We start from the raw sequence: 57,671 nt of genomic DNA on the forward strand, positions 1-57,671 counted from the left end.
TGGTCCTCGTTTGGGAACTCAAGTTATTGAAGCCAAACACGTATCTAAAGCTTTTGGAGATAAATTATTGTACGAAGATTTAAACTTCACTTTACCACAAGCGGGAATTGTTGGTATTATCGGACCCAACGGTGCTGGTAAATCAACTATTTTCAGAATGATCATGAACGAACAAACTCCCGATTCCGGTTCTTTTGACATCGGAGAAACGGTTAAAATTGCTTATGTAGATCAATCGCATAGCAATATTGATCCAGAAAAAACCATCTGGGAGAACTTCTGTGACGGTCAGGAATTGATCATGATGGGAGGAAGACAAGTAAACTCTAGAGCTTATTTAAGCCGTTTTAATTTCGCAGGTTCTGATCAAAACAAAAAAGTAGCTACTTTGTCCGGTGGTGAGCGTAACCGTTTGCATTTAGCCATGACCTTAAAAGAAGAAGGAAACGTCTTGTTACTCGATGAGCCTACCAACGACTTAGATGTAAATACGTTGCGTGCTTTGGAAGAAGGTTTGGATAACTTTGCCGGTTGTGCGGTAATCATTTCTCACGATAGATGGTTCCTAGATCGTGTTTGTACGCATATATTAGCGTTTGAAAACGACTCTCAAGTTTATTTCTTTGAAGGTTCCTTCTCTGAATATGAAGAAAATCGTAAAAAACGTTTTGGTGATGTAGCTCCAACACGTGTTAAATACAAAAAATTAATTCGATAGTTATTATTGCAACTGTCGCTATATTATACTAAAAAGAGGTCGTTATTTGAAATACGACCTCTTTTTTTTATGATTAAATATCTCGAATAATACCTTTGAATCAAATACGCACAACAATTTAATACAAATCAATCTTATCGTTGACCGCCTTGTAGTCGGATTTCTAAGGAATGTTTTTATTGTTGAAGCTTCAATTCTTTTAAAACTGTATTTAATAGACTATTAAACTCCTGAGGTTTTTCCAGCATGGGATAATGCCCCGTTCCCTTAATGATTACGCCGTGATAATCCTTAAAGTATTTAGTATTATTATTTATATCATGGATAGGATGTTTAATTAACTATTTAAATAGCCGCTATGTAAACTGCCCATCTAACTCAATAAAATACGGGCTTCTTCCTTAACACTAATTAGGGCAGAAGCAATAGGATTGCTATCGTTAAAAGAATGTTTAAGTAAGGCCTGACGTAAATCATTGGCATCGCGATTACTGCTTAGAGCTGCTTGCGTACGAATTTCCTGTAGCAATTTACTTTTACTGTTTCGAACGGTATTCCAAAGATTTTCGGATATGTATATTTGTTGAGATAGATTATATTCAAACTCTTGTTCTATATGTTGTACCAATAGGGTTTCATAAGCCGATTTTTCCATCGAAATTGGAGCGATTCTCACCAATAAATTTCTAAGGTCATTACGTTCTAAAAACAGCGTTAAACGTTCGTAAGCTTGTAAGCGCAAATTAAACTTATCTTTTTCCAGATTCTGTATCGGTACCGCAATCGCATCTCGCTTGTTGTTTTGCTTAACAAATTCAGAGAAATAAAAGTAGGCGATAGCTCCAGTTACTATGGCGGGAAAGGTATAAGAAAAGGTCTCTATTAAAAAATCAAACTGCATAAATTCAAACGGTTTTAGTATCTGTCAAAATAAGCAATATTTTACTAGATTATCAAAACTTTTTTATACAACTAAAAACTTGTTATAACCACCTAGGAATAGTATTTTTGACCTTTGGATCGAAACTATGCAAAACTATATAAGTCAATTGAATGAGGCGCAGCAAGCGCCTGTATTACAGAAAGATGGGCCAATGATTGTTATCGCTGGAGCAGGCTCGGGAAAAACCCGAGTTTTGACTTTGCGCATTGCCTATTTGATGAACCAAGGAGTCGATGCCTTTAATATACTTTCGCTAACCTTTACGAATAAGGCTGCACGAGAGATGAAAACGCGTATTTCTCAAATAGTGGGAAGTTCCGAAGCAAAGAATCTTTGGATGGGAACCTTTCACTCCGTATTTGCTAAAATATTGCGTTCAGAAGCTGATAAGTTAGGATATCCTTCCAATTTTACCATTTATGATTCTCAAGACAGCTTGCGACTCATCGGTCAAATTATTAAAGAGATGCAATTGGATCGTGATGTATATAAGCCCAAACAAGTATTGAGTCGCATATCCTCGTTTAAAAACAGTTTGATTACGGTTAAAGCCTATTACGACAATGCCGATTTACAAGAGGCTGATGCCATGAGTAAAAAGCCGCGTATGGGTGAGATTTACCAAAATTACGTGGACCGTTGTTTTAAATCTGGAGCGATGGACTTTGACGATTTATTATTGAAAACCAACGAACTCTTGACGCGTTTTCCCGATGTGTTAATGAAGTATCAGGATCGTTTTCGATATATCTTGGTCGATGAGTACCAAGATACCAATCATTCACAGTACTTAATCGTTCGGGCCTTATCCGATCGTTTTCAGAATATATGTGTAGTGGGTGATGACGCTCAAAGTATCTATGCTTTTCGCGGTGCGAATATCAATAATATATTAAACTTTCAAAAGGATTACGACAACGTACAAACCTATCGTTTGGAGCAAAATTACCGATCGTCTAAAAACATTGTGGAAGCTGCAAATACCATAATCGATAAAAATAAAGTCAAACTAGAGAAAATAGTATGGACTGCTAATGATTTTGGACCCAAAATAAAAGTACATCGTTCGTTAACCGACGGAGAAGAAGGTCGATTTGTTGCCGGAACCATTTTCGAAGAAAAAATGCGTAACCAACAAAAAAATGGTGATTTTGCCATTTTATATCGTACCAATGCCCAATCGCGCGCTATGGAGGATGCCTTGAGGAAACGCGATATTCCATACCGTATCTATGGTGGACTATCTTTCTACCAACGTAAAGAAATCAAAGATGTATTGAGTTATTTGCGTTTGGTCATCAACCCAAAAGATGAAGAAGCCTTGGTTCGTGTAATCAATTACCCTGCACGAGGTATCGGGCATACTACTATTGACAAATTGACTATTGCTGCCAATCACTACAAGCGGTCTATTTATGAAATTATGGAACATATCGATAAGATTGACCTTAAGATTACAGCCGGGACCAAGAATAAATTGACTGATTTTGTCAATATGATTAAGAGTTTTCAAATTTTAAATGAAAATCAAGACGCTTATTTCCTTACCGATCACGTAGCTAAAAAATCGGGTTTGGTACAAGAATTAAAAAAAGATGGTACTCCTGAGGGAATTACCAAAATGGAAAACATAGAAGAATTACTCAACGGTATTAAAGACTTTACAGAAGGGCAAAAAGAAGTAGATGGTGCACGTGGAGCTTTAAGTGAGTTTATGGAAGATGTTGCCTTAGCAACGGATTTGGATAACGATAAGGGCGATGACGACCGAGTGGCCTTAATGACCATCCACTTAGCCAAAGGACTTGAATTCCCTACCGTTTTTTGCGTTGGAATGGAAGAAGACCTATTTCCGAGCGCCATGAGTATGAGTACACGTAGTGAATTGGAAGAGGAGCGAAGACTGTTTTATGTAGCCTTAACACGTGCCGAACATCAGGCTTATTTGACTTATGCCCAATCGCGTTACCGCTGGGGGAAATTGGTAGATAGTGAGCCATCTCGTTTTATTGAAGAAATCGATTCACAATATTTGGAGTATTTAACCCCTACAGAAACGAATTATCGATACAAATCGCGTATTAATAGCGATATTTTTGGCGATGTAGACAAATCGAAATTACGCCAACAAAAACCAGAAAGCGGTACACCGCCAAGCAATCTACCACAGCAAGATAAGGTAGATTATAATATTCGTAGATTAAAACCGATGCCTTCTAACGCAATGCTTTCAGCCAAATCAGCTGTAGATTATGGCTTAGAAGTTGGGCAAATTGTCATGCACGAACGTTTTGGAAAAGGACAAATTGTAAACCTAGAAGGTGCCGGTGCAGATAAAAAGGCAGAAATCAAATTTGATGTAGGCGGGCTAAAAAAATTACTACTGAGATTTGCAAAATTGCAAATTTTAGGTTAACTTATAGGATGAATAAACACGGAATATTATGGCGAAATTTATTAAAATTTATCCCGATAACCCCAATGCAAAAGAGATTGCAAAGGTAGTAACTGTGCTGCGAAATGGCGGTCTTGTGATCTATCCGACCGATACTGTTTACGGTTTGGGATGCGATATTACCAATACTAAAGCACTGGAAAAAATAGCGCGAATCAAAGGAATTAAGTTAGACAAGGCCAATTTTTCATTTGTTTGCCACGATTTGAGCAATATATCCGATTATGTTAAACAAATAGAAACAGCCACTTTTAAAATTCTAAAACGCAGTTTACCTGGTCCATACACTTTTATTCTTCCGGGTAATAATAATTTACCTAAGGAGTTTAAAAAGAAGAAAACAGTAGGTATTCGTGTTCCCGATAACAGTATCGCTTTGGAACTGGTTCGACAATTGGGAAATCCCATTGTATCGACTTCCATTTACGATGAAGATACCTTAGTTGAATATACCACCGATCCCGAATTGATCTTTGAAAAATGGCAAAATATCGTCGATGTAGTTATTGACGGCGGATTTGGAGATAATCAACCTTCAACCATTATAGACTTATCTGGTCCTGAACCCGAAGTTATCAGAGAAGGTAAAGGAAGTATTGATATTTTCTAGAAAATAAAAGTAACCGTCTCACAACTCGAGACGGTTAAATAACCCTTTCACCATCACATCGGCACATCTTTTAGTAAGTAGCCCTAATTCATGCTATTAAGTCACTTTGTTTTATCATTAAAATTAGTTTTAAGGTATTCTTAGCACGATTTAGTCCATACAATCAATAGTGAATATAGGGTTTTATCAGATTTTAAATACCGGAAAAACCGACTATAAAAAATCCAAAGTTTACAAGGCACTACTTTTCTAATGTTGGAAGCAAGTTTTACGTTTTTTATAAAAAATTACATCTAGTCGATTGGTATTTAGCACATTTCACTTGGCATCTGGTTACTTTCAAACACTGGTATTATAATTTAGCCTCAACAATGGAACAACTCCCTGATTCGTGCGCATAATAAAACTGCGAATACGGAAATTAAAACGACTAAGATGGTTGCAAAAAAAATGGCAAAACAATAGATTACTTCCCTAAATAGAAACATTCAAAAAACAGATAAGTAGTAAAAATATTAGGCTTTTCCATTGAAGTTTGTTATTTTTGTAATCAGTTTATATTTAAAGCTAAACATATTTCACTATGAATTTACACGAATTTCAAGGTAAACAAATATTAGCAAGTTACGGAGTAAGAGTACAACGTGGCTATGTTGCTAACAATGCGGAAGAAGCGGTTGAAAAAGCAAAACAATTAACGGAAGAAACAGGTACTTCTTGGTACGTGATCAAAGCTCAAATCCACGCAGGTGGACGCGGTAAAGGTGGAGGCGTTAAATTGGCTAAAAATTTAGATCAAGTAAAAGAAATTGCTGGTCAAATTATTGGTATGGACTTAATTACTCCGCAAACTCCCCCACAAGGTAAAAAAGTAAACCGCGTTTTAGTAGCTGAAGATGTTTATTACCCTGGAGCAAGCGAACCATCTGAATTTTATATGTCTGTATTATTAGACCGTTCAAATGGACGTAACATGATTATGTATTCTACTGAAGGTGGTATGGATATCGAAGATGTTGCTGAAAACACACCGCATTTAATTTTTAAAGAAGAAGTAGATCCTAGTGTAGGACTTCAAGGATTTCAAGCAAGAAGAATTGCTTTTAACTTAGGTCTTTCTGGAAACGCTTTTAAAGAAATGGTTAAATTCGTTGATGCACTTTACAATGCTTATGTTGGAAGTGATTCATCTATGTTTGAAATTAACCCGGTATTAAAAACATCTGATGATAAAATTTTAGCTGTTGATGCTAAAGTTTCTTTAGATGACAATGCTCTTTACAGACAAAAAGAATATGCTGATATGCGTGATATCTCTGAGGAAAACCCAATAGAGGTAGAAGCAAAAGAAGTAGGTTTAAACTATGTTGATTTAGATGGTACTGTTGGATGTATGGTAAACGGAGCTGGTTTGGCGATGGCTACTATGGATTTAATTAAATATGCCGGTTTTGAACCAGCTAACTTCTTGGACGTAGGTGGAACTGCAGATGCTAAACGTGTTGAAACGGCTTTCCGCATTATCTTAAAAGATCCAAATGTTAAAGCAATTTTGATTAACATTTTTGGAGGAATCGTTCGTTGTGACCGTGTTGCTCAAGGTGTTGTTGACGCTTATAAAAACATGGGAGACACTATTAAAGTGCCAATCATTGTACGTCTTCAAGGTACCAATGCAGAAATTGCAAAAGAATTAATCGATAACTCAGGTATGCCAATTTTATCTGCAGTAGAATTTCAAGAAGCTGCTGACCAAGTTAAAGCTGCTTTATCTTAATCGATAAACTATTATATTTAAAAAGCCCAAATCTTATGATTTGGGCTTTTTTATTTATTATATAAAAAAAGGGCCCTTTTGAGTTAATTCACAAAGGGCCCTTTTATATTTTTTATTGAAACGAATCACAACATGTTTAAATTGATTTATTCGTTGTCTTTCTTCTTCGGTTTTCCATTATTATATTTAATGTTTCCAAGTGGATTAAATTTTTTATTTTTTAAATCACCCTTTTTATCCTTTGATTTAGAAAAGGTTTTTGGTTTTGATGGAGGAGGAGTAGCTGTACTCGCTCTTCTATCTTTATTATCAAAATCTTTAGGAGGGGTTGCTTTATGAGTTTTTATTACATCAAGCGGAACTTTAGGTTCTTCTTTAGTGCCTCTCAAATGTATAACCAATGCATTTAAAAAATTGCGCAATACCTGATCACCACATTCCACATACTTTGGATGTTCTGGAGCTCTAAAAAAATTCCCGATTTCTCCTTTAGAGATTCTAAAATCTACCAATTCCAGAATTTCTATGATTTGATCATCGCGCAATTGTAAAGCAACACGTAATTTTTTAAATATATCGTTATTTGTCATCATCGAAATTAGTTTTTACAAAAGTACGATTTTTATGTCTATTTTTCTATAAGTCTATACGCATAACTGCATCGACGCTCATCACATTTTTTCCTTTAAAATTTTAATTTCATCTCGAAGTTTAGCGGCTTGCATAAAATCCAAATCCTTAGCAGCTACTTCCATGGCTTTGCGCTTTTCGCGAATTGCTTTTTCGATCTCTGTCTTAGACATGTATTTTAGACTATTTTCAGCAACCGCGGCAAAATGTGTCGTTGGATCGGAAAGTAAATCCTTAGTCAATTCTCCGGAAATTTTTTTATTTAGCGCTTTCGGTTCTAAACCGTGCTCGATATTATAGGTGTGTTGTTTTGTGCGTCTGTATTCCGTTTCATCTAAGGTTTTCTGCATACTATCTGTGATTTTATCAGCATACATAATCGCCCTACCGTTGATGTTTCGCGCTGCACGACCAACCGTTTGAGTCAAAGACCGATGGCTGCGCAAAAAGCCTTCTTTGTCGGCATCCAAAATGGCAACCAAAGACACTTCTGGTAAATCCAAACCTTCCCTTAATAAATTGACTCCTATCAATACATCAAAAATGCCCTTTCTAAGATCTTGCATAATCTCGACACGCTCTAAGGTATCGATATCCGAATGTATATAACGACATCGAATAGACATACGATCCAAGTATTTTGCCAATTCCTCCGCCATTCTCTTGGTTAAGGTGGTTACTAGAACCCGTTCGTCTGCTTCGACACGTTTTTGAATTTCTTCAATCAAATCATCAATCTGGTTTAAACTAGGACGTACTTCAATAATCGGGTCTAACAATCCAGTGGGCCGAATTACTTGCTCCACAAATACACCTTCACATTTTTCCAATTCGTAATTAGCAGGAGTAGCCGAAACGTAAATCACTTGATTCTGCATGCTTTCAAACTCCTCAAATTTCAAGGGCCTGTTATCCATAGCCGCAGGTAGTCTAAAACCATATTCAACCAGGTTTTCTTTACGCGATCGATCACCTCCATACATCGCGTGAACTTGCGAAATAGTCACGTGACTTTCGTCAACAACCATCAAATAATCACTGGGAAAATAATCCAACAAACAAAATGGTCTAGTTCCAGGCATACGCCCATCCAAATACCTAGAATAGTTTTCTATACCCGAACAGTATCCCAGTTCCCGAATCATTTCTAAGTCAAAATTGGTACGCTCTTCCAATCTTTTGGCTTCCAAATGCTTTCCAATTTCCTTAAAATAATCTACTTGTTTAACCAAATCCTGCTGAATTTCCCAAATGGCATTTTGTAATACATCAGGTGAAGTCACAAACATATTCGCAGGATAAATATTTAATTGCGTATATTTCTCAATTACCTGAGAGTCTTTAGGGTTAAAAACTTCAATATCCTCAATTTCATCCCCAAAAAAGTGAATGCGAAAAGGGTTATCGGCATAGCTAGGAAAAACTTCTACCGTATCTCCCTTTATTCGAAAGGTTCCCGGGGTAAAATCAGCTTCGGTTCGCGAATACAAACTCTGCACCAAACGATGTAAAAATTGGGTACGACTGATTACTTGGTCCAACTCAATACTCACGACATTTTTCTGAAATTCAATCGGATTACCAATACCGTATAGACAGGAAACTGAAGCTACAACAATAATATCGCGTCTTCCAGACAAAAGCGATGAAGTAGTACTTAACCTCATTTTTTCCAACTCTTCATTAATCGAAAGGTCTTTTTCTATATAAGTTCCCGTTACCGGTATAAAAGCTTCCGGCTGATAGTAATCGTAATACGACACAAAATATTCTACCGCGTTATTGGGGAAAAATTGTTTAAACTCCGAATAGAGCTGGGCCGCTAAAGTTTTATTATGAGCTAAAACCAAAGTAGGTTTTTGTACTTCTTGAATAACATTGGCAATAGTAAATGTTTTCCCAGAGCCCGTAACACCGAGTAAAGTCTGGTATTTTTCTTGATCTAGTATGCCCTGTGTTAGTTTCTGTATGGCACTTGGCTGGTCACCAGTAGGTTGGTAATCCGATACTACTTTAAATTCCATAGGGCTAATTTTTTCAAAATTAAGTAATAATCCTAAAAGAAAGGTATAAAAAAAGCGCAAGTCTAACTTGCGCTTTTTCAAATAATATTATAAAATTCTAACGAATTATTTTACTTTGAAAACTACTCTACGAGCAATTTCACGAGCTTTGTTAGAAGATTTTTCAACTGAATCATCGATTCCGTTACCTTTTACAGAAATTTTAGAAGCAGCAACACCTGATTTTTCTAAAATATTTTTCACTGCAGTAGCACGTTTTTCAGACAATTGTTTGTTGTAGTTAGAGTTTCCTCCTACAGCATCAGCATATCCAATTACTTCAACAGAAGAAGAAGGATTACTTCTCAAATAAGTCACGATAAAGTTCATACCTTCAGTAGAAGCTGCAGTAGGTTGAGATTTGTTAAAATCAAAGTATACAGCAACGTATCCTTTGTTTATCAATTCTTTTACTAACGCACTGTCTTCAACAGTCATAGTTTCAACTTTTTGTTTTCCGTATTTCTCCTCTAAATAAGATTCGAAACTGTCTGGAATACCGTTGTTATTTTTGTCAATTGATCTACCTTTAACATCAACCATAGCTCCAGCAGGAGTATTTGGTTCTTGATCTAAATAATCTGCAACACCATCGTTGTCAGAGTCCATCATTTTATTCTCAACATCAGTTAATCTGTTGTCTAGTTCAGCCAACTTGTTGGTAGAAGAATCTCCATAATACCAGTCAGCATGAGTTCCATGTGCACCTAAGTAGATAGAAAGACCTAAAGTCGCATTATAAAGATTTCCTTGTAAACCTCTAGCACTTGATACATCTGTATAACCGTCATAACTATGGTTTTGTTGAGCATTTTTAATCATCGTAAAGTCTGCATTTAAAGCAACTCTTTCAGATAATTTCAACTGCCCTGTAATACCTGCCATAACGTTAGCCATTTGGTCGGTTCCTTTAAAACCATCGCTAGTCATCCAAGAATAACCAGCACCAGCGTGAGCTTGTATGTTTAATACTTTAGTCCACTCTTCAAAATTAAAAACTCTACCTAAGTTAACTACCCCTTGTAAGCTAGTTCTATAGTATTGAGTTTCAAATTTTTTACTGTCATCAGCATTTTCAATCTTGTCATACCCAAAATCAGCTTTAACACCGAATTTGTTGTTAAACATGTAACGAACTCCTCCATCAGCATGGATAAACCCAAAAGTATCTGCGAAATACCCTGAAGTGAAAGGTTCAGTAGGTTTTGTTAAACCTGCATTTAAGTCAACTGACCATTTGTTGTAAGGGCGCTCTTGTGCATTCATTGATCCGAAGGCAAGAACTGTAGCTAATACTGGTAATGCAATTTTTTTCATATTTTCTTTTTTTTAATAATTACTCCTTAAAGTAAAATCATAACTTTAAGGTGTTGTTACTACTGCAAATATAAAACAAAAAAATCTATTCATAAAAAAAAAACAGCTTATTTCAATTAAAAGTATAACTTTATTAAAATTAACACTAGTTTTAACATTTTATTTAATGATTATAAAGGTTTTTTATAGAAACTACCCCCAAGCCTATGTACATTTCAAAAATTTTCGTCACTGTCGATTGTGTTGTATTAACAAGTGAAGAATCTGGTTACCAGATATTATTAATAAAGCGAAAAAACGAGCCGTATAAAGATTCCTGGGCTTTACCCGGTGGATTTGTTGATGAAAATGAAGCGCTAGAAGTTGCTGCTGCGCGCGAACTAGAGGAGGAGACAAGTATTAAAGCAACCGAACTCCTACAAATTGGCGCTTTTGGAAAACCATTTCGAGACCCGCGTTCACATATTGTTAGTATAGCTTATTTTACTTTACTAAAAGAGAAAGTTCCGGCCAAAGCCCAAGATGATGCTAAAGAAGTTGGTTGGTTTTCTATTAATAACTTACCTTTGCTGGCCTTTGATCATGCGGAAATTATTTCAACCGCTTTAAACAAATTTATAAATGACCAATATATATAGGAGTAGAAGGTGGGTAAAACCAGAAGACTTAAATGCCAACAGTACTTTGTTTGGTGGAACCTTATTAGCTTGGATCTCTGAAGAAGCGGCTTCTATGGCTATCATCGATTTAGAGAACAACAAAATTGTTTCCAAACACATGTCGGCTATTGATTTTCTGAGTACGGCCAAACAGTCTGATATCATCGAGATTCAACTGAAAGTAACGCGTTATGGAACCACATCCATTACCATGACCTGTCAAGTCTTTAACGCAATGACCAATGAATTGATCATTACGGTTGAATCCATTACCATGGTTAATTTGGGCGAAGACGGCAAACCCGCAGCGCACGGAGTAACTAAAACCAAATCTTTTTTATAATTTTCAATACGCTTTAGCATGACCAACAATAATATTTATAAGTCGCGAAAATGGGTTAAACCAGAGGATTTAAACGCAAACAGTACCTTATTTGGAGGGCGTTTGTTAGCCTGGATTGACGAAGAAGCCGCCTTATTTGCCGTTTTAATCTTGAAAAACAGAAGAGTGGTGACCAAATACATGACTGAAATTAATTTTATGAGTTCTGCTCGTCAGTCCGATATCATTGAAATTCAATTTGAAATCACGAAATTCGGAAAAACATCCTTGCAAATTAAATGTTCAGTTTTTAACATTATGACTAAAGAAACCATCATTACTGTAGAAGCTATTACGATGGTACATTTAGGTGAAGATGGAAAACCTTCGCCTCATGGACTTACTGATCTGGGTTGGTTTTAGTTTGCAAATTTGTCCAAATCTACAGCAGAGGGTAATTCGTAAATTTCCAAATCAAAATAGGGGACAGCTGCTATAAAATGATCGAATATGTCGGCCATTATAGCCTCGTGATTCACCCAGGTTTTATCTAGCGTAAAAGCATATATCTCCAATGGAATTCCCTTTTCTGTAGGTTGTAAATGGCGAACTAAAGTGGTCAATTCCTTATTTAAACCGGTATGATTGGCTAAATATTGGTTCATATACTTTCTCAATAATCCCAAATTGGTCATGTTTCGACCGTTGATATGGAGTTTTTTATTGATTTTGTGTTTGGTATTGTAGTTATGGATATCAGCTTGACGGTGTTCTATAAAAGCCGCTACCAACTCAATTTCTTTATAGCGTTCTAAGTCGGCGTCGGTTAAAAATTTAACGCTGTTTTCTTTGATGTATAAAGCGCGCTTAATACGCCTACCTCCAGAATTAAACATTCCTCTCCAGTTTTTAAAAGAATCTGAAATTAAACTGTAAGTCGGTATGGTAGTAGTAGTGTTATCAAAATTACGAACCAAAACAGTAACTAGATTGATTTCCATAACATAACCGTCTGCTCCAAATTTTTCACTGGTAATCCAATCGCCAATTCGCACCGTGTCGTTTAAGGTTACTTGAATGCTCGCAATAAAGCCCAATATACTGTCTCTAAAAACCAATATAGTTATAGCCGACAGTGCTCCAAAAGCCGTTAATAAATCCCTGAAATTGGTACTAAACGTATTTAATAGAATGGAAATAACTGTAAAAATCCACAAAAAAGTTATAAAAACTTGTGCTTGATTATCTATGGGTTTATCGAGAAATCTCGGTTTGGTTTTTAGGTAATCTCGTATGGAAAATACGATGCTTTTTAAAATGTATAAGGTTAATATGGAGACAATTACAAAATACAATTTATTCCAAAGCATTAACTCTTCGAATTCTTTTAAATAAATGTATTTTAAGGAATTATTTACTAAACTTAATGGAATAAGATGTGCCAAATAGGCATAAGCCTTATTCTGTACTAAATAAACATGGAAACGAAAACGAGAGCGGCTTGAAATAAACTTGGAAAAAGTATAAATAACTTTTTTTAAAATATAATCGAGTAAAAAACCTATGGCAAGTGCTAAAACCGTATTGATTACTAGAATTATAGAATCCACAACATCAGGCTGTAAATTCAATTCACTTAATACGTTTTTTACCCAACTATATGGAATCATATTCTAATTTAAATTAAGACGGCGATTCCGTTTTTAACATTTTGAACTCCACATAAAAAGTCCCAAAAGGTATGATAGAAGCAATGCAAATTAAGAAATATTTGGACCAGCTCCATTTTTCATCAAACTTAAGTACCGTAGCCATTACAATATAAGCAATAAATAGAAGTCCATGAGCCATTCCAACAGGACCAACCAATTCTGGTTTATCCATAAAATACTTCATAGGCATAGCTATAAAAAATAAAGCCAACAGGGAAATCCCTTCCAAAAAAGCGATAATTTTAAAAATTTTCAACATGAAAAAAATGATTTTATAAGGTTATGAGTTTAGTGTACTAAAATACATTTAAAAAAAAGAAAACAAATGATTTTTACAAAAAAAGGCTCGGGAATTATCCTGAGCCTCTATAATTTATGATCGCTTTAAGAAATTTATGCTTCTTGAAGTTTTGAGTTGTATTCTTTTAAATCAGCCACGTTATGTTTGTTACTTAAGTCAGTAAACAAAGAAAGGATATACTGTAAGCTTTCCATATTGTTTTCCGTTACAGTTACTTTTTCCGTTTCGATTGGATTTTCTTCGTCTATAGGTTCATCTGAAGGAATATCAATCAAGAATGCACCATTTGCCAAGACGTGTTCATATGTCAAACGAATTGCTTTTACCAATATAGGATTTTCTTCTAAGAGTGCAAATTCTCTTAATTTTTTTAAGTCGGTAACAAAATCTTCTACAACAAGTCCGTTAGCAATTAAATCTGACTGAACTTTCTTGATTAATTTTTGTGCATGAGAGTTTTCCACTGTAATATCTTTAAATTAAAAAATCATTTTGGTTTGCAAAAATAATCTTTTCTAATTTGATTACTATTAAATTAGAATATTTTTATTGACAATAACTGTTTTTTTTAATGCACAAGATTTATTTAAATAAAAATCAGTACAGTTTTTATAGAAACCATATTTTAGACAGACAATATGCGCATAAAGTACTATCTGAGATTTTTATTTGTTTATATAGATCACCAATTGATTAAAGGAGGTTTTTACCTTCTCTAATTGCAGATATGAATATGAACTATAATATATATTATGTAAAATAGAAAAAGAAATCCCCTGCATCGTTTACAATAACCACTAGACTTTCTAAACTACCGGTTTTTTGTAAGTCCAATTTCTTTACATTTACGATCTTAAATATAGTTGTACATGATCTATCTAATTTTAAGCATATTGTGTAGCGTTTCCGTTGGTGTGCTTTTAAAAATATCTAAAAACAAAGGAACCAATATTTTCCAAATGGTTAGCGTCAATTATTTAGTTGCGTTGATTTTGTGTTATAATTTATTTCCCATAGATCTTTCCAATATTCCAACAGATTTACCTTGGCACATATTAATTCCACTGAGTTTATTATTACCGACTATATTTGTAATTTTATTTCATTCCGTTAATCAAGTTGGCATTATAAAAACGGATATCGCACAACGATTATCATTAGTTATTCCGATTCTAGCGGCCATACTAATTTTTCAAGAACAAATTACGCTCTTAAAATACCTCGGACTGGCTTTCGGATTGACAGCGATATATTTTACGTTAAATAAAAAAGATTTAAGCGCTAAAGCGGACAAAAATTCAGCTTTGTTTCCTTTATTTGTTTTTATTGGGTTTGGAGTAATTGATGTGTTTTTTAAGCAGATAGCACTATATACAACGCTTCCATATACCACCTCGCTTTTTTATGTTTTTGCTTTTTCACTATTGGTATCGCTGTTAATCAACGTTTACAAAATCTTTGTAAAAGGAGCTGTATTGAGTTTAAAGAATTTGTATTTCGGCCTTCCTTTAGGAATACTAAATTTTTTAAATATTTACTTTTACTTAAAAGCCCATACTTTGTTTTCAGACAATCCAACAACGGTATTTGCCATGATGAATTTTGGAGTGATACTTTTGGGAACGCTGATTGGTGTAGTCGTATTTAAAGAAAGTTTATCCAAAAAAAACATGTTTGGTTTGCTTTTAGCCATAATAGCCATAAGCCTCATTGCTAGCGCACAGTATTTAACCTAAAAAGGGTAGGAAAACCACTGTCTCCCTACCCTTTTATATTTAAGAATGATTATAACTACTTGTTTTTCAAAGCAATTATATTATCTATACTTTCTGGATTAATCAAAGTAGAGATATCACCAAAATTGTCCGTATCTCCTTTGGCAATAGCGCGTAATATTCTGCGCATAATTTTTCCAGAACGGGTTTTTGGCAAACTTTCCACAAACTCTATTTTATCCAATTTGGCAATCGCACCGATATGACTCGATACGTAGTTATTGATTTCTTTGGTTAAGTTCTCGCGATCTCGGTATTCTCCTTGTACTTTTAAGGTTATAAAACCGTATAAAGCTTGTCCTTTGATATCGTGTGGATAACCAACAACAGCACTTTCCGCAACTGCAGGGTGTTCGCTAATCGCATCTTCGATTGGAGCGGTACCCAAATTATGACCTGACACTATAACTACATCATCGGTTCTACCCGTTATTCTATAATAACCTACTTCATCTCTTAAAGCACCATCACCCGTAAAGTATTTTCCGGGAAATTTCGTAAAATAAGTTTCTATATATCTTTGGTGATCTCCCCAAATGGTTCGAGCCATTGCTGGCCAAGGAAATTTAATACACAGATTGCCATCTACTTGATTATCTTCAATTTCGTTTCTTTTATCGTCCATCAAAACCGGCTGAATTCCCGGTAAAGGCAAAGTCGCATAAGTTGGTTTTGTAGGAGTTATAAAAGGCAAAGCAGAAATTAAGATACTTCCCGTTTCCGTTTGCCACCAAGTATCGACTATAGGACATTTTTTCTTACCTACATGATCGTTGTACCAGTGCCAAGCTTCTTCATTTAAAGGCTCTCCAACAGAACCAATTACGCGTAAACTCGACAAATCGTGTTTGTTTACATAACTGTAATCTTGAGTCATCAACGAGCGAATTGCTGTTGGTGCTGTATAAAACTGAGTAATTTTATACTTATCGATGATATCCCAAAAACGACTGTAGGTTGGATAGGACGGTATCCCCTCAAAGAGCACTGTTGTTGCTCCATTTAGCAAAGGACCATACAATATATAAGAGTGGCCTGTAATCCAACCAATATCTGCAGTACACCAAAATATATCGGTGTCTTGATAATCAAAAATATTTTTAAAAGAATAGGCCGTTTGAACCATATAACCTGCGGTTGTATGCACCATTCCTTTTGGTTGTCCTGTAGAACCCGATGTGTATAAAATAAATAGGGGATCTTCTGCATCCATAACTACGGCCACATGATTGGGTACAGCTTCTTCCAATAAAGGCGCCAACCATAAATCTCTATCGGCTTTCATCGTAATTGGTGTATGGGTTCGTTTTACGACCAACACCCTTTCAACTGACGGACAATCTTGTAAGGCTTCGTCAATTAATGGTTTTACAGCAATCACTTTATTGCCTCTAAAATTACCATCAGAGGTAATGACTAATTTACAACCAGCATCATTAACTCTTTTGCTTACCGCAGAAGAAGAGAAACCCGCAAAAATAACACTGTGAATAGCACCAATACGTGCACAAGCCAACATACTTACGGCTAATTCGGGTATCATCGGTAAGTAAATACATACGCGATCGCCTTTTTTAATGCCTTGATCTTGTAAAACATTAGCCATTTTAGTGACTCTACTATACAATTCGTTGTAAGTAATGTGTTCTGCGGCCTCATTCGGATCGTTGGGTTCAAAGATAATAGCGGTCTTCTCGCCTCTTTTAGCCAAATGACGGTCAATGCAGTTTTTAGTAATATTTAATTTTGCATTTGTAAACCATTTAAAATCAGCCTCCACCATATCGAACTCAAACACCTTATCCCAAGCTTGGTACCAAACAAAATTTTCTTCTGCAATTTTACTCCAGAATTTTCTAGGCTCTCGAACTGACTTTTTATAGTGTTTAAAATACTGTTCTAAATTTTCGATTTTATAATAACTCATTCTTTTAAATGAAATTTAAATTAAAGACTCTACATATTTTATAAAAATAATGCTTTTAAAAAAAACATACAACGTTTTTAAGATAGTTTTTCAACACATAAGGGTTAAAATAGCGATCTCTTCAAAAAATCTTATTACTTTTAGCTCGAATCAAAAAAATCAAACATGATATTTAATAGTAAAGTTCTTTTAGGAGTACTCGTAAGCTCCGGTTTGTTGACAGTTTCTTGTGACAAAAAAGCAGAAAAATCCGATTGGAATGAAAACAACCCCTTTTTTGCTCCAAGTACTCTCGCTTATCAAACCACTGATTTTAGTAAAATTAAAAATGAAGATTTCAAACCGGCACTTTTGGAAGGAATGCGTCAACAGTTGGAGGAAATTAAAATGATAACTTCTAATAAAGAAGCAGCTACTTTTGAGAATACCTTGGTAGCTTTGGAAAAAACCGGACAACTACTTATGCGTGCAAATAATGTATTTGGCTTATTAACCGGAGCAGATACCAATGAGGAGCTTCAAAAAGTAGAAGAGGAATTAGCTAAAAATTTTGCAGCTCATAATGATGCTATTTATTTAAATAATGCGTTGTTTGATCGAATTAAAACCCTTTATAATCAAAAAGCAGATTTAAAACTCGATGCAGAAGGCATCCGATTATTAGATCATTATTATGATGCGTTTGTATTGGCAGGTGCTAATTTATCAGACGACAACAAAGAAAAACTAAAGGTGATTAACGGTGAAATCGCAACCTTAAACACGCAGTTTTCCAATCAATTATTAGCCGCTACTAAGGCTGGTGGCGTTCGCTTTAAAAAAGAAGAACTCGAAGGTTTAGATGCAAACACCTTAAGTTCGTACCTACAGGAAGACGGTAGTTATTTAATCAGTTTAATCAATACCACTCAGCAACCGGATTTAATCAGTATGGCTAATAAGGATAGTCGTGCTAAATTATTTCATGCTTCTTGGACCAGAGCAGAGAAAAACGATGCCAATGATACCCGTGCAGCTATTTTAAAAATCGTTGCCAAGCGAGCTGAAAAAGCCCAACTTTTAGGTTATCAAAACTATGCTCAATGGAGTTTAAAAGATCAAATGGCCCAAACACCAGAAGCCGTAAACAACTTGTTGGGACAATTGATTCCAGCGGCTACTGCTATCGCTAAACAAGAAGCACACGATATTCAAAACCTAATCAATAGCGAAGGAAATCCCTTTGAACTAACCGCAGCTGATTGGGATTTTTATGGCGAAAAAATACGCAAATCCAAATACAATCTTGACGAAAATGAAATCAAACCTTATTTTGAGGTAAATACCGTTTTGGAGAAAGGGGTTTTCTATATGGCCGAACAGTTATATGGCATTACTTTTAAAAAACGTACCGATCTACCCGTATGGAATAAGGATGTAGTAGTCTATGAATTGTTTAACGATGATAAAACTTCTATTGGATTGTTTTACGGAGACTTTTATAAAAGAGATTCCAAACGAGGTGGTGCTTGGATGAGCAATATAGTTGGTCAATCGAAATTATTAAACAGCAAACCGGTTATCTATAATGTGTCCAATTTTACTAAACCGGCTGAAGGACAACCTGCATTAATCAGTTTTGATGATGTGACGACAATGTTTCATGAATTCGGACATGCCTTACACGGTTTCTTTGCCGATCAAACCTATCCTACTTTATCCGGTACTAATGTATCGCGCGATTTTGTAGAATTTCCGTCACAATTTCACGAGCACTTTGCCGTGATTCCTGCTGTGCTTAAAAATTACGCTATTCACAACAAAACTGGAGAAGTAATGCCAGATGCTTTGTTGCAAAAAATGCTCAATGCCATGAGTTTTAATAAAGGTTATGCCATGACAGAAATGTTAGCAGCCACTTCCTTAGATATGTCTTGGCATACTTTAGGTGTAGATGCTTCTATAAAGGATGTCGATCAATTCGAAAAACAAGCCTTAATAGACAAAGGAGTAGATTTGCCACAGGTTCCTCCGAGATACCGTTCTTCTTATTTTAGCCATATTTTCTCCGGTGGTTATGCTGCGGGATATTATGCCTATTTATGGGCGGAAATGCTTGATCACGATGCGTACAGCTGGTTGGTAGAAAACGGTGGAATGACCCGTCAAAACGGACAAAAATTAAGAGATGAAGTTTTTTCCAAGGGTAATTCAGAAGAATTGTCCAAGTTGTATAAAAGCTTTAGAGGTCAAGATCCTTCGATTACTCCGATGTTAAAAGCAAGGGGTTTAATCAAATAAATTCTATTTATGATCAAAACACAAAAGGCTGCCTCAATTAGAGACAGCCTTTTTATGTTTATACTACAATTACTTATTAGTAAATCTCAATTTATAAAATAGTCTATAAAAATTATTTCATTTTCATGTATAACCAAGCTCTTTTGTACTAAAAAAGCTTTTTAAAAAGAGATTGACTTAAAGATTGAACTGCGTGAGTTTCTCCTTTGCTACTTCAAACTCTACTAGTAATTTTTTAAATATATTTTCTACGGTATCAATTTGATGAATAATTCCCGCTATTTGTCCAATTTCCAACTCCCCTTCTACCAAGTCGCCTTCAAACATACCTTTTTTTGCACGTGCTCTTCCTAAATATTCCTTGAGTTGTTCAACACTTGGATTAGTTTGATATAAAGCGGCTAAGCCTTGATAAAATTCATTCTTAATCAATCGAACTGGAGCCAACTCTTTAAGTGTAACCAAGGTATCACCCTCGCCTACTTCTAATAACAAATTTTTAAAATTATCATGAGCAGAACTCTCCACACTGGCAGCGAAACGCGTGCCCATTTGAACACCATCCGCTCCTAATGCCAATACAGCCAAAATGCCTTGTCCTGAACCAATACCTCCCGCTGCTATCAACGGAATGCTCAATTGCTCCTTAACCATTGGAATCAAAGTTAAAGTAGTGGTTTCCTCCCTACCGTTGTGTCCGCCTGCTTCAAAACCTTCTGCAACTACAGCATCTACACCAGCCTCCTGTGCTTTTAAAGCAAATTTCGATGAGCTGACCACATGCACCACCGTGATTCCGTGTTCCTTTAAAAAAGGAGTCCAGGTCTTGGGATTACCCGCCGAGGTAAATACAATCTTTACGCCTTCTTCAACCAAAATATCCATTATTTCAGCTACGTTGGGGTACAACATCGGTACGTTTACACCAAAGGGTTTGTCCGTGGCTTTTTTACATTTTTGAATGTGTTCTCTTAAAACATCTGGATACATAGAGCCAGCTCCGATAAGCCCCAAACCTCCCGCATTGCTAACAGCACTTGCTAATTTATATCCCGAATTCCAAATCATTCCACCTTGAACGATGGGATACTGAATACCAAAAAGTTGCGTTATTTTATTCTCCATAAATTATTTTTTTGAAATTACTCCTGAGCCTATTAACTCATCTTCCAAATGCCAAGATACGAATTGTCCTTCAGTTATTGCCGATTGTGGTTCGTCAAATCGCACATACATTCCGTCTTCAAATTGATAAAGCGTTGCTTTTTGAAGGGGTTGACGATAGCGAATACGAGCCATAATAGCTTTGCTATCTCCGTTTTTCATTTTTAAATCTTCTCTAATCCAATGCACTTCATCCGCTTGAACAAACAAACTTTGATGAAACAAACCTGGATGATCATGTCCTTGACCGGTATATATAGCGTTTTCCTTTACATCAGTCGCTAGGATAAATAGGGCTTCCGCAGTACCTCCCACATTTAAACCTTTGCGTTGTCCGGTAGTAAAATAGTGTGCACCTTGATGTTTGCCTACTACTTTCCCCATTTGAGGGGTATAGGCAATAGCACGTGATTCGGCTTCCAATTGCTTTTCAAAACTGGTATAACTTACAGCTTCTTGTTGATAAATTGGACTGTTTTTGTCTATTTCATAAATCAAACCTTCTTTGGGTTTGAGTTGTTGTTGTAAAAATTCCGGTAAACGAACTTTACCGATAAAACACAATCCTTGCGAATCCTTTTTATCAGCCGTTATCAAATTCATTTTACTAGCAATCTCACGTACTTCCGACTTTAGTAATTCTCCAATAGGAAATAACGACTTAGCCAATTGTGCTTGCGACAACTGACATAAAAAGTAGGATTGATCCTTATTTGGATCCACTCCTGCCAACAATTGATACGCTTCTTTTTGCGCACCAGACTCATCGATAATATCCAAGGTGCCCTTACGGCAATAATGCCCTGTAGCCACATAATCAGCTCCCAAACTCAAGGCTATTTTCATAAACACATCGAATTTGATTTCACGATTACACAACACATCAGGATTGGGCGTTCTACCCATCTCGTATTCCTTAAACATATAGTCCACTATACGCTCTTTATATTGTTCGCTTAAGTCAACAGTCTGAAAGGGGATACCCAGTTTTTCCGCTACCATAAGGGCATCATTACTATCTTCTAACCAAGGACATTCGTTGGAAATAGTCACGGTATCATCATGCCAGTTTTTCATGAATAATCCGATAACCTCATATCCTTGTTCTTTCAATAAATAGGCTGCGACACTAGAATCTACTCCTCCGGAAAGACCTACAACTACTCTTTTCATATCTCGGATCTTTTATATTGATATGTCTCTGTATATCAAACAGTACTAAGATCAGCACTTGATGAATTTTACAATGACATGGTTTTATTAAAAAATTAAACCGCAAAAATACGACTTTTAATTTTTGAAGTTGCAGTAAATGATAATTGTTCTAAATGGTTATATAGTTTTAAACTATATACAGCTGCCTGAACTTACAACCTATACCATTAGTAAAAAATAAAAATCGCCAAAATTCTCAGCTGCTAATTCAAAAAAGTCTTTTGTTTTATCAAATGCTCTCCAAAATTTAATTTAATTGGTTATTTTAGATAAATATTTACACCTAAAAAATGATGACCAGGACTGCTAAATTTTTATCCTTACTGACACTACTAATGATTTTTACAGGGAAAATCTATGCCCAACACAAAATAACACATCTCTCTGCCACCGAATTGGTGGAAAAGCTTTACAAGGGAGACAAAAGAGCTAGCGTGGTTCAGTATTGGATACCCAATTGTGCCACAGCAGAAAGTCAAGTTCAACAATTTAAAATTTGGCAAGAAACCTATGGCAATCAAATCGATTTTTACTTTATCGGTATTACCAATAAGGATAGTTTAGTTTTAAATCTAATAGACAAAACGAATTACACCTATCCCCTATACATTATTGATGCAACTGTGGATGCCAATCTAAATCAACGAATGCAAACCTTTTCTATGCAATTAAACCAGTTGCTTAAAAGAAAACCACAATCTTTTATTACGTTATATTGGAACAATAAGAAACAAGCGATTCAACTGGATAGAAAAGCTACAATCAACGGAAAAAAATTGACCAAACTACTACAAGGGTAATCACTATTTTTAAAACACTACTATAGTCTCGAAGTGTAAAAAATAGCAACCCTAGCAACCTTAAACTTACGATCGAGCATTTATCTAAACTAAATATAAAAGTCGATTAATACTTTAGTATTCAAAAAAAATTAACTCATTATATTGTATTTGTTAACTGTAATTAATATATAATATTTATATTTAGAATCTAAACCATAAAAATATAATATGAAAAAACTTTTTGCAATGAGCCTTTTCGCTCTAAGTACCCTAAGTATGTTCGGAGGAAACATAGAAAAAAATAATGCAAGTACTCCTGCGCAATCTGAAATCACCGAACAAGTTGGGACTGTCAGCTGTTATCATATTACTATGATTGAACAGTACTACGTTAATCACCAATCAGGCCCGGCAATAACAGTTCTTGATGAGTTTAAATTATACACTGAACAAGGATTTGAACAACGTCTTCAAGAGCTGGATGCTCTGTATATAAATACTTTTAGTTTTAAAACGGGTAACGGAGTGCTTTATACTGTTAGTTCTACAAAATCAAGTATATATAATTGTATTAGTGTAAGCACAAACTAATTATATAAATTGACAAATAAAAAACGGGGCTGTCTTTCCAGACAGCCCCGTTTTGGTATTATATTAATAAATCTTATTTTTTACCTTTTATTTTTTGTTGTTCCTGAGCTTGCTCCATCATCTGTTGCATTTTCTTTTGGAACTTACTTTGTGGACGATCAGTCTTTTTGTTCTCGTCCATTTTGTTTTTCAATTTATTTTCGTTCACGATGTGGTTTTTTATCACATACATGATTCCAATAGTAATCGAGTTGGAAATGAAATAATACAAACTCAAACCAGAAGCGTAGTTATTAAAGAAAAACAACATCATAATTGGAGAGATGTAAATCATCACTTTCATGATTTTACTCATATCCGGCATACCCTCTTGTTGAGGAGCGCTCATCTGTTGATCACCCGTTGTCATTTTCATGTAAAAGAAGATCGCTACCGAAGCCAATAAGGGGAACAAACTGATGTGGTTACCATAAAAAGGAATGGTGAATGGCAAATGTATTACCGCATCAAAGGACGATAAATCGTCTGCCCAAAGGAAACTTTTCTGACGCAAATCAAAAGCTGAAGGGAAAAACTGAAACAACGAATAGAATATCGGTATCTGCAGCAATGCAGGAATACAACCGGCCATCGGATTTACTCCTGCTTTGGAGTATAACTTCATGGTTTCTTGTTGTTTTTTCATTGGGTCATTCTTGAACTTCTCATTCAATTCCGTTACCTCTGGACGAATTACTTTCATCTTAGCTTGTGATAAGTAAGATTTATAAGTAATTGGCGACATAAATAATCTTACTAAAATAGTAAAGACAATAATCGCAATTCCGTGTGGCAAGAAAGAAGTTAACAAATCAAATGCAGGAATGAATAAATACCTGTTAATCCATCCAAAAATTCCCCAACCTAGAGGAACGATTTCATCTAAATTTCTATCGTATGATTTTAATATTTTATAATCTGTAGGACCATAATACAAATTCATATCGTAATTCAATTCACCATTTTTATAATCTAAAGGTAATTTAGCTGCAAAATGTTTGGTGAAAACCGTATCTATTTTTTCATCATTTACCAAGTTTTGAGAATTCAATTCTACAGTAGAAAACGGTGTACTAGTCAATAAAATAGACGTAAAGAAATGTTGCTTAAAAGCGATATAGGTAACGTCTTTTACAATTTTATCATCCGATTTACTCGTAGGACTTAAATGGTTGTCTTTACCTCCTTCGTATTCGTAAGCCAATTGGGTATATCTATTTTCATAAGAAATACTCATCTCGTTTCTATACGTTTTTATTTCCCACTCCAATTGTGGTTTTTTAGACGGATCCACCAATTGATTTAAACCTTGAGTACGAATGGCAAAATCCATCATATAATCACCCGGTTTTAAAACATAACGATATTCCAAAAATTGGTTTTCGCTTGATTTTAAACGCATGGTTAATACTTGATTTTCTCCTTCTTTGGACAACTGAGGCTCAAAATATAAATCTCTAGTATTTAAAGTACGGCTATCCGCAGTTTGAAATTCTAAATTAAATTTGGAATTATTGTTTTTAATCAATTCAACCATTTCGTCAGAATGCTTATTGAATCTTTTAAAATTATTGATTTTAATGTCTTCAATAATACCTCCTTTATTTGAAATACGAATCGTAAGTACATCGTTTTTTAATTCGGTAACTCCGCCTTGAGCCGATGCTAAAGTTGCGCTATAAGCAAAAGCACCTAAAGAAGCTTTTAACTGAGTTAAAGCCAATGAATCTGCAGCAGTTTGATGTCCAGCAATAGCCGATTCTACTTGTTGAGATTGGGCCGTAGTGACTTGTTCTTTTTGGGCTTTTTCATTATCTTTTACAATGGCTTCTTTCTCTTTTCCGATGTTGTTAAACATCATCCAGATCAATAAGGCTGCTATAATGACAAACCCAATAATACTATTACGATCTATTTTTTTTTCTTCCATTACTTGGTGTTACTTATTTCAAATATTTTGAACGTTTATACTAATTCAATTTTGCTGTTATAGTGCAACTCTACTACCGCTATTATTTTAATTTATGTGCAACGGCTGCTTTTACAAATCCCACAAATAAAGGATGTGGTGCCGCTACGGTACTCTTATATTCCGGGTGGAATTGAACACCCACAAAGAAAGGATGGTTTTCCAATTCAACAATTTCTACCAATCCCGTTTTAGGATTAATTCCAGTAGCTTTTAAACCGGCCTTTTCAAATTCACTTAAATAATAATTATTGAATTCGTAACGGTGACGGTGACGTTCGTTAATTAAATTCGATTGGTAGATTTCAAAAGCTTTTGTATCGTTTTTGATTTCACAATCCCATCCGCCCAAACGCATGGTTCCTCCTTTGTCGGTTATGGTTTTTTGCTCTTCCATAAACGTAATCACAGGATAGGTGGTATTGGTATTAACTTCAGTTGAATTGGCATTTTCGTAATGCATCACATTACGAGCATATTCAATCACAGCCATTTGCATTCCCAAACAAATTCCCAAAAAAGGAATATTGTTTTCTCTTGCATATCTAACCGTTTCAATTTTTCCTTCTATACCACGTGATCCAAATCCTGGAGCCACTAATATACCGTCTAAATTCGCTAACTTATCAGCAGCATTTTTAGCAGTTAGGTATTCAGAATGAATACTAATTACATTAACCTTGGTTACATTTTCTGCACCAGCATGAGTAAAAGCTTCTAAAATGGACTTATAACTGTCTTGTAATTCTACATATTTACCTACCAATCCAATGTTTACCGTGTGTTGTGGGTTTTTTAGTTTATGTAAAAACTCGTTCCATTGTACTAAATCAGGTGTGGCTTTTTCTGGGAGATCCAATTTTTTCAAGGCAACGCGATCCAAACCTTCTTCCAACATTAAATTCGGTACTTCATAAATGGTTGAAGCATCGATAGATTGGATTACCGCTTCGCGTTTTACATTGCAAAAAGCAGCCAATTTCTGACGAATCTCTGTTGATAATTCATGCTCCGTTCTACAAACCAATATATCGGCTTTAATACCGCTTTCCATCAAGGTTTTAACCGAGTGTTGCGTCGGTTTTGTTTTTAACTCTCCTGCGGCAGCCAAATAAGGCACTAAAGTCAAATGGATTACTATGGCATTGTTATCACCGAGTTCCCACAATAATTGACGTACCGATTCTATATAAGGCAACGATTCTATATCGCCAACCGTTCCTCCGATTTCCGTAATCACGATATCGTATTTACCGCTTTTACCTAAAAGCAACATACGCTCTTTAATTTCATTGGTGATATGAGGTACCACTTGTACCGTTTTACCCAAAAACTCCCCTCTACGCTCTTTCTCTATTACAGAAAGATATACCCTTCCCGTAGTAACATTGTTAGCCTGTGAAGTAGGAACGTTTAAAAAACGCTCATAATGTCCTAAATCCAAATCGGTTTCAGCTCCATCATCAGTTACAAAACATTCCCCGTGTTCGTAAGGATTTAATGTTCCTGGATCTACGTTAATATAAGGATCAAATTTCTGTATGGTCGATTCGTATCCTCTGGCTTGTAGTAGTTTAGCTAAAGAAGCAGCAATAATGCCTTTTCCCAAGGAAGAGGTAACGCCGCCGGTTACAAAAATATATTTAGTTTGTTTCATCGAATGTTGTGTTGTAGTTGTTAAAAATAAAACTTGGCAAAAGTACGAATTTTTGAATCATACTTCTAATTAATTGTGAGTTTAATATGACGCTTTTGTTGAAGCTACTCCCAATTACCAATTACTTTTTATAGTTGTTTTTAATGTTTTTAATAAGTGATTCCAGTCCGTTTAATTTGATTTCATAAATCAACTGCAACTGCTCGCCCAATTTCCCTTTGGGAAAGCCTTTGTTGTGATACCAAACGACATAATATTCCGGTAAATCTACAAGAAAACGCCCTTCGTATTTTCCGAAAGGCATCTTAGTATGGGCAAGTTCTATTAAATATTGTTGGTTGTTTGTTTGAAGCATTACTTCCAGTTAAATTGTATATCCTTTTCGATATCAGTATGTAAACTTAAAAATACAGGGCAATTCATAGCTACACGTTCCAAAATCACTCTATCCTTTTCGTCTGCAACACCATTCACGACAAAACGAACAGTAACCTTTGAAATCATTCTAGGGCTTTCTCGCATTTCTTTAAAGACTTCTGCGCTGGAGTTCGAAATATCCAAACCCATACTTTTTGCTTTAATTCCCATTATGGTAAACATACAACTCGCTACTGCATTGGCAACCAAGTCGGTTGGCGAAAAAGCCTCTCCTCTACCTTGGTTATCTAGCGGTGCATCAGAAATAATAGATTGACCCGAACGCAAATGCACAGACTCGGTTCTTAAATCTCCTAAGTATTTTACTATTGACAACATTATTTTATAATTTTTACGGTTAGATCCTCATCGTAATACAACAAATATACTCCTTGGTTATACACTCCTCCATTTACAGTGGAATAAGCAAATTTATTCTCAACTTGTTGGGTGGTATATTTTGAAATGGTCTCTTCGAAATCTTCATTTTGGAACATTCTCGAAATCACGTCAAATGTAACATCAAAACCACGAGTGGCATAACGATTTGGATAGATATTGTTTTCCTTTTTATACATTTTAGCAAAACGAGTACCGTTTTCACTTTCATTCTCACGGGTTACCGATGCATACATCAATTTGAGTTTTGTCAAAGCATTTAAAGATATTTCAGTATAGTCAAAAACTTCGTTTTTATCAAATGTAGCCAATTGAATATCATGTGTAGCCAACTTGGAAATCAAGGCATTTGTCGTACTTAAGGCCGTTTGAATACTACCGGTATCCAAAATAACAAAATTCTTGGTTGAAGTACTTAGATAATCAGCTACTTTAGATGCTTCCGAACCGTTTAACACTTTGATATTGGGATAATTTTGCTGTAAAAAACTTTTGGTCGAGGTTTTCTTTTCATCGACAATAACGACTATCTTCCCCTTTTGACTCAACATATAATCAACCATATATCTTTTTAAGTCATCTGAATTGGGCATCGTCTGAATCAAGTTTGGCCCCGACTTACCCTTCTCCGTTGACAAAGGAGATACTAAAACAACCTTACTTTCCTTAATTAAGGCAGCGGTCTGAATCACGTTTTTCTGGAAAAACGGACCAATAATAACATCGGTCGCACTAAAGTTTTCACTGGAAAACAGATTGGATACTTCTGAAGTGGAACTGGTCTCTTTAGAATCGTAAATTCTAACCTTTAAAGGCAACCCCAATGTCTTTGCCGAATCAATAGCTATTAGAGCACCGGAGTAAAAATCCAAAGTCATGTTTAAAAAAGCATCTTTTTTTAACTTTTCCTGAATATCGTCTTTGGCTATATTAATTTTATGGGCATTAAAAGGCAACAACAAAACCAATTCTTTGGATTTGTTCTTGTCTAGGGAGCGGGTTAAATCTTTATAAGAGCCCGAACTGTAGGTTGTCGTTTTTGAACCGCTAGCAGCTATCCCTTTTTCTGAAGCCGACCCAGGTACTTTTAAAGTCATACCCACGCGTAGTCCATAACTCAACTCTGGATTTAATGCCAACAATTGCTCTGGAGAAATCTGATATTCTTTACTTAAGTTAAAAATAGTTTCTTTGGGCTCAACTACTATTTCCTTGTAAGTTACAGTATTAGTAGTTTTTACATCATTTACCTTAAGTGTTTCTTTAGGTTCTTTTTTCGAAGGTACTATTAAAGCTTGCCCTTCCACTAAACCTTGAGTTTTTAATAATGGATTCAATTCATACAGCTGCTGTATTGATGTTTGATACTCAATAGCTAATCCATATACCGTTTCCTTAGGCCCTACTACAATTGTTTTGGTATTTGAAGGTAGATACTCCTTAACCACTTGAGCAGAGGAAGCGACTAAAGTATCCAATTTAGCGATCGGCTTTACAGCTACCGCTGCCGTAATAGCGGGCTCCAAATGGATTATTTCCCCCGATTTAAGTCCGTTTTCTTTTAAACCCGGATTTAAGCGGTACAATTCGTCTATGGAAATTTGATACTTTTTGGAAATGCCATAAAGCGTCTCCTTACTTTCCACCAAATGATTTTTAGACGTTGAAGTTACCGTTGAAATACCGCCTTTTTCAGAATTCGAAACCACGGGAATTAACAAAACAGCCTTTTCTTGCAATCCGCTTTCAACTTCTGGATTGTATTTTAAAATATCCTTTACCCCAACACTGTATTGCTTGGCAATATCCGTAAGGGTTTCTCCTTTATTAACTCTGTGCTGCTTAAAAGTTACGGTTTGAGCCTGTACACTCATAACGCCGCTCAAAGTCAAAATTGCAAGGCTACTTAAAAACTTCTTTTTCATTTCTTTTGTGTTTATAAGTGAATAAGTCGCTGTAAAAAAATTACAACGACTTATTCTACATTACTTTATTCCCATTCAATAGTGGCTGGTGGTTTAGAACTAATGTCGTAAACTACTCTGTTAACACCTTTTACTTTATTTATAATTTGATTGGATATTTCCATCAAAAATTCATAGGGTAAATGCACCCAATCAGCAGTCATTCCGTCGGTTGATGCTACAGCGCGCAATGCCACTACTTTCTCATAAGTACGTTCATCACCCATAACACCTACACTGTTTACCGGTAGTAAAATAGCACCGGCTTGCCATACTTGATCGTATAGTCCGTGTTCTTTTAAGCCGTTGATAAAAACAGCATCTACTTCTTGAAGAAGACTGACTTTTTCTGCAGTAATATCACCTAAGATTCGAATAGAAAGCCCAGGACCCGGGAAAGGATGTCTTCCCAATAATTCAGGATCAATACCCAAAGAAGCACCAACTCTTCTCACTTCGTCTTTAAACAACATTCTCAAAGGTTCTACGATTTTTAACTTCATAAAATCAGGTAGTCCCCCAACATTGTGATGTGACTTAATAGTAGCAGACGGTCCTTTAACAGAAATAGATTCTATGACGTCGGGATAGATAGTTCCTTGAGCTAACCAAGTCACATCTTCTATTAGTTTAGCCTCGTCATCAAATACTTCAATAAAAGCTTTACCAATGGCTTTTCTCTTTAATTCTGGATCTTCTAATCCTTTTAAAGCAGTCAAAAAACGTTCGGAAGAATCAACCCCTTTTACATTTAAATTCATGCCTTTATACTGTTCCAATACATTTTGGAATTCGTTTTTTCTTAAAAGACCGTTGTTTACAAAAATACAATATAGGTTTTTACCTATTGCACGATGTAATAAAACAGCCGCAACGGTTGAATCAACACCTCCTGAAAGGGCTAAAACTACTTTGTCGTCTTTTATTTTCTCACGCAAATCACCGATGATCTCATCGACAAATGCTTTCGGAGTAAAGTCTTGTGCTACTCCAGCTATATCCACTAAAAAGTTTTTAAGCAATTGTGCTCCATCAGTAGAGTGATATACCTCTGGGTGAAATTGAATAGCATAAGTTTGCTCACCTTCAATTTTGTAAGCGGCATTAGATACGTCTTTTGTACTCGCCAAAAGCACCCCATTAGTAGGTAAGGTTTTGATCGTATCACTATGACTCATCCATACTTGGCTATTTAACTCGATACCCTTTAAAAGCGGTTCGTTTTCCTTGATGAAATTTAAGTTGGCTCTTCCGTATTCTCTAGTACTTGAAGGTGCTACTTCTCCACCGTGAAAATGGGCCAAATATTGAGCTCCATAACAAACGGCTAACAAAGGCAGTTTGCCTTTGATATTCGACAAATCCGGATGCAATGCTTCCGCAGATCGAACCGAAAAAGGACTTCCAGAAAGGATGACTGCATGAAAGGTCGATAAATCCTCAGGTAAATTGTTGTAAGGTAATATTTCGCAAAAAATGTTTAATTCGCGAACTCTACGGGCAATAAGCTGTGTGTATTGCGAACCGAAATCTAAAATAAGTACGTTGTGTTGCATATGCAAAAATAGGTATTTTCTAATGGATTCCAAAAATAGGTTTTGGATTTTTTTTTCAACAAACGACAAACCATTTTCACAAACTATTCAAATGGTTTATCGACAGGACAAATTAACAAATTAATTAGGTCTTTTAATCCTTATTTACACAGTATTTTTTATGATATTCATTTATTTTTAAATACCACTTTCAATTCAGCAGCTGCATTTTCTATTTCTATCCAATTAAGATAAAACTAATGTATTTAGCAGTAAAGCCTTACAAGCAAACTAAAAAGAAATAGTACATTTCAAAGGATTTTACAAAATATAATCAACTTTTTTTATTAAATTAGTCCTTATTTGATAATCCCGCCTATCCAAGCGTATTATAATGAAATAATGGCCTTATTTTTGCATTCATTGAAAATTAAAATCCCAGTACTATGATTCAGAAAAGCAACTATTTTATTGTTGTATTGAGCATCTTAACCTTGGCATCTTGTAAAAAAGATCCTGAAAAAAGCATCCCAATAGTGATACAATCCCAAGTTATGGATAGTATTTTTAATCATGCTTTTGAAGGCGTAATTCCCTGTCCGGATTGTCCGGGTATAGAAACTACTATAGCGATACATGCTGATAGCACTTTAAATAAAACGCTTTATTATCGTGATAAGGAAGATTTTCCACAATATTCTCAAGGAACCTGGAAGCTAAAAGATTCTGTTTTTGAAGCTAATTTTGATGGAAGCAAAGAATTCTATAAGATCAAATCTGGTGATTTGCTCGCACGTGTAGGTTCTGACCGTAAAGAAGTTATTGGAAAATTGGCTAAGGACTACCTACTGACCTTAAAACCCAAAGTGGTTTTAGATAGTTTAGCTGGTGTTTATACCCTAGGCGATTCGCTAAGCAATCCTTATATCGTTGTCGATTTAAAACACTTAAAGAAAAACAACTTTGAAGTAAAAATAAGTTTATCATCTAAGGAGAAAACAGCGGAATTTCTGGCAAACGGTATTTATAATTCAGACAACAATCAAATTGAAGTTCCTATAACTCCAGCCTATCCCGATTTAAAAGGTGTTCTAACTGTACAGTTTAGCCAATCAAAGATTCACATCGGTACTAAAGACAAAGATGAAGCAGCTGAACTGAAAAGCTTTTGGGAAGGGAGTACCATTGGTGGAACCTATCGCAAACAATAACTCAAATAAGGTGTTATCACCGCTTACATATTTTATAAAAACAAACGAAAATTCATGAAAAAATCGGTATTATCCTCCCTTCTATTTCTTTTTGCCCTTAACTGCCTTAGTACAACAGAAGTATATTCGCAAAACAACAATTTGCTAAATAAAATTTCTAACAAAATTGGTAAAAAATCAACGGATACAAAAAACACCACTACCAAAACCTCTACCAACAATATTTTAAACATGGACCAAAACAAAATTGGTGCCGGACTAAAAGAAGCCTTGGAAAGCGGTATCGAAAAACAAGTGGTTAAACTGACTCAAAAAGACGGTTTTTATAAAAATGATTTAGTCAAGATTTTATTACCTGAAGAATTGCAAAAAGTGGACAATACCCTAAGAAAAATTGGTATGTCTAGCTTGGCAGACGAAGGTTTAAAAGTAATCAATAGAGCCGCGGAAGAAGCGGTTAAAGAGGCTACACCAATATTTATTGATGCCGTTAAAAACATTACTTTTGACGATGCTAAAAATATCCTATTGGGGTCCGAAGACTCCGCAACGCAATATTTGGAAAAAGCGACTACCCAAAACCTTTATTCCAAATTTAATCCGGTTATTCAAGCATCTTTTGAAAATGTAGGAGCCGACAAAGTTTGGAGTAATATTGTCAATACTTACAACGCTATTCCGCTAGTAAAAAAGGTAAATCCCGATTTGACTGATTACGTTGCAAATGAAACGCTGGCTGGTGTCTTTAAAATGATTGCTGTCGAAGAAAAGGAAATTAGATCTAACACAGGCGCATCACGAAATACCCAGCTATTAAAGGATGTTTTCGGTTTGCAAGACAAAATGGGTGGTTTATTTAAAAAATAACCAAGTGATTTTCCATTTCATAATATATAGATAACAAGAAGCTAACGCTGGAAAACTTAATTATAACGACCTTCGTCAGGTAATAAAATTGAGTTTCTAATAGTTAGGTTGATTGAAACTAGTATGCCGAATAGCCTAAAAACTATTCGGTTTTTTTATTCTATACGTTGCTGTAAAATCTTAAAGTATTCAAAGGCTTTAACCAAACGTGTTCCGTACCAAGAAAACATCTCACCATCCACAAACACCGTTTTAGCATGATGGGTACTCCTGCCTATTTCAAACGCGTGCTCTTCTTTAAACGGATAAGGTTCAGATGATAAAAACACCAAATCAGGATCCCCCTCTAATCTGATCTTTTTTAATTCTATTTCTGGATAACGGCCTTCCTTATGGGAATAAATATTATCAAATCGATTGATTTTTAATAATTCATCAATAAAGGTATCACCACCAGCAGCCATATACGGTTCTCTCCATATAAAATAAGCGGCTTTTTGTATGGGTCTTTCACTAACAAATTTCATAAAATCTTTTTGAGCAAAACGGATTTTATCATTCCATTTTTGAGCATCTGTCCTCTTGTTAAACAATCTTCCAAAGTCGCTGATCATCTGTTCATTATCGTCTATGGTAGAAATATCCGTCACCCATACCGGGCACAACTGCTTCAATTGTTCCACCATCTCCAAGGTATTTTCCTCTTTATTGGCAATTATGATATCGGGTTGTAAAAGTTTGATCTTTTCAAAGTGAATCTTTTTAGTACCACCTATGGTTTTTTTAGTCGATTTTAAATGATAGGGATGTACACAGAATTTGGTAATACCAACCAAACTCTCCTCCAAGCCTAAATCGAATAATAACTCCGTTTGCGAAGGTACCAAAGAAACAATTCGCTTCGGCGTATTATCAAAATGATGTTCTTGTCCTATTTGATCGTAAAAAGCAGGCATAATTCTAATTAATTAAAATATTGCGTTAGTATTTCTTCCATTTGCTGTTGCATTTCGAAAGCTTTTAATCGAGCCTGTTCCGCAAAATCAGCTTGTTTACCAGCAAAAATAATCCCTCGAGACGAATTGATTAATAAGCCGACTTGGGAATTTAGTCCGTGTTGGCAAACCGCGTGTAAATCGCCCCCTTGTGCACCTACTCCCGGTACCAACAAGAAACTATCAGGTACAATCTTTCTTATCTCACCAAAATATTCGGGTTTGGTTGCACCAACAACATACATTAAATTATGGTGGTTTTTCCAATTTTTCGAAGTTTCCAAAACCACTTGATATAATGGTTTTCCTTCACAAAGTTGGGTTTGAAAGTCAAAAGCTCCGGAATTGGAAGTCAAAGCCAGCATGATGGTCTGTTTGTTCTCAAATTCCAAAAAGGGTTCCACACTATCTTTGCCCATATAAGGTGCTACCGTAACACTATCAAAGGCCAAATCTTCAAAGAAAGCTTTTGCATACATAGAGGCCGTATTGCCAATATCGCCGCGTTTAGCATCGGCAATAGTATATAATTCCGGATAATTTTCATTGAGATAATCGATTGTTTTTTGTAAGGATGCCCAGCCTTTTAGGCCGTAAGCTTCATAAAAAGCAATATTGGGTTTATAGGCAACTGCCAAATCATGAGTAGCATCAATAATCGCTTTGTTAAACTCAAATATTGGATCTTCTAAATCTAAAAGATGGGTTGGGATTTTCGATAAATCGACATCAAGACCAATACATAAAAATGATTTTTTTTGATGAATTTGCGCTACTAATTGTGGTGTGGTCATGTTTTTTTATTTAAAATAGCCTTAAAAAAAACCACACATTACCGAAGTAAGTGTGGCGAATAATGTGTTATCTCAGAGATTAATAAACATCTTCTTCTTTCAGTTTTTCGGTATTGCTTACCAATTGAAGCTCTTCGATAACCTTCTGAATATTTCCATTCATAACCCCATCTAAATCATACAAAGTCAAACCAATACGGTGATCAGTCACACGACCTTGCGGATAATTATAGGTTCTAATTTTTGCAGAACGGTCTCCACTACTTACTTGTGAATTTCGTTTTTTAGCGTCTTGTTCTTGTTTTTTAGCCAATTCCATCTCGTACAATCTAGAGCGCAAAACACTTAAAGCTTTGTCTTTATTTTTATGTTGAGATTTTTCATCCTGACACTGAGCAACCAATCCTGTAGGAACGTGCGTCATACGAACCGCAGATTTGGTCGTATTTACCGACTGCCCACCAGGACCTGATGAACAGAAATAATCTATTCTCACGTCGTTCATGTCTATTTGAACATCAAATTCTTCGGCTTCTGGAAGCACCATAACCGTTGCTGCAGATGTGTGAACACGTCCTTGTGTTTCGGTTTGTGGCACACGTTGAACACGGTGTACACCAGCTTCAAACTTCAAAGTTCCATAAACGTCGTCACCAGTAACTTCAAAGATTACCTCTTTGAAACCTCCTGAAGTTCCGTCATTAGAGTCTACTAACGAAGTTCTCCAGCCTCTTCCCTCACAGTATTTTGTATACATACGGAATAAATCCCCTGCAAAAATACTGGCTTCATCTCCACCGGTTCCGGCACGAATTTCCACCATAACGTTTTTAGCATCTTCGGGATCCTTTGGAATCAATAAGAATTTTATCTCGTCTTCTAATTCCGGTAAGCGGTTTTTTGCCTCGTCTAACTGCATTTTGGCCATGTCAACCATTTCAGCATCACTTCCGTCGGCTATTATTTCGTTAGCTTCTTCAATGTTTGCTGTTAGGGTCAAGTATTCTTCTCGTTTTTCAACAAGCGCTTTTAAATCTTTGTATTCTTTATTTAATTGTACGTAACGCTTTTGATCAGAAATAACATCGGGTTGAATAATCAAATCCGATATTTCATCAAAACGTTGCTTTATAATTTGTAGTCTATCTAACATCTTCTATTATCTAAATTTCAGGATACAAAGGTATAAAAAAAGAGGAACATTACGAATAAGTTCCTCTCTTTAAAATCGACAATTTTATCTTATTTTTTAATTTCCACTGCGATATCTACATCTGTCCATGTTTTTCCTTCGTGTAAGTCCTTACAAAGTTCGTGGATGGAGTCAAAAGCGGCATTAGCACTAAAGTCAGCAATCATATCTATTGATCCGTTTATCTTTACACTAGTGTCTGTTGACTCATATGCAAAAATCTTCTCTTTTGTGACACCGTTCATCGTTATAGAAACCGCGACTTTACCATCCTTAAACGCTCCGAATGATCCCGTGATATTTCCTGCCATTTTTGCAAAGAAACCGGCTTTCAACTTATCATCTCTCAACGGATCTTTACTGTTTACTGTTGGGGTTTCTACCGTGAATTTAGCGCCTTCTAAAGACGCTATTAAAGTAGCTGCTTCTTTTACATCAGTAAGCTCCATTTTATCAAAAGTTCCTTTCACACCAACTTTTTTGGGTGTTTTAAAAGCGGTCCACTCTAGGGTATAGTCCAGATTCACTTTTTGTTCCGATACCGGAGTTACTTCTGTTGGATAAAGCTGTTCTACTTTGGTTTCTTCTTTTTTACCACAGCTAACGACTAAGGCGCCGATTAATGCTAAGGTTAGTAATTTCTTTTTCATAATAGTTGTTCGTTTATACTTTCTATTTAAAACAATGGTCTAAAATACAAATTTTGATTGTTTTAAGAGAACGATCTTACTTAATTTTTCCTTAATACAAAAAACAAAAAAAACCGGAATCTATCTTGACGATAAATTCCGGCTGTTGTGATTCCCACAAATAAATTATTTTTTTGGAATATTTTTTAATATTTCCAATACAAATTTCCAATATTTCTGTGCAGACGAAATACTAGCACGCTCAACAGGTGAATGCGCTCCTTTTATCGTCGGTCCAAAAGAAATCATATCCATATCTGGATAATTAGTTCCTAATATACCACATTCAAGTCCAGCATGACAAGCAACAACATCTGGTTTTGTACCGTTTTGTTTTTCATATATATCCGTCAATACATCCAGTATTTCTGAATTGGCATTTGGTGTCCATCCCGGGTATGAACCAGAGAATTCTACCTCACAGCCCATCAGCTCAAAAGCTGCACGTAAGGAAGTAGCTAAATCTAATTTTGAAGTTTCTACAGAAGAACGCGTCAAACATTTAACCGCTAATTTACCTGCTCCAACTTCTACTTTGGCAATATTATTTGAAGTTTCGACCAAATTATCAAAATCAGCACTCATACGATATACCCCGTTGTGTGCTGTGTACATGGCTCGAACAAAGAAAAATTGAGCCATATAGGGCATCACTTTTTTAGGAGTATCTTCTATTTTCTCAAAAACAACTTCCAGGTCTGGCTCTGTAGTTTTGAATTCTGTTTTGATTTCCTCAACAATCTGTTGCATATCAAAAACAAAAGCTTCATCATATACTTGAGCAATAATCACTTTCGCTACACTTTCTCTTGGAATAGCATTACGTAGACTACCCCCTTTTATTTCTGCAATTTGTAATCCAAAAGTATCAAATCCGTCAAAAAGTAAACGGTTCATGATTTTGTTAGCGTTCCCTAATCCTTTGTGAATATCCATACCGGAATGTCCGCCTACCAGACCTTTAACCGTAATGGTATAACCAACTGATCCTTCTGGCGCTGCTTCTTCATCGTATTCTGCTGTTGCAGTTACATCAATTCCACCAGCACAACCGATATCGATTTCATCATCTTCTTCCGTATCTAAATTCAATAAAATTTGTCCTTCTAATACACCTCCCTTTAATCCCATTGCTCCAGTCATTCCCGTTTCTTCATCTATAGTGAACAAAGCCTCTAAGGCAGGATGAGGAATAGTTGTACTTTCCAAAATAGCCATAATAGTCGCTACACCTAAACCGTTATCAGCTCCAAGTGTAGTTCCCTTAGCGCGAACCCAATCTCCATCAACATACATTTCAATACCCTGAGTATCAAAATCGAAGTCTGTATCGTTATTTTTCTGGTGAACCATATCCAAATGCGATTGCATTACAATGGTTTTTCTGTCTTCCATTCCCGAAGTAGCCGCTTTTTTAATAATTACGTTACCTACTTCGTCTTTAATGGTTTCTAATCCTAACTGTCTTCCAAAATTCATCATGAATTCGATCACACGTTCCTCTTTTTTTGATGGACGCGGTACCGCATTCAAATCAGCAAATTTATTCCAAAGCTCTTTCGGCTCTAAATTTCTAATCTCTTTATTCATAAGTAGATATTGTTTTTTACATTTTAGATCTTCTGATTTCACCATTTTTAATGCCGTTTTTCAACAACAAATACTCTGAAAATATGAATTCCAGAGAATCAAATGACTGTAATTAGATAGCTCGCCCAAAGTTACAAATAAATATGAGATTTTTTTTTGTTTTTTGCTTAGATGTCAATCAGCCTATTCGTCTATACGCCTATATGTCTATTCGCGTATTAGCCTATCAGCCTATCAGCCTATCAGCCTATCAGCCTATCAGCCTATCAGCCTATCAGCCTATCAGCCTATCAGCCTATCAGCCTATCAGCATATCAGCATATCAGCATATCAGCATATCAGCATATCAGCATATCAGCATATCAGCGTATCTGCCTATCAAGCTATATACTTCTCAAAAATTTTACGAGCTTTCTTTTTAGAAACTTCCTTTTTAAATACGTCTGGGGTAGGAAGATAAAATATGGGAGCCTTTTTACACATCCCTTGGCATTTCATGGTTTGAATCTCCATTTGGTTTTCCAATCCATTTTCGATAATCATTTCACTAAAACAAGTTTTAGCTTCTTCATTATAGCGACAACATTTTTTACCGTTGCAAAAAAATATCACTTTTCCTTCTTTTTTATCTTTTGACATAACTTACTAAGAAATAAGTACAAAGATAGTTATTTTTAATTATTCTAAATAAATTTTGACAATTATTTTTTTTATATTTTTATAAAAAAAATATGCGCAAAAATTGGTTTTGGATTTTGTTGCTAATCATACAATATCTGTTGGTCAAAATCTTTCAGAAACATCCCCTTTGGATTGAAAATTATTATTCCAACGAATGGTATATTAAAATCAGTGCCCTTTTTAGAAAAGTATATGGCTTTTTCCCCTTTTCTATTGGTGATATCCTTTATTTTATCGTTGGATTAATTATAATAATCAATACCGTTGTAATATTTAAAGAAAAAAAGGGATCTTATTCGTGGAGCATGCGCTTTCAACATTTGTTTTATTTTTTGATCCGCGTGTTGGCAATCTTCTTTTTATTTTTCAATTTGTTTTGGGGATACAACAATTATAGAATACCGTTGTATCAGAAAATGGAATTGGAACGAGAATACACCGATGATGAATTGATTGACTTTTCATATCAGTTGCTAACTAAGGTCAACCAACTGCAATTAGAAATCACTGGTGATTCGACAAAGAGTGTCGTTGTCGATTACGACATCACTAAAATTTATGACGAAGCCAACAGTGGTTATCAATATGTGACCGAGGTATATCCGTGGATTAAACACGAAAACTACGCACTGAAATCTTCCTTGTGGAGTTCGGTACTAAGTTATATGGGTTTCTCTGGTTATATCAATCCCTTTACCAATGAAGCACAGGTCAATAATAAGGTTCCAAAATTGGGAATGTACGTAACGGCTTCTCATGAAATTGCGCACCAAATCGGTTATGCTTCAGAAAGTGAAGCGAATTTTATTGGATACCTCAATGCGACCTTACAAGTAGATAAAAAATATCAATATGCCGGTTATATCTATGCCTTAAGATACTGTTTAACGACTATGGAACGCAATGAAATAAAAGAATTGGAAACGATTCAATATCATATAAACCCAGCAGTGCATCACAATTTAATGGAAAACAAAGTGTTTTGGGATTCTTATAGAAACATTTCCAATTCCTTTTTTAAAGTGTTTTATAATAACTTTTTAAAAATCAACAACCAACAAGAAGGAATCAAATCCTATAATCGATTTGTTGATCTATTGATTAATTACCACAAAAAGAAGGCATTATAGATCGGTATCATCGGGAAAACTCTCGTTATTTTTTCGTTTATAAGGACGAATAATCAATCGTCCTTCACGATCAAAAATCACGTAATTGTAAACCCAATTCCACAGAACAACTATTTTATTTTTAAAACCGATTAAAGACATCAGGTGGACAAACATCCAAACAAACCACGCAAAAATTCCGCTAAAATGCCATTTTGGTAAATCGACAACCGCTTTATTTCTACCTATAGTTGCCATAGACCCCTTGTCTCTATAAATAAATGGTTTTAGTGGTTTATTCTGTTGCAAACGAACTAAGTTTTGAGCCAATAATCGACCTTGTTGAATGGCAGGCTGAGCCATCATCGGATGTCCTCCAGGTAATTTTTCTGAAACCATTCCGGCAACATCTCCAATCGCGAAGACATTGTCAAATCCTACCACTTGATTATATTCATTCACTTTCATACGATTGCCGCGACTCAACATCACTTCATCCTTAAAACCATCAATAGCAGCGCCTTTTACACCAGCGGTCCAGATGACGGTAGCCGTACGAAAAGTTGTGCCGTTTTTTGTGATAACCACGTTACCGTCATAATCGGTCACTTGCTCATTCTTCCAAATCGAAACACCTAGTTTTTTTAAGAAATGCTCAGCTCTTTCCGAAGATTTATCAGACATCGCATCTAACACTTGATTGGAACCTTGAATGACATTAATTTCCATTTTACGAATATCTAGATCGGGATAATCCTTAGGTAAAACCGCTTTTTTCATTTCTGCTAATGCTCCGGCAAGTTCCACTCCTGTGGGCCCCGCTCCTACGATGACAAAATTCATCAAAGCCAATTTTTCCTCCATATCGTTGGTCAACAAAGCTTCTTCAAAATTTTCCAAAACCAAACTACGAATATTTAACGATTGTGGAATCGTTTTCATGGCCATACTGTTTTTCTGTATAGAAGTATTACCAAAGAAATTGGTTTTCGATCCTGTGGCAATCACTAAATAATCGTAAAAAATAATTCCTATATCGGCGATCACCTTTTTTCCATCGGTATCAATTTTATTGACATGTGCCAAACGAAAATAAATTTCATCGTAGTTTTGCACCACTTTACGAATCGGATATGCAATGGATCCTGCTTCCAAGCCACCTGTAGCTACTTGATATAATAAAGGTTGGAAAGTATGGTAGTTATGTTGATCTAATAGTACGACTTGAAAGCCTTTGTTTTTTAACTTTTTCGCTAAGGATAGACCTCCGAAGCCACCTCCAATAATCACGACTCTTGGAAAACTTGAAGTAGGAATATTCATCATAATATCGAATTTTTGACTACCAAATTTACGAAGATTAATTCATAATTAAAGCCCAATTTTGAAATCATTCAGCATATAATGATCTTGAAAGTCACTACTTTTGTAACAATTAAATTATATAGGCGTCAAATGACTTATGAATCCAATTTTAGAACAAGAATTTATTCGGCAAGTCGAAGTTAATCAGAATATAATCCACAAGATTTGTCGATTGTACACTTCAGATGAGCATGCACATAAAGATTTATTCCAAGAGATATCCATTCAATTATGGAAAGCTTATCCCAAATTTAGAGGTGATTCAAAATTTACAACTTGGGCTTATAGAGTAGCACTAAATACGGCGATTTCACTTTATCGGAAAAAGGGTCGCACCATTGCAACTGTTGAGTTTAATGCTACGATACACAAATTTAAATACGACGAATACAATTTTGAAGAAGAAGAACAACTCAAAATTTTATACTTAGCCGTACAGCAACTCAACGACATCGAAAAAGCATTGGTATATATGTATCTCGAAGATAAAGACTATACAGAAATATCCGAGACCCTAGGTATTAGTGAAGTCAATGCTCGTGTCAAAATGAACCGAATAAAAACCAAATTAAAAAAAATCATCAACCCTTAAGGTTGTCCCACATATGAAAGAATTAGATTTATTAAAAAAACATTGGAACAAAGATTCAGACTTTCCAAAAGTATCTCAAGATGATATTAAAAACATGATTCACAAAAGATCATCATCCATTGTGAAATGGATCTTTATTATCAGCATCATCGAATTCATCATCTTGAATTTAATTAGCTTATTGATGCCTAGTAGTGAAGTAGATGACTCTACCGTATTTATTGAAATTATAGATTACGCATCGATTGGCTTTTCCTTGGTATTTATTGTGCTTTTTTATAAAAATTACCGTTCAATTTCCGTTTCATCATCGACAAAGACTTTGATGCAAGGAATTTTAAAGACGCGTAAAACCGTTAAAATTTATATTTACATCAATATTTTTATGGTAATCATCGGTATGTTTTATGCTATATTCGTGCTTAGTCATACCAATCATTACTTCGACAAACTCAACAACATACAGTCCTCAGTTCTTATATTAGCTTTTTTAGCCTTTATGGGAATATTTGCTGGGATTATCTGGTTGGTTTATAAAGTGATTTACGGTATCTTACTTAAAAAACTAAAATATAATTATACCGAATTAAAAAAGATTGATTTTTAGTTTTTTTGTTTTAACTTGAATACATATTAAAATTAATTCTTGCCATTTTATAACATATGACTATTACCCAACTTATCTATACCATTGCAGTTGCAGAATATAAGAATTTTACTTTAGCAGCAGAAAAGAGTTTCGTTTCCCAACCTACCTTAAGTATGCAAATACAAAAACTAGAAGAAGAGTTGGGAATTATAATATTTGACCGCACTACCAAACCTATTCAGCTTACTGAAGTAGGTGCAATTATAATAAAACAAGCACAAAAAATTGTCGAGGAGTCCAATCGAATTAAAGATATAGTTGATCAGCAAAAGGGCTTTATTGGTGGTGAATTTCGCGTGGGAATTATACCGACAATTACCCCTACTTTATTGCCGATGTTTTTAAAAACCTTTATCAAAAAACATCCGAAAGTCAATTTAATAGTTGAAGAATACAATACAGAAGAAATCATTCAGCGTTTGAGAAACGGCCAAATCGACGCTGCCATTGCCGCTACGCCATTAGAAGAGGCCGACATCAAGGAAGCCGTTTTATATTACGAACCCTTTGTAGGATACTTCCCAGAGCGCTTTAGACAGGGCATTTCCAAAAAAATAGATATTAACGATATCGACTTACATCATTTACTATTACTACAAGACGGTCACTGCTTTAGAAATGGGGTAATTAATCTGTGTAAAAACAACAGCCTGGACAACGAGCTTCCCTTTAAACTGGAGAGTGGTAGTTTTGAAACCCTTATAAAAATAGCCAATGAAGGTTTGGGTGTCACTTTGCTCCCTTATTTACATACCCTGGATTTGAAAGCTGAATACTTAATTAATTTAGTTGAATTTAAGGATCCTAAACCGGCCCGAGAAGTCAGTTTGATTTATCGTAAAAGTGAATTGAAAATTCAAATCATCGAAGCCTTACGAGAAACCATTCTAAGTGTAGTTCGAGGTGCTATTGCTTTTAGTGATATACAAATTATAAGTCCAAAACTGAATCGTAAATCATAAGTCACGATTTAAAACCAATATCAAACACCTTTCTTTACTCAAAAAAAAAACTCACCTAAAAGGTGAGTTTTATATTAATATTATTCGTTAATCAACAACAAACACTGTTGTAGTTCGGGTTTCCCCAAAGTGTATTTCTCTAACCATCTGGTTAATAAATCCAAATCGTAAGGCAACAATGATTTCATTGCTTTTTCTAACTCCTTACAAAATAATAACGGGTCAAAACTAACATTTTCTAATACCGTTTTTGTGTAATCAAACATTTGTCTTGCTTTCATATCTAACTTAACTAATTAAAGGGATATCGCTAGAGTAAATATAACACAATTCCTCAATACAAAATATGTAATTTTTGTTTTTTAAGAATATTTTATGAGTTAATAGCTGTTTATTTTGGTTTTTTATGAGCCCGTAGCATTTGTCTTTTACCTGGAGGCCCTGCCAAACGCTCTACTCTAAAGCCCACATTTCGCATGGCAACTTTAATAGGTCCTCTACAGGCATAAGTAACCAATATGCCTTGTGGTGTTAGAGCATCGTACATTTTTTTAAAAATTTGTTCCGACCACAATTCAGGCTGATAGGGATATCCAAAAGCATCGAAATAAATTAAATCATAGAATCCCGACTCTAACTGTACATCCTCAAAGAGTGCTTTAATTTTTTTTAATCTAAAGCCATCATTAATTTGCAATTCCACTTCCCAATCGTTTTGATGAAGTTGCTTAAAACAAGCTACTGCCTGCATATCATCTACTTGTTGAGGATAATTTAATACAGCTACTTCATCTTGAGTAATAGGAAATCCCTCAACGGCATGATACCTAACTGCCTTATGCTGTTTTTGCGTTTCTAAAGCCGTTAAGAAAGCGTTTAATCCCGTTCCAAAACCCATTTCTAGAATTGTAAATTCCGATTTTGACATTTGAGAAAATCCTTCTTTCAAATACACGTGATTGGCTTCTTGTATTGCACCAAAAACAGAATGATAGGTTTCTTGTAACTCTTCAACAAATATACTGCTAGAGCCGTCAGACGTAATAATTATTTTTCTATTCAAAATTACGGTATTAACAATTTTTTGATGCGCTCTATAGGTCCACCACATTTTACTTGATGGCAAGCAATACAGCTTTCTACCATAGCATTAAAATGTTGTTTTCTGTTTTGCGGTTCTTCATAAACCAAACGTTGTGCCCTTAAAAAAAGGTTTAATTGGGTAGTAAAAAACAAATCCCGGTCTGTAGGGTCTGTCAACGTAGCTTTTTCCAAATCCATATAATAAGAGGGCAAACTATCCGCTATGGCTTCATCAGCTAATATAGCCTTTTTTATACGCATATTATCCACATACATTTGTTCCATTAACAAGGCCATCTCTGACATTTCATAATGAATAAAAGTACTAGCTGCCTTAGGTTGCTCAAGCTGCTGTACATCCTTTTTTACTTCTTTACACGAAATACAAAACAAACACAAACCAAGAAAAAAAGCCGTTTTCATTATTTATTTATTTGAACTCCGTCGGCCATAAAACTATAAGTAATTTTGGGTTCCGTTATCGCAGCAATCTCTGCTTCTGTCTTACCACCATCTTTGGCATAATGTTTCAATTCATCAACAGACACCACATTGACATACGCTTTACCACTAACGATAACCTCGTGATCACCTGCATTCATCGGTACAAAAAAGCTATAATCTTTAAACTTTACAAAACTCTTTTGTCCCTCATCCAAACTAAGACTCATCCAACATCCTTTCTTCTGACAAACTTCTTCTATCTTCGACTTAAATTGTACAGCTAAAGTATCACCAGCTTTCATGTTTTTATATTTTTCCGACATTTCCACCTGTGTCAATACCGGTGTTTCCTTTATGGAATCTCCAAAAACCTCATAATTGATTTCGGTAGGAACTGCCTCTACTACGGTTTGGTCAATAGCTTTTTTACAGCTGGATAACACTAGTATTAAAACAGCGGAGAGAACTACTATTTTTTTCATCTTTTAAATCTTAAATTATTTTTCCAAATATACTTAAAAAACGGAAATACACGACAATAGGAGTATCTTCATGGCCATTAAAGGATTATCTGTAAATTTTATTTATAATTTTAAAAATATAATTAAAAATAATTGAATTCGAAAATAATTCAATGTATGGCGGCTTTTTGGAGATATTTTTGCTAAATTTGTAAAAGTAATTTTGCGAAAAAATAGGCAATAAACTGCTGTATTTTAGAAAAAAACAACACTTAAAAACATTATAATGAGTTTAAAAACAATCACAGATATTTCTATATCACAAGTAGAAAAATCGAAAATTGATACTTTTGATTTTGAAAATGTATCATTTGGTGGTGCCTTTACCGACCATATGCTCGTTTGTTCTTACAAGGACGGCGTATGGGGACAAGTTGAAATCAAACCTTATGGACCTATTCAATTAGATCCTTCTGCCCGTGTTTTCCATTATGGGCAAGCGATTTTTGAGGGAATGAAAGCATATAAAGATCAAAGCGAAGATGTGTGGTTGTTCCGCCCTGAAGAAAACTTCAATAGATTTAACAAATCAGCGGTACGTTTAGCTATGCCAGAAATTGATTCTGAGCGCTTTATCGGAGGTTTAAAAGCCTTATTAAACATTGAAAAAGACTGGGTTAAGCAAGGAAAAGGAAATTCTTTATACATCCGTCCTTTTATGATTGCTACAGAATCTGGAGTAATCGCAGGTCCTTCAAAAGAATTTTTATTCTGTATTTTATTATCCCCTGCAAAATCTTATTATGCTGGAAAAGTAAAAGTACAAATTGCCGAACATTATAGTCGTGCTGCCAATGGTGGTGTTGGAGCAGCAAAATGCTCTGGAAACTACGCGGCACAGTTCTACCCTACTCAATTAGCACAAAAAGAAGGATACCAACAGGTAATCTGGACCGATGATGCCACGCATACTAAATTGGAAGAAGCAGGTACAATGAATGTGTTTTTTAGAATTAACGACACCTTATTTACAGCACCAACTAGCGAACGTATCCTCGACGGTGTTACCAGAAAGAGTATCGTTGAATTAGCCAAACATATCGGTATCGATATTCAAGTTAAAACCGTTTTGGTTGACGAGATAATTGAAGCAGCTAAAAACGGTAGTTTAAAAGAAATTTTTGGCGCCGGTACTGCTGCAGTAGTAAGTCAAATTGAAGGCTTCGCTTTTCAAGACACTTATTACCCTTTAGCTGAATTAAAAGATAGCGAATCATATGCTCTTATTATTAAGGACAAGCTAACCGGTATTCAAAACAAAGCAGAAGAAGACCCGTTTAATTGGACAGAAAAAATCTAATTATAACACTTTCAACCTATATTCAAAAAGCCGTTTATAAATAAAATTATAAGCGGCTTTTTTATACGATATCATTTACCAAACTTTTTACGGCACTCTGTTCATTTCAATTATTAACTGTTGCGCATTGGTATACGAAGTAATATAATACTTCTCATTATTAAATTCAAAATACACGCTACTAGGAGTTCCTGTAGGTGAATTGGCAATAACCAGTTCTTGCGATTCTATGTTAAAAAGTACTTGCTCTCCAGTCAAGTCATAAACACCTGCATTTTGCCATAACGGATTATTAGTAGCATCGTAAGTATCATCAAAAAACCTCACTTTTATTTTGGACTTAATGACCACATTATTGTTGCTGTCTGTAATTTTAAAGTCAATCGTATAAACCTTTCCCCATTCATAAATTATACCCGGTTCTCCACTAGTTGTATTATTTGAAATATCAAATAAAGAAGCTTGCCATCCAATGGGTATCACAGGGCAATGCCCTCCATAATAATCAGTGCCATTTTGAGGCAGCAAAACGATAGGATCAGCAGCTACTGTGGTCAAATACTCTGTGTTTGTATTGCTAATAAAACTAGGTAAATAAGTGTGCATATCAAGTCCTCCCAAATAAAACAAGTCATCTTGACCATCAAAATAAGCTAAGCCTATATTCGCCGTGTACTCCAAAGTAAGGTCGTCCGTATGATTATAAAAAGTATACTGTATCATTTGAGCAGCACCATTGTAAGGCGAATCATAGCCTGCTGGATCATGTGTTTTAATACTGTTTTTTAATTGTAAATCCTGTTCCTGAACGGGAATCTCTTCTTTAGAACACGAATACAACAAACCAAGCAAAATTACAAGGGAAATTTTTTTAAACATAGCTATCTAATTATAAGTTAATATTAGCATAATATTACAAAATTAAACCATATAAAAGTTAATTATTTAAACAAATAAAACAATAGTAACATATGCACTTGGTAATATTACTAAAATTTCCCTATTTTTATACATATAATTACAAGGCGTAATCTGTAATGAAAAAGGCGATAAACACCGAAAAAATCTAATCTAACACTACCTAATCATTTGAATATTTGTCTTTGAAATTCATATAATTAGACTAATTTTGTGCAAATTAAAAAACTATGTTTACTCCAGGACAAATCAAATTTTCTATTTTCTTTGTCGTTGTTTTTATAATAGCAATGATTTATGTGTATAGAAAAGACTTACAACTGCATAAAACCTACTACAAAGGGAGTTTATGGGTCTTAATTGGCTTTATTGCATTTATATGTCTGCTTTTTGTATTAAAAACTACATTGAAATAGTAATATTTCACTACTTTTGATTACAAATTATCAAAATAAAACAAAACTTTATAGAATCCGTTGTTTTAGTCCGTTGCTCAGAGAGTAAGTCCGCTAGAGTCCAATTGAGGTTTTGGAAGTTTTCTAAATACAATCGACTATGAAAATACTTAAATATTTTTTACTCTTAGCCGTTTTAAGTGTAGTGGCCTTATTTGTATATATCGCCACCCAAAATGGTGCCTATACCGTAAAAAGATCCCTTTTTATCAATGCGCCACAAAGCACTGTTTACCACTATATCAACAATTTAAAAAGCTGGGAAGATTGGGCTCCGTGGGAGGAATTCAACCACGATAACATGGTATTTGATGCTACGGTTAAAGGTGATTCAGCAGGTTTTAGTTGGACAAGTAAAAATGGAAATGGCAGTATCAAAACGATAAAGGCCATTCCCAAAGACAGTCTTACTCAAAATCTTGTGGTCGATAAAAGCACTTCGATAATGGGCTGGAAGTTCAAAAGTGAATCCAAGGGTACTATGTTAACTTGGAGTGTAAAGGGAACCATGAATATCTGGATGAAAGTCACTTCCTTTTTTCAAGGAGGACCCGAATATATTATCGGTGAAAAATTGGACCGTGGTTTGGCTAATATCAAAAACTATTTCTCCAAAGAACTCAGTGAATTTACCGTTGATACTAAAGGTTTAGTAGTTCAAGGCGAAACCTATTATATCATGGAGAAAGGAACTGCTGACAATGAAAATCTAGCTGAAGAAATGGCCTTAATAGCGCAGAGTTTGATCGACTTTGTCAAGGATAATTCGCTAACCCTTAAAGGAAAGCCTTTTGCTATTATAGAACGCCATACGGCAACCGCAGATTCTGTGAGTTTTTCGATGTGTGTTCCTATAGCTGAAGAAATTTTTACTACTGAAGACAGTCAAGTACAAGGTCGTAAACAAGAAAGCTTTGTCAGTTTCAATACCGTTTTAAAAGGAGATTACTCACACTTAAAAACCGCTCTTGCAGACAGCAGAATGGCTATGGAGAAAGCCAATCAAGTAGAGAATTTTTCTAAGAATGTGATTTTAGTATTTGAAAAATCCATATTAGATACCCGTAAGCCATCGGAGTGGATTACCAGTATTCAAATGCCGTTGGATGATAAGGCTCCTGCTGCAGCCTTAACACGCTACAGTAACAAAGCTAGAAACGACAGCAACAACACCGTAAATGAAGTACCACAACCCGTTATGCCTACGCAACAACCTTAGGTAGTTTAGAACATAAAAAAAGACCGATTAAAATACAATTTAATCGGTCTTTTTTTATAACAGCTATTTACTGATTTAATTTATAAGTTTGGGTACTGCTCCAACAAGCGTTTTGCCTTTTCTAAATCTTCTATCGTATCTATACCAATCCCCACGTGATTGGTTATGGCCATTTTTATTTTTTTTCCGTATTCCAAATAACGCAACTGTTCCAATTTTTCAGAAGCCTCAAGGCTTTTCATTGGCAAAGTTGTAAATTCCAGTAAAGCTGCTTTTCTAAACGCATAAATACCAATATGCTGATAGTACTGAACACCCACCTCTTTATCACGGGGATAAGGGATTACCGATCTGGAAAAATATAAAGCCATTTGATTTTGATCTACAATGACCTTTACATTATTAGGATTTTCAATACTCTCCCAATCGTCTATAGGCACCATCAAAGAAGCCAAGTCAATTTCGCCAGCGATATCTTCCTTAAACACTGCTATAACCTTCTCTAAGTTATCCTTGTTTATAAACGGTTCGTCACCTTGAACATTGACCACGATATCTGCTTCTATTTCTTTTACAGCTTCCGCAATACGATCACTTCCACTTTCATGCTCTTTTATACTACGAACCACCTTTCCTCCATGAGATTGGATTTCTTCAAAAATCAAATCCGAATCAGTAACCACAAAAACATCGTCAAACAGAGCTGTAGCCACAGCCGCGTCATAGGTTCTACGAATAATGGTTTTACCTCCTAAATCTTGCATTAACTTTGCAGGAAAACGCGTAGAAGCATATCGGGCTGGAATTACGGCAATAATTTTCATAATTAAAAGCTATATATTGTTAACAATTTAAATAATAAATTCGATTTAATCTTCAAAAAACTCGTCTTTAAAACCAATTAAATACAATTTATCTTTGGCACGAGTCATGGCTGTATATAACCAACGAATATATTCTTTTGATATACCGTCTGGTAGATAAGGTTGTTCTATAAATACAGTATTCCATTGGCCTCCTTGTGATTTATGACAAGTAATGGCATAAGAAAACTTAACTTGTAAAGCATTAAAATACTCATTTTGCTTTACTTTCTGCAATTTTTTATATTTGGAATTTTCTTCCGGATAATCCAGCATCACTTCTTGATACAATCGATTAGACTCTTCATAAGTCAAAGCTGGAGATTCACTTTCAATGGTATCCAACAATAATATCGTATCAAAAGGAGCCATTTGTGGATAGTCGATCATCCGCACTTTAACCATCGCAAATTTAAACGAATATAATTCTTGTATCTTATGGATTTGTAGAATTTCAATAATATCCCCATTGGCTACAAAATCTGTAATCGTAGAATCTTTTAGCCAAAAATAGTTGTTCTTAACAACCATCATATAATCCCCTGGTGAAAGCTCACTCTCCTTATCTAGTATTCGAGTACGTATCTGTTCGTTATATTGATTCGCTCGTTTATTGGCTCTTACAATAAACGCCGTTTCCTCCGGCCCTTGTTTGTCGTAAGCTGTTAAAATAGCATCTTGGATATCTTGCCCGTCTTGCAATCGGACTATATCTTTAAAGCCTTTTAAGTAAAATTTAAACGTATCGAAAAACTGCGAATTCAACAAAGTGCGCAATTCAGTAGCATTGTATAAAATACCAGAATTTTCTTCCTGACGCATTACTTCATCCAATTCGATATGATCTACCTCCATTTGAAATCCCAGTGCTAATTGATCGATGTTTAGCGCGGGGCTAATATCCATGTGTACCGGCGGTAACTGAGCTGTGTCGCCAATTAAAATCAATTTGCAATTGCGTCCACTATATACATAATGAATCAAATCGTCTAATAAAGAACCGTTTTGATACAGGCTAGAATCGGTTGCCGTATCCGAAATCATCGAAGCCTCATCTACTATAAAAATAGTATTTCGCGCCTTATTAACCTGCATCGTAAATTGTACGCCATCACTCTTACCCTTTTTTGGATAATAAATCTTTTTGTGAATCGTAAAAGCTGGCAATTGGGAATAGTTAGCTATTACCTTTGCGGCACGGCCCGTTGGAGCCAACATTACAGCTGTCTTATTTACAAAATGCAACGCATTAACTACAGTGGATAGTAAGGTTGTTTTTCCTGTTCCGGCATAGCCCTTAAGTACAAAAAGCTCGTCTTGTTTACTGCTGGTTACGAAATGTGCGATTTTTTGAAAAAATATATCTTGTTTTAGGGTTGCTTCAAAGGGAAAATGATCCAAAAGCAAACGGTGAAACTTGGAGGGCGTCATTATAAATAGGTAAAAACGGATTAGTTTTCAAAGATACTAAGGATTTTGAACCCGAAAGGAATATCTTCCTTTAAAATTTGCTTAAATTTGTCGGGTGTTTCTAGCAGTAGTACCTCAAAATTATTCTCCATGAGTCATCCGAAAAATTACAGTCAATTAATCATACAGGTTTCCTTGCAAGAGTTTTCTTTTATCATAAAAGATTTACTCACTAAGAATACTTTGGAATTTCAACGCGAAAGTTTACAAACTACACTTCCGCTTGAAGTGCAATTAGAAGCTATTTTTAGTAAATATCAAAGTTTAGGCAACAATTATGAAGAAGTATTGGTACTGCATGACAATGCGCTGAATACCTTTGTACCTCAAGCTATTTTTGACGAAAATACGCTTGGCGCCTATTTACAATATTCAACTAAGGTTTTTTCAACTGATTTCTTCGCCTATGATGAAATGGATTTGTACCAAATGAATAACGTATATGTTCCCTATATATCGGTTAATAATTTTTTACTCGATAAGTTGGGTTCTTTTGTATATCAAAACATCAATACATCGCTAGTTTCGCATTTGCTAAGAGAAAATAGCAACAACAATGAAACGGTGGTATACGCCTATATACAAGATTCGCATTTTGAGTTAATCGTAATTAAAAACGATCAATTATTATTATTTAATTCATTTGAATACCAAACAGCCGAGGATTTTATCTACTATATATTATTTGTATATGAACAACTGGAATTAAATCCAGATCAGCAATCCTTAGTACTATTGGGAGCTATTACAGCAGAATCGCCATGTTATCACATGGCTTATAAATACATTCGAGAGGTTTCTTTTAAACCGCTACAAACCTTATTAGAAAACACGACAACCCAAAATTTTAATTCATATTATATCCTATTTCAATCATGAGAATTATTTCCGGACAACACAAAGGTAGAAGAATTACTGCGCCCAAAAATTTACCCGTTCGTCCCACTACTGATTTGAGTAAAGAATCACTATTTAACGTACTCAACAACCATTTTAACTTACATGAATTAAAAGTATTGGATTTATTCTCTGGTACAGGTAACATCAGTTATGAATTTGCATCTCGCGGAGCCGGTCCAATCATAAGTGTTGACGGTGATTTTGGCTGTGTCAATTTTATCAAGAAAACGGCTAAGGAATTGGATTTGGATATTACGGCATTAAAATCAGACGTTATTAAGTTTCTTGAAAAACACAAAGCGTCTTACGATTTGGTTTTTGCCGACCCTCCTTACGAATTTACTTTGGAGAAATTTGAAAGTATCGTTCAATTGGTTTTTGCTAATAACATTTTAGACCCTGAAGGTATGTTGGTGGTAGAACACTCTAAATACACCGATTTAAAACACTTAGACAACTATTCTTTTCAAAAGAATTATGGTGGTTCTGTGTTTTCGTTTTTTGAATTTCAAACGGAAGAAGAAATCGAAACCATTTCAAGCGGTGAAGAAGAATAAAAAAAGCAGACCTATAAGCCGGATTCTGTATGCGAAAAACGCATCCCTATCATTTATCTAGGCTATCAATTACTCGATAGCTCCATCTGCCTACCCCTAAAACATCGGGCGAGTAGCCCTCAAGCGTTAAATATACATGGCATTTCACCGCATAGAGTTTACCTGGTTTCACTACAGCATTACCTGTACATACTTTCTGTTGCACTTGTCCTCTTAGAAAATTTCTAATGACGGGTGTTACCCGCTATGCTACTCTGTGGTGTCCGGACTTTCCTCTAATTCTTACGAACTAGCGATAGGGCAGTCTGCTTGCTGCAAAAGTAGTTTATTCTAGACGATATTAAGCTATAAAAAAACAAAAGAAACTAATTAATTCATTCCCTTCCTACTACAGCTCTCCTCTATACACTTTTGACTTTTTAAACAACACTTTTTTTGCTTTCATTTTCCTTAACAGGGCTACGGAAATGCTAGTCAAAAATTTCGATTACTGATTATTTTGTTAAGTTCATTTTATTAGAATGTCTTAATTCTAAGCATAAATAATTATTCGCAAACTATCCCACTAAACACAGTAAATTGTTTAAAAGGTTTTGAAATATTAAATTACATAAAAAAGGTTAATTGTAATTTATGTTAATTGTAGCAATATTATGAAATAGTTATTTTCCTCAGAAATAGAGAGAATTCTTCATTATATTTTATTTATAAATCTAAAATCATAATAAAAGAAAAAATTAATTAGTTTATAATAAAATAAATAGATAAGTTTATTTTAATTATTTATGATAAAATAACAAATAACAAAATTTATTTTAAATCTTTAATTTTATTTATTTATGAAAAAAATTATATTATCTGTGTTTTTACTGGTCTGCAGCTACTTTACTTATGGGCAGGACGAATACAACGAACAAGAAGACGGAAGAATAATAGGTCGAGAATGGGCAGCAGATATCGGCCAATATTTTCGTCATTTAGAAACCAATCGCATTCCTCATGGAATTTTATTAGATTATGCCATGGAGTTTACCGATATTTCTATTTACAATGGGAAAGATGAAAACATATATGAGAACAACAATAAGGCAGAAGTCGATATTGGCGTTTTTAGCGATATTTATAAGACCTTACAAATGGGTAGAATCCATCCTAGTACTCAGGAACATTTTGTCGAAATGGAAAAAATAGCAAATATCTGGGGAAATTTTAGAAAAATACATAATCAAGAAGAGAACACTACTCTAGTACTGTCAGGGCTATATTACAAGTATTCAAAAATAAGTCAAAGAGCATTAGATACCGGTCTATTACACTCAGAAATGTATTATCAAGATGTTTATGTAGATAATGTATGGCAAAATCCTTACGAAGAAGAAAGTACTATCGCAATAACTCCTCCTATTCAAATCATAGATACCAATCAATTCGAAGTGCTTTTTCCCAGGGAACTACTTTATGGAAATGCGTTAGAAGAAATTGAGCGGATTGAAATTGATTTCAGTGATGGCAATGGACCTCAGAACCTGCCTTTTAATGAACCTATTACAGTGAATTATGAAGAAGATGGTACTTACACTTGGGTCTTTAGAACCTTTCTTAACGATGGAAGAATATTGACCTCAATTACAAAAATGCTAAAAAAGCTTTCGCAAAAGGCACCAGAAAATCATTACATCAGTAATGGTAAACATAGTGCTTGGATTAGAACAAAGACATCCGCAAATCATCAAGGTAGAATTTTAAAACCATTTATTATAGCTGAAGGTTTTGACCCTAATAGCGTACTAACTCCTGAAAAACACGGAGGTTCCCTTACATTGTCAGATTTTACAGAATCGCTTAATTCAACAAGTGAACTAAGAGAAATCTTAACCGATTCTGATTCTGCCGAATACGATTTAATCTATATCGATTGGATTAATGGCGTCGGAGATATCAGAGAAAATGCAAAAACATTACAAAAAGTCATCACTTGGGTCAATAATCAAAAAAGCAGAAACGGAAGCACTGAGCAAAATGTTCTTCTCGGTCAGAGTATGGGTGGATTAATTAGCAGATATAGTTTGGCAAAAATGGAACAACAAAACAAAAAACACGATGTTCGGCTTTTTGTCATGCATGATTCTCCACTCCAAGGTTCAAACACCCCTCTTAGTATTCAATATTTGAGCCGTCATGCTTTATCAGTATACACCAGTAATCCTCTAGCAGTAACTGTAGGAGAAGTACTAATACCTTTTATTCAAACCATAGGTAGCCTTTTTGATAGTGATTTCTTAGCAGACTACACAAGCCCTAATGCAGCCCTAACCTTACAAGATACACCAGCAGCAATGCAAATGAATAAGTATTATGTAACCCTTCGTAAGCAAGCTACAGAACAACCACACATTCAATGGCAAAACGAATTTGATCAAGTCGGTTACCCTACTCAATCAAGAAATATTGCTATAAGTAATGGAAATCAATGTGGTATAGGTCAAGGATTTAGTGGCCGTGATAAGTTAGTATCTATACACGGATCCGAAAGTAGTGGTAATGATCGTCTTCGAAAAGCCATTTTTAATTTAGCTGTTTCCGCTTGGGGCTTTACTTCCAATAATCCCATTTTAGGATTCATAGGTCATGTTCCTGGGTCTTCTAAAGTTAATTACGATTTCGATGTGTTAGCAAATCCAGAAACATGGGATAGCAATAGAGAAATCTATTACGGAAAAATACGCTATCATAAAAAAATAATTCGTGCATTTGGATTAAATTTTACTGTTTCGACAAATATTACTTCTCAGTCAAACAGCATTTCATCAAGCTATTTACCCATGGAGACTTATGCTGGCGGTTACAATAATATAGAAAATGCAGTTGGATCCTTTTCAGATTTTATCGACGGATCCTTCCCTAATCCAAAGCACAATTTCATACCAATTGTAAGTGCTTTAGACATTAGAAAACAAAATGGCGCTTTAAATGACCAAGACTATAGAGCCTCCTACCCTACTATAGCTACTCTAACCAATGGTTATTATACACCCTTAAAAAACTACATTTCTGAAACAGAAAAAAATGCTCGTCATATTAGCTTTAATTCAAAAAATGGAAGTTGGTTACGTGAAGAATTAAATGGAAATAGCGCGGATTTACCTGATTGCAGTTTTCTTTGCACAGGTTTAAATGCTCCAAAAATTGGAGGAACTAATTTAATTTGCAACTCTGAAATATTTACATCCCCTACTATTTCTGAAATTTACAATTGGCAAATTGTAGAAGGATCAAATATTGTTACTATGAGTGGTCAGGGAAGTTCTCAAATAACCTTGACACGAAAAAACAACTTAAATGGGCAAATAAAAATCCAATTAACACTTAGAACCGCAATCTGTGGAGAAACGACAATCTATAAAGATGTTTGGGTTGGAAAACCAGTATTTACTTTCGAGTCCACTTTACGCACAGAAACCATGGCGAAAACCAAGTTGGTTTTTACAGGAAATGTATCACAAAATGTAAATTCCATTTCTTGGGAAAAAATTTCCGAAAACTCGTTTTGTCCAATTAACTTCTATGGAAGTGGTATGAATGCCACTGCACATGGTAGTTGTTACAATTGGTCTACGAATTTTAAAGTTAGTGTAACAAATGCTTGTGGCACCACTGTCATAAATTCCAGTTTGGTACCACTTCCTTCTAGTAAACCCAATAATCCTGGCAATTATCCACAATACAGAGTAATGCCTACCGAAAATGAAAACACCTATGAAGTAACCAAACTATATGTTGATAAATATGAAAATGTATCCTATATACCTATTGATAAAAACAACAGAGTTACTATGGCTGTATATAATTTAAGCAGTCAATTACTGATACGATCAAATACCAGTACTATAAATATTTCTACACTTCTTAAAGGAATTTATTTAATTACAGCAATAGTTAATGAAAAAGAATTCTTAGAACTAAAAATCATTAAGAACTAAGAGATATTCATTATGTTTTTACAGGTTACTTCGATATACTGAAG

At 35.1% G+C, this 57,671-nt stretch carries 52 protein-coding genes and 1 other RNA gene (1 of these 53 running past the window's edge); 22 read left to right on the top strand and 31 right to left on the bottom strand.

What is annotated here, in order from left to right; all coding sequences use genetic code 11:
* A protein-coding gene (gene ettA / locus KO524_RS05855) for an energy-dependent translational throttle protein EttA (protein WP_219291627.1) crosses the window boundary here: on the top strand, positions 1-718 show its 3' end. Its footprint begins 971 nt before the window's first position; only the last 718 of its 1,689 coding nucleotides appear in the window; the start codon falls outside the window, past its left edge; the stop codon is at positions 716-718.
* Positions 719-1,091: 373 nt separating this feature from the next.
* Here the strand turns inward: ettA and KO524_RS05860 are convergent, their stop codons facing one another.
* The gene (locus tag KO524_RS05860; protein WP_219291630.1) at positions 1,092-1,619 is read right to left on the bottom strand and encodes a hypothetical protein; all 528 of its coding nucleotides are present in this window, start codon (positions 1,617-1,619) and stop codon (positions 1,092-1,094) included.
* 127 nt (positions 1,620-1,746) lie between these two features.
* On the opposite strand from KO524_RS05860, the gene KO524_RS05865 reads away from it, so the two are divergent.
* From KO524_RS05865 to sucC, 3 genes are all read left to right on the top strand, one after another.
* Positions 1,747-4,077 (top strand): ATP-dependent helicase, encoded by a 2,331-nt coding sequence (locus KO524_RS05865; RefSeq protein ID WP_219291633.1) that lies wholly within the window; start codon positions 1,747-1,749, stop codon positions 4,075-4,077.
* Positions 4,078-4,105: 28 nt separating this feature from the next.
* The gene (locus KO524_RS05870) at positions 4,106-4,726 is read left to right on the top strand and encodes an L-threonylcarbamoyladenylate synthase (protein ID WP_219291641.1); all 621 of its coding nucleotides are present in this window, start codon (positions 4,106-4,108) and stop codon (positions 4,724-4,726) included.
* Positions 4,727-5,309: 583 nt separating this feature from the next.
* Positions 5,310-6,503 carry an ADP-forming succinate--CoA ligase subunit beta gene (gene sucC, locus KO524_RS05875; RefSeq protein ID WP_219291642.1) on the top strand — a complete coding sequence of 398 codons (1,194 nt, stop codon included), beginning with the start codon at positions 5,310-5,312 and terminating at the stop codon, positions 6,501-6,503.
* 146 nt (positions 6,504-6,649) lie between these two features.
* On the opposite strand, the gene KO524_RS05880 is transcribed toward sucC, so the two are convergent.
* From KO524_RS05880 to KO524_RS05890, 3 genes are all read right to left on the bottom strand, one after another.
* On the bottom strand, positions 6,650-7,093 hold the full coding sequence (locus KO524_RS05880) for a DUF1456 family protein (RefSeq protein ID WP_219291817.1): 444 nt from the start codon (positions 7,091-7,093) through the stop codon (positions 6,650-6,652).
* 81 nt (positions 7,094-7,174) lie between these two features.
* Positions 7,175-9,157, bottom strand: coding sequence for an excinuclease ABC subunit UvrB (gene uvrB / locus KO524_RS05885; RefSeq protein ID WP_219291648.1), 1,983 nt, complete (start codon positions 9,155-9,157; stop codon positions 7,175-7,177).
* A gap of 105 nt (positions 9,158-9,262) precedes the next feature.
* Positions 9,263-10,513 carry an OmpA family protein gene (locus tag KO524_RS05890; protein ID WP_219291651.1) on the bottom strand — a complete coding sequence of 417 codons (1,251 nt, stop codon included), beginning with the start codon at positions 10,511-10,513 and terminating at the stop codon, positions 9,263-9,265.
* A 206-nt stretch (positions 10,514-10,719) separates the two neighbouring features.
* Between KO524_RS05890 and KO524_RS05895 the strand changes: the two genes are divergently transcribed.
* Genes KO524_RS05895 through KO524_RS05905 form a run of 3 tightly spaced genes read left to right on the top strand, consistent with a single transcriptional unit; the run spans position 10,720 to position 11,917 of the window.
* Positions 10,720-11,151, top strand: coding sequence for an NUDIX hydrolase (locus tag KO524_RS05895; RefSeq protein WP_219291654.1), 432 nt, complete (start codon positions 10,720-10,722; stop codon positions 11,149-11,151).
* The gene (locus tag KO524_RS05900; RefSeq protein WP_219291657.1) at positions 11,135-11,515 is read left to right on the top strand and encodes an acyl-CoA thioesterase; all 381 of its coding nucleotides are present in this window, start codon (positions 11,135-11,137) and stop codon (positions 11,513-11,515) included. Before KO524_RS05895 ends, KO524_RS05900 begins: the two co-directional genes overlap by 17 nt.
* Before the next feature lie 18 nt (positions 11,516-11,533).
* Positions 11,534-11,917, top strand: coding sequence for an acyl-CoA thioesterase (locus tag KO524_RS05905; protein WP_219291661.1), 384 nt, complete (start codon positions 11,534-11,536; stop codon positions 11,915-11,917).
* On the opposite strand, the gene KO524_RS05910 is transcribed toward KO524_RS05905, so the two are convergent.
* The 3 genes from KO524_RS05910 to KO524_RS05920 all read right to left on the bottom strand — a co-directional run bounded on the left by KO524_RS05910 (position 11,914) and on the right by KO524_RS05920 (position 13,971).
* Positions 11,914-13,164: a mechanosensitive ion channel family protein gene (locus KO524_RS05910; protein WP_219291665.1), complete on the bottom strand. Its 1,251-nt coding sequence runs from the start codon at positions 13,162-13,164 to the stop codon at positions 11,914-11,916. The two genes, KO524_RS05905 and KO524_RS05910, sit on opposite strands and share 4 nt — an antisense overlap.
* Before the next feature lie 13 nt (positions 13,165-13,177).
* Positions 13,178-13,465, bottom strand: a complete 288-nt coding sequence (locus KO524_RS05915; RefSeq protein ID WP_219291668.1) for a DUF3817 domain-containing protein — start codon at positions 13,463-13,465, stop codon at positions 13,178-13,180.
* A 134-nt stretch (positions 13,466-13,599) separates the two neighbouring features.
* Positions 13,600-13,971, bottom strand: coding sequence for a hypothetical protein (locus KO524_RS05920; protein WP_219291671.1), 372 nt, complete (start codon positions 13,969-13,971; stop codon positions 13,600-13,602).
* A gap of 405 nt (positions 13,972-14,376) precedes the next feature.
* On the opposite strand from KO524_RS05920, the gene KO524_RS05925 reads away from it, so the two are divergent.
* Positions 14,377-15,243 carry a DMT family transporter gene (locus KO524_RS05925; RefSeq protein ID WP_219291674.1) on the top strand — a complete coding sequence of 289 codons (867 nt, stop codon included), beginning with the start codon at positions 14,377-14,379 and terminating at the stop codon, positions 15,241-15,243.
* 55 nt (positions 15,244-15,298) lie between these two features.
* Here KO524_RS05925 and acs read toward each other — a convergent pair whose 3' ends face one another.
* Entirely contained in the window at positions 15,299-17,209 is a 1,911-nt protein-coding gene (gene acs, locus KO524_RS05930; protein ID WP_219291677.1) for an acetate--CoA ligase, read from the bottom strand.
* 165 nt (positions 17,210-17,374) lie between these two features.
* Here acs and KO524_RS05935 point away from each other — a divergent pair, with 165 nt between their 5' ends.
* Entirely contained in the window at positions 17,375-19,489 is a 2,115-nt protein-coding gene (locus KO524_RS05935) for a M3 family metallopeptidase (protein WP_255555158.1), read from the top strand.
* 177 nt (positions 19,490-19,666) lie between these two features.
* Here KO524_RS05935 and KO524_RS05940 read toward each other — a convergent pair whose 3' ends face one another.
* Both KO524_RS05940 and mnmA read right to left on the bottom strand, forming a co-directional pair.
* Positions 19,667-20,614 (bottom strand): nitronate monooxygenase family protein, encoded by a 948-nt coding sequence (locus tag KO524_RS05940; RefSeq protein ID WP_219291680.1) that lies wholly within the window; start codon positions 20,612-20,614, stop codon positions 19,667-19,669.
* 3 nt (positions 20,615-20,617) lie between these two features.
* Entirely contained in the window at positions 20,618-21,826 is a 1,209-nt protein-coding gene (mnmA, locus tag KO524_RS05945; protein ID WP_219291683.1) for a tRNA 2-thiouridine(34) synthase MnmA, read from the bottom strand.
* A 332-nt stretch (positions 21,827-22,158) separates the two neighbouring features.
* On the opposite strand from mnmA, the gene KO524_RS05950 reads away from it, so the two are divergent.
* Both KO524_RS05950 and KO524_RS05955 read left to right on the top strand, forming a co-directional pair.
* A complete protein-coding gene (locus tag KO524_RS05950) occupies positions 22,159-22,668 on the top strand; it encodes a hypothetical protein (protein WP_219291686.1) in 510 nt (169 codons plus the stop codon).
* 210 nt (positions 22,669-22,878) lie between these two features.
* The gene (locus KO524_RS05955; protein ID WP_219291688.1) at positions 22,879-23,241 is read left to right on the top strand and encodes a hypothetical protein; all 363 of its coding nucleotides are present in this window, start codon (positions 22,879-22,881) and stop codon (positions 23,239-23,241) included.
* A gap of 73 nt (positions 23,242-23,314) precedes the next feature.
* Here the strand turns inward: KO524_RS05955 and yidC are convergent, their stop codons facing one another.
* The 6 genes from yidC to guaA all read right to left on the bottom strand — a co-directional run bounded on the left by yidC (position 23,315) and on the right by guaA (position 31,242).
* The gene (yidC, locus tag KO524_RS05960) at positions 23,315-25,210 is read right to left on the bottom strand and encodes a membrane protein insertase YidC (protein ID WP_219291691.1); all 1,896 of its coding nucleotides are present in this window, start codon (positions 25,208-25,210) and stop codon (positions 23,315-23,317) included.
* Between the two features lie 82 nt (positions 25,211-25,292).
* A complete protein-coding gene (locus KO524_RS05965) occupies positions 25,293-26,906 on the bottom strand; it encodes a CTP synthase (RefSeq protein ID WP_219291694.1) in 1,614 nt (537 codons plus the stop codon).
* A gap of 121 nt (positions 26,907-27,027) precedes the next feature.
* Positions 27,028-27,261: a DUF3820 family protein gene (locus KO524_RS05970; protein ID WP_219291696.1), complete on the bottom strand. Its 234-nt coding sequence runs from the start codon at positions 27,259-27,261 to the stop codon at positions 27,028-27,030.
* Positions 27,261-27,662, bottom strand: a complete 402-nt coding sequence (locus KO524_RS05975; protein ID WP_219291699.1) for an OsmC family protein — start codon at positions 27,660-27,662, stop codon at positions 27,261-27,263. Before KO524_RS05975 ends, KO524_RS05970 begins: the two co-directional genes overlap by 1 nt.
* Positions 27,662-29,647, bottom strand: coding sequence for a LysM peptidoglycan-binding domain-containing protein (locus KO524_RS05980; protein ID WP_219291702.1), 1,986 nt, complete (start codon positions 29,645-29,647; stop codon positions 27,662-27,664). The genes KO524_RS05975 and KO524_RS05980 overlap by 1 nt, the downstream gene beginning before the upstream one ends.
* A 65-nt stretch (positions 29,648-29,712) precedes the next feature.
* Positions 29,713-31,242, bottom strand: a complete 1,530-nt coding sequence (gene guaA, locus KO524_RS05985; RefSeq protein ID WP_219291704.1) for a glutamine-hydrolyzing GMP synthase — start codon at positions 31,240-31,242, stop codon at positions 29,713-29,715.
* A 425-nt stretch (positions 31,243-31,667) separates the two neighbouring features.
* Here guaA and KO524_RS05990 point away from each other — a divergent pair, with 425 nt between their 5' ends.
* Together KO524_RS05990 and KO524_RS05995 are read left to right on the top strand one after the other, a co-directional pair.
* The gene (locus KO524_RS05990) at positions 31,668-32,432 is read left to right on the top strand and encodes a copper resistance protein NlpE N-terminal domain-containing protein (RefSeq protein WP_219291707.1); all 765 of its coding nucleotides are present in this window, start codon (positions 31,668-31,670) and stop codon (positions 32,430-32,432) included.
* A 54-nt stretch (positions 32,433-32,486) separates the two neighbouring features.
* Positions 32,487-33,299 (top strand): DUF4197 domain-containing protein, encoded by an 813-nt coding sequence (locus KO524_RS05995; RefSeq protein ID WP_255555159.1) that lies wholly within the window; start codon positions 32,487-32,489, stop codon positions 33,297-33,299.
* A gap of 155 nt (positions 33,300-33,454) precedes the next feature.
* Here the strand turns inward: KO524_RS05995 and KO524_RS06000 are convergent, their stop codons facing one another.
* The 6 genes from KO524_RS06000 to KO524_RS06025 all read right to left on the bottom strand — a co-directional run bounded on the left by KO524_RS06000 (position 33,455) and on the right by KO524_RS06025 (position 39,198).
* Complete coding sequence (locus tag KO524_RS06000) at positions 33,455-34,255, bottom strand: ABC transporter substrate-binding protein (RefSeq protein WP_219291709.1); 801 nt, start codon at positions 34,253-34,255, stop codon at positions 33,455-33,457.
* Between the two features lie 8 nt (positions 34,256-34,263).
* The gene (pyrF, locus tag KO524_RS06005; protein ID WP_219291712.1) at positions 34,264-35,088 is read right to left on the bottom strand and encodes an orotidine-5'-phosphate decarboxylase; all 825 of its coding nucleotides are present in this window, start codon (positions 35,086-35,088) and stop codon (positions 34,264-34,266) included.
* A 79-nt stretch (positions 35,089-35,167) separates the two neighbouring features.
* The gene (gene prfA / locus KO524_RS06010) at positions 35,168-36,241 is read right to left on the bottom strand and encodes a peptide chain release factor 1 (RefSeq protein WP_219291714.1); all 1,074 of its coding nucleotides are present in this window, start codon (positions 36,239-36,241) and stop codon (positions 35,168-35,170) included.
* An 89-nt stretch (positions 36,242-36,330) separates the two neighbouring features.
* Entirely contained in the window at positions 36,331-36,930 is a 600-nt protein-coding gene (locus tag KO524_RS06015; RefSeq protein WP_219291717.1) for a YceI family protein, read from the bottom strand.
* 165 nt (positions 36,931-37,095) lie between these two features.
* Positions 37,096-38,559, bottom strand: coding sequence for an aminoacyl-histidine dipeptidase (locus tag KO524_RS06020; RefSeq protein WP_219291724.1), 1,464 nt, complete (start codon positions 38,557-38,559; stop codon positions 37,096-37,098).
* Between the two features lie 378 nt (positions 38,560-38,937).
* On the bottom strand, positions 38,938-39,198 hold the full coding sequence (locus tag KO524_RS06025; RefSeq protein ID WP_219291727.1) for a (2Fe-2S) ferredoxin domain-containing protein: 261 nt from the start codon (positions 39,196-39,198) through the stop codon (positions 38,938-38,940).
* A 92-nt stretch (positions 39,199-39,290) separates the two neighbouring features.
* On the opposite strand from KO524_RS06025, the gene KO524_RS06030 reads away from it, so the two are divergent.
* Positions 39,291-40,370 carry a DUF3810 domain-containing protein gene (locus KO524_RS06030; RefSeq protein ID WP_219291730.1) on the top strand — a complete coding sequence of 360 codons (1,080 nt, stop codon included), beginning with the start codon at positions 39,291-39,293 and terminating at the stop codon, positions 40,368-40,370.
* On the opposite strand, the gene KO524_RS06035 is transcribed toward KO524_RS06030, so the two are convergent.
* Positions 40,365-41,675, bottom strand: coding sequence for an NAD(P)/FAD-dependent oxidoreductase (locus KO524_RS06035; RefSeq protein WP_219291733.1), 1,311 nt, complete (start codon positions 41,673-41,675; stop codon positions 40,365-40,367). The genes KO524_RS06030 and KO524_RS06035 overlap by 6 nt on opposite strands.
* 136 nt (positions 41,676-41,811) lie before the next feature.
* On the opposite strand from KO524_RS06035, the gene KO524_RS06040 reads away from it, so the two are divergent.
* The 3 genes from KO524_RS06040 to KO524_RS06050 are packed head-to-tail and all read left to right on the top strand — an operon-like array spanning position 41,812 to position 43,917.
* Entirely contained in the window at positions 41,812-42,306 is a 495-nt protein-coding gene (locus KO524_RS06040; protein ID WP_219291736.1) for an RNA polymerase sigma factor, read from the top strand.
* Positions 42,307-42,319: 13 nt separating this feature from the next.
* Positions 42,320-42,913, top strand: coding sequence for a hypothetical protein (locus KO524_RS06045; protein ID WP_219291739.1), 594 nt, complete (start codon positions 42,320-42,322; stop codon positions 42,911-42,913).
* A gap of 56 nt (positions 42,914-42,969) precedes the next feature.
* Positions 42,970-43,917 (top strand): LysR family transcriptional regulator, encoded by a 948-nt coding sequence (locus KO524_RS06050; RefSeq protein WP_219291742.1) that lies wholly within the window; start codon positions 42,970-42,972, stop codon positions 43,915-43,917.
* Positions 43,918-43,997: 80 nt separating this feature from the next.
* Here KO524_RS06050 and KO524_RS06055 read toward each other — a convergent pair whose 3' ends face one another.
* From KO524_RS06055 to KO524_RS06070, 4 genes are all read right to left on the bottom strand, one after another.
* Entirely contained in the window at positions 43,998-44,198 is a 201-nt protein-coding gene (locus KO524_RS06055; RefSeq protein WP_219291745.1) for a hypothetical protein, read from the bottom strand.
* Between the two features lie 110 nt (positions 44,199-44,308).
* Complete coding sequence (gene mnmD / locus KO524_RS06060; protein ID WP_219291748.1) at positions 44,309-44,980, bottom strand: tRNA (5-methylaminomethyl-2-thiouridine)(34)-methyltransferase MnmD; 672 nt, start codon at positions 44,978-44,980, stop codon at positions 44,309-44,311.
* 2 nt (positions 44,981-44,982) lie between these two features.
* The gene (locus KO524_RS06065; protein WP_219291751.1) at positions 44,983-45,423 is read right to left on the bottom strand and encodes a hypothetical protein; all 441 of its coding nucleotides are present in this window, start codon (positions 45,421-45,423) and stop codon (positions 44,983-44,985) included.
* Positions 45,423-45,926 carry a DUF4920 domain-containing protein gene (locus KO524_RS06070; protein WP_219291756.1) on the bottom strand — a complete coding sequence of 168 codons (504 nt, stop codon included), beginning with the start codon at positions 45,924-45,926 and terminating at the stop codon, positions 45,423-45,425. Before KO524_RS06070 ends, KO524_RS06065 begins: the two co-directional genes overlap by 1 nt.
* Before the next feature lie 265 nt (positions 45,927-46,191).
* On the opposite strand from KO524_RS06070, the gene KO524_RS06075 reads away from it, so the two are divergent.
* Positions 46,192-47,265, top strand: a complete 1,074-nt coding sequence (locus tag KO524_RS06075; RefSeq protein ID WP_219291759.1) for a branched-chain amino acid aminotransferase — start codon at positions 46,192-46,194, stop codon at positions 47,263-47,265.
* An 87-nt stretch (positions 47,266-47,352) separates the two neighbouring features.
* Here KO524_RS06075 and KO524_RS06080 read toward each other — a convergent pair whose 3' ends face one another.
* Entirely contained in the window at positions 47,353-48,144 is a 792-nt protein-coding gene (locus KO524_RS06080) for a hypothetical protein (RefSeq protein ID WP_219291762.1), read from the bottom strand.
* Positions 48,145-48,738: 594 nt separating this feature from the next.
* Here KO524_RS06080 and KO524_RS06085 point away from each other — a divergent pair.
* Positions 48,739-49,857 carry a hypothetical protein gene (locus tag KO524_RS06085; RefSeq protein WP_219291764.1) on the top strand — a complete coding sequence of 373 codons (1,119 nt, stop codon included), beginning with the start codon at positions 48,739-48,741 and terminating at the stop codon, positions 49,855-49,857.
* Between the two features lie 80 nt (positions 49,858-49,937).
* Here KO524_RS06085 and kdsB read toward each other — a convergent pair whose 3' ends face one another.
* Positions 49,938-50,681: a 3-deoxy-manno-octulosonate cytidylyltransferase gene (gene kdsB / locus KO524_RS06090; protein ID WP_219291767.1), complete on the bottom strand. Its 744-nt coding sequence runs from the start codon at positions 50,679-50,681 to the stop codon at positions 49,938-49,940.
* A 45-nt stretch (positions 50,682-50,726) separates the two neighbouring features.
* Positions 50,727-52,151 carry an ATP-dependent RecD-like DNA helicase gene (locus tag KO524_RS06095; RefSeq protein ID WP_219291770.1) on the bottom strand — a complete coding sequence of 475 codons (1,425 nt, stop codon included), beginning with the start codon at positions 52,149-52,151 and terminating at the stop codon, positions 50,727-50,729.
* Between the two features lie 129 nt (positions 52,152-52,280).
* Between KO524_RS06095 and KO524_RS06100 the strand changes: the two genes are divergently transcribed.
* Positions 52,281-53,069 carry a DUF3822 family protein gene (locus tag KO524_RS06100; RefSeq protein ID WP_219291773.1) on the top strand — a complete coding sequence of 263 codons (789 nt, stop codon included), beginning with the start codon at positions 52,281-52,283 and terminating at the stop codon, positions 53,067-53,069.
* Positions 53,066-53,647, top strand: a complete 582-nt coding sequence (rsmD, locus tag KO524_RS06105; RefSeq protein WP_219291776.1) for a 16S rRNA (guanine(966)-N(2))-methyltransferase RsmD — start codon at positions 53,066-53,068, stop codon at positions 53,645-53,647. The genes KO524_RS06100 and rsmD overlap by 4 nt, the downstream gene beginning before the upstream one ends.
* Here the strand turns inward: rsmD and rnpB are convergent.
* An RNA gene (gene rnpB / locus KO524_RS06110) (RNase P RNA component class A) lies at positions 53,646-53,959 on the bottom strand. The genes rsmD and rnpB overlap by 2 nt on opposite strands.
* 527 nt (positions 53,960-54,486) lie before the next feature.
* Here rnpB and KO524_RS06115 point away from each other — a divergent pair.
* On the top strand, positions 54,487-57,627 hold the full coding sequence (locus KO524_RS06115) for a T9SS type A sorting domain-containing protein (protein WP_219291779.1): 3,141 nt from the start codon (positions 54,487-54,489) through the stop codon (positions 57,625-57,627).
* Positions 57,628-57,671: the final 44 nt, after the last annotated feature.

The organism is Flavobacterium sp. NKUCC04_CG (assembly GCF_019345525.1).
GTDB lineage: Bacteria > Bacteroidota > Bacteroidia > Flavobacteriales > Flavobacteriaceae > Flavobacterium.

Excerpts from the sequence above, each read along its gene's own strand:
- KO524_RS05925 (WP_219291674.1), top strand. The coding sequence starts at position 14,377 with ATGATCTATCTAATTTTAAGCATATTGTGTAGCGTTTCCGTTGGTGTG.
- KO524_RS05895 (WP_219291654.1), top strand. The coding sequence starts at position 10,720 with ATGTACATTTCAAAAATTTTCGTCACTGTCGATTGTGTTGTATTAACA.
- KO524_RS06075 (WP_219291759.1), top strand. The coding sequence starts at position 46,192 with ATGAGTTTAAAAACAATCACAGATATTTCTATATCACAAGTAGAAAAA.
- KO524_RS05975 (WP_219291699.1), bottom strand. The coding sequence starts at position 27,662 with ATGTTGTCAATAGTAAAATACTTAGGAGATTTAAGAACCGAGTCTGTG.
- KO524_RS05950 (WP_219291686.1), top strand. The coding sequence starts at position 22,159 with ATGATGACCAGGACTGCTAAATTTTTATCCTTACTGACACTACTAATG.
- KO524_RS06065 (WP_219291751.1), bottom strand. The coding sequence starts at position 45,423 with ATGAAAACGGCTTTTTTTCTTGGTTTGTGTTTGTTTTGTATTTCGTGT.
- KO524_RS05940 (WP_219291680.1), bottom strand. The coding sequence starts at position 20,614 with ATGGAGAATAAAATAACGCAACTTTTTGGTATTCAGTATCCCATCGTT.
- KO524_RS06070 (WP_219291756.1), bottom strand. The coding sequence starts at position 45,926 with ATGAAAAAAATAGTAGTTCTCTCCGCTGTTTTAATACTAGTGTTATCC.
- KO524_RS05965 (WP_219291694.1), bottom strand. The coding sequence starts at position 26,906 with ATGAAACAAACTAAATATATTTTTGTAACCGGCGGCGTTACCTCTTCC.
- KO524_RS05870 (WP_219291641.1), top strand. The coding sequence starts at position 4,106 with ATGGCGAAATTTATTAAAATTTATCCCGATAACCCCAATGCAAAAGAG.
- KO524_RS06025 (WP_219291727.1), bottom strand. The coding sequence starts at position 39,198 with ATGTCAAAAGATAAAAAAGAAGGAAAAGTGATATTTTTTTGCAACGGT.
- KO524_RS06055 (WP_219291745.1), bottom strand. The coding sequence starts at position 44,198 with ATGAAAGCAAGACAAATGTTTGATTACACAAAAACGGTATTAGAAAAT.
- KO524_RS06115 (WP_219291779.1), top strand. The coding sequence starts at position 54,487 with ATGAAAAAAATTATATTATCTGTGTTTTTACTGGTCTGCAGCTACTTT.
- KO524_RS05900 (WP_219291657.1), top strand. The coding sequence starts at position 11,135 with ATGACCAATATATATAGGAGTAGAAGGTGGGTAAAACCAGAAGACTTA.
- acs (WP_219291677.1), bottom strand. The coding sequence starts at position 17,209 with ATGAGTTATTATAAAATCGAAAATTTAGAACAGTATTTTAAACACTAT.
- pyrF (WP_219291712.1), bottom strand. The coding sequence starts at position 35,088 with ATGACCACACCACAATTAGTAGCGCAAATTCATCAAAAAAAATCATTT.
- KO524_RS06045 (WP_219291739.1), top strand. The coding sequence starts at position 42,320 with ATGAAAGAATTAGATTTATTAAAAAAACATTGGAACAAAGATTCAGAC.
- sucC (WP_219291642.1), top strand. The coding sequence starts at position 5,310 with ATGAATTTACACGAATTTCAAGGTAAACAAATATTAGCAAGTTACGGA.
- mnmA (WP_219291683.1), bottom strand. The coding sequence starts at position 21,826 with ATGAAAAGAGTAGTTGTAGGTCTTTCCGGAGGAGTAGATTCTAGTGTC.
- guaA (WP_219291704.1), bottom strand. The coding sequence starts at position 31,242 with ATGCAACACAACGTACTTATTTTAGATTTCGGTTCGCAATACACACAG.
- KO524_RS06085 (WP_219291764.1), top strand. The coding sequence starts at position 48,739 with ATGAAAATACTTAAATATTTTTTACTCTTAGCCGTTTTAAGTGTAGTG.
- KO524_RS06050 (WP_219291742.1), top strand. The coding sequence starts at position 42,970 with ATGACTATTACCCAACTTATCTATACCATTGCAGTTGCAGAATATAAG.
- KO524_RS05880 (WP_219291817.1), bottom strand. The coding sequence starts at position 7,093 with ATGACAAATAACGATATATTTAAAAAATTACGTGTTGCTTTACAATTG.
- uvrB (WP_219291648.1), bottom strand. The coding sequence starts at position 9,157 with ATGGAATTTAAAGTAGTATCGGATTACCAACCTACTGGTGACCAGCCA.
- KO524_RS05865 (WP_219291633.1), top strand. The coding sequence starts at position 1,747 with ATGCAAAACTATATAAGTCAATTGAATGAGGCGCAGCAAGCGCCTGTA.
- KO524_RS06020 (WP_219291724.1), bottom strand. The coding sequence starts at position 38,559 with ATGAATAAAGAGATTAGAAATTTAGAGCCGAAAGAGCTTTGGAATAAA.
- KO524_RS05910 (WP_219291665.1), bottom strand. The coding sequence starts at position 13,164 with ATGATTCCATATAGTTGGGTAAAAAACGTATTAAGTGAATTGAATTTA.
- kdsB (WP_219291767.1), bottom strand. The coding sequence starts at position 50,681 with ATGAAAATTATTGCCGTAATTCCAGCCCGATATGCTTCTACGCGTTTT.
- prfA (WP_219291714.1), bottom strand. The coding sequence starts at position 36,241 with ATGTTAGATAGACTACAAATTATAAAGCAACGTTTTGATGAAATATCG.
- yidC (WP_219291691.1), bottom strand. The coding sequence starts at position 25,210 with ATGGAAGAAAAAAAAATAGATCGTAATAGTATTATTGGGTTTGTCATT.
- KO524_RS06095 (WP_219291770.1), bottom strand. The coding sequence starts at position 52,151 with ATGACGCCCTCCAAGTTTCACCGTTTGCTTTTGGATCATTTTCCCTTT.
- KO524_RS05995 (WP_255555159.1), top strand. The coding sequence starts at position 32,487 with ATGAAAAAATCGGTATTATCCTCCCTTCTATTTCTTTTTGCCCTTAAC.
- KO524_RS05990 (WP_219291707.1), top strand. The coding sequence starts at position 31,668 with ATGATTCAGAAAAGCAACTATTTTATTGTTGTATTGAGCATCTTAACC.
- KO524_RS06040 (WP_219291736.1), top strand. The coding sequence starts at position 41,812 with ATGAATCCAATTTTAGAACAAGAATTTATTCGGCAAGTCGAAGTTAAT.
- KO524_RS06035 (WP_219291733.1), bottom strand. The coding sequence starts at position 41,675 with ATGATGAATATTCCTACTTCAAGTTTTCCAAGAGTCGTGATTATTGGA.
- KO524_RS05970 (WP_219291696.1), bottom strand. The coding sequence starts at position 27,261 with ATGCTTCAAACAAACAACCAACAATATTTAATAGAACTTGCCCATACT.
- KO524_RS05935 (WP_255555158.1), top strand. The coding sequence starts at position 17,375 with ATGATATTTAATAGTAAAGTTCTTTTAGGAGTACTCGTAAGCTCCGGT.
- KO524_RS05955 (WP_219291688.1), top strand. The coding sequence starts at position 22,879 with ATGAAAAAACTTTTTGCAATGAGCCTTTTCGCTCTAAGTACCCTAAGT.
- KO524_RS06100 (WP_219291773.1), top strand. The coding sequence starts at position 52,281 with ATGAGTCATCCGAAAAATTACAGTCAATTAATCATACAGGTTTCCTTG.
- KO524_RS05980 (WP_219291702.1), bottom strand. The coding sequence starts at position 29,647 with ATGAAAAAGAAGTTTTTAAGTAGCCTTGCAATTTTGACTTTGAGCGGC.
- KO524_RS05890 (WP_219291651.1), bottom strand. The coding sequence starts at position 10,513 with ATGAAAAAAATTGCATTACCAGTATTAGCTACAGTTCTTGCCTTCGGA.
- KO524_RS05905 (WP_219291661.1), top strand. The coding sequence starts at position 11,534 with ATGACCAACAATAATATTTATAAGTCGCGAAAATGGGTTAAACCAGAG.
- KO524_RS05915 (WP_219291668.1), bottom strand. The coding sequence starts at position 13,465 with ATGTTGAAAATTTTTAAAATTATCGCTTTTTTGGAAGGGATTTCCCTG.
- KO524_RS06030 (WP_219291730.1), top strand. The coding sequence starts at position 39,291 with ATGCGCAAAAATTGGTTTTGGATTTTGTTGCTAATCATACAATATCTG.
- KO524_RS06000 (WP_219291709.1), bottom strand. The coding sequence starts at position 34,255 with ATGCCTGCTTTTTACGATCAAATAGGACAAGAACATCATTTTGATAAT.
- KO524_RS05860 (WP_219291630.1), bottom strand. The coding sequence starts at position 1,619 with ATGCAGTTTGATTTTTTAATAGAGACCTTTTCTTATACCTTTCCCGCC.
- KO524_RS06015 (WP_219291717.1), bottom strand. The coding sequence starts at position 36,930 with ATGAAAAAGAAATTACTAACCTTAGCATTAATCGGCGCCTTAGTCGTT.
- KO524_RS06080 (WP_219291762.1), bottom strand. The coding sequence starts at position 48,144 with ATGTTTAAAAAAATTTCCCTTGTAATTTTGCTTGGTTTGTTGTATTCG.
- rsmD (WP_219291776.1), top strand. The coding sequence starts at position 53,066 with ATGAGAATTATTTCCGGACAACACAAAGGTAGAAGAATTACTGCGCCC.